Origin of the sequence: Pseudomonas sp. NPDC090208 (assembly GCF_044746785.1) — a bacterium.
Taxonomy (GTDB): Bacteria; Pseudomonadota; Gammaproteobacteria; order Pseudomonadales; family Pseudomonadaceae; genus Aquipseudomonas.
In genome coordinates this window covers 57672-115342 of sequence record NZ_JBIVCU010000008.1, presented here as the reverse complement: position 1 = coordinate 115342, position 57671 = coordinate 57672, and the positions used below count along the sequence as shown (strand labels likewise).

Sequence of the window (57671 nt, the reverse complement as noted above, 5' to 3'; positions counted from 1 at the left end):
CGAAACAGACAGACCTCGCTGCTCGCAAACCGCCGTTGGTCGCTACCTGATCACCTCAATTTGTAGACTGAAGCGCTCTGCTGGCGCCTCCGAATCCTGACAATCCGTCCAGGAACGCCAACCAGAATTGTCGTTGGAAAGGGTGATCAGGACGTTCGGTCAAATGGACGAATCGGGCATTTTTTGGCGCTACCCCACAAAGGGCTGAGCAACCCGCGCATCACGCTCGCCACTGTCATCCAGCGCTTTGGCAACGAGGCCACTGAGCAGGCAGCGGTTGATGAAGCTTTGGAGGTATTCGGCGGCCAGTGCTCTTCCTTTCGGAACAGCCATCGCCTGACGAATCTCCGTGAAGTTGTCGCTCAACACCCTGACGCCCGTCGTCGTCTTGGCGAACCGGGCCAGTGGCTGGCGAACGCCGGCAGCGGCATCGAGGCCCAGCTCCAGGAACGTATCGACAGCCCCAGCCGAAGTGGTCGCCCGAACCAACTCTGCATTTTTCAAAGTCCGGGACAAGAACAGGTCGTACGCCGCTCCTTTTCCCACCGCGATCCTGCAGCCCCCAGTATCCAAGGCAGAGGCGCGCTGAAACTTGCTCTCGGTTTTGACCAGATAGGTTCCATCGATGCAGACGTAGGGGCTGGAAAAGGAAATTTTCTCGGCCCTGACCGGCTCAATGGCAAGAAACGCAAGATCCCAAGCCTGCTCTTCCAGCGCAGCGAACACTTTCCCGGCAGCGTCATACGGGGTCATTGAAATGGGAATGTCGAGCTCATTGGCGAGCGCTTTAGCCAGTGCGACCGACACCCCCGAAAGAGCTCCAGATTTTTCATCACGCTGTGCCAGTACCGGGTTGCCAAGATTGATTGCAACCCTTAACTCACCCTGCGGAGCGATGTCCTTTCGTACAGCAGCAAGATCAAATTCCACGGCTACTCGCTCCTCTCAGTTTCTGATTTATCACCGGCAGCTTCATTCCAACTGACCATGAACTTCCCAATGGTCAGCACTAACGCCACACCAACGGCGCCGGCTGCGTAATGCGCCCATGCCGGTACGGCTGGAAGACTGATGTCGGTGATCGCCATGCTGCCGGCGATCCAACCCAACAACGCGGCCCCGAGCGTGATGACAATCGGATACCGATCCATGAAATGCAGTACCAACTTGCTGCCCCAGATGATGATCGGAATGCTGATGACAATGCCGAAGATCACCAGCTCCAATTGGCCGTTGGATGCCCCCGCCACAGCAACGACGTTATCCAGGCTCATCACCGCGTCGGCGACGATGATCGTTTTGATTGCCCCTAGAAGCTTGGGGCTCGCCGCCAGGTTGTCGTGTGCGTCTTCGCCCTCGGGGACGATCAGCTTGATCCCGATCCACAGAAGGAGCACGGCGCCGATCAGCTTGAGGTACGGCAACTCCAACAGTTGCAGGGCGAAAAAGATCATGCCGATTCGGAGAAGGATCGCTCCCAACGCACCACCAATGATGGCGCGGTTGCGCTGAGTCTCCGGGAGCTTGCGGCAAGCCAGCGCGATGACCACCGCGTTGTCGCCACCCAGCAAAATATCGATGGCGATGATTTGCATCACCGCCAGCCAGAACCCTGGCGAGTTTATGAGTTCGATCAAAATGAGCTCTCCAGGCCAGGGGCCGGTCAATCAGACAGTTTTGAAGATCATGCACACCGGGCTGCCGGTCTTGATGACCTGGCCGTTTGCTGCAAGCGCTCCGGAAGCCTGGTCGACGTCGAAGCCGACAATGGTGTCTGTCTCTTCGTTGGCGACAAACAGGCGCTTGCCATCCGGCGTCAGGTTCATGAAGCGAGGTTTGCGCCCCTGGGAAGAAGTGTGAGCTTTGGCAGCAAATACCCCGCTGTCCTCCAGTGCGAAAGTCGTCACGCTGTCGTGGCCCCGGTTCGATACGTAGAGGTATTTTCCAGACGGCGCCATGACGATGGCCGCTGCACGGCTATTGCCTGTGAAGTTCGACGGCAGCGTGGAGACGATCTCCTGAGGTTTGAGCGAACCTTGCTCAGGATCGTAGGCGTAGCCAGTGACGCTGCTGTCGAGTTCGTTTACGACGTAAGCGTTCTTCCCTGCCGGTGTAAACACCACGTGGCGCGGGCCCGAGCCTTCTCGTGCTTTGACCATGCTGACCTGGGTAGCACCATACGTCGCGTTGTTCTGCTGCACGCGATATACGAAGACCCCATCCAGCCCTTTGTCGGGGATGACCAGGAATCGTCCGGACGGGTCAAACGGAATCATGTGGGGATGAGAGCTGCTTTGCTCCACTTTATGTGGCCCAGGTTCGCCAGGCAGCGACTCCAGATGAGCCAACTCGCCGAGGCTACCATCATCCTGAATCGGGAAGATCGCAAAGCCGCCAGTGGCGTAGTTCGCAACAGCCAAGAACTTACCGGTCGGATCAACGCTGAGATGAACGGGGTTCTTGCCTTGGGTACCAACCGTATTGAGCTTGGTCAGCTCACCGGTCTTCGCATCGATGGCGAACGCGCTCACCTCGCTGAGATCACCATGCACGCAGTAAAGATGGGTCTGCGAGTGATCAAAGGTCAAAAACGATGGATTCACCAGTTCATTGAGCGTCTGAACAAGTGTGCACGCGCCAGTTTCATGCGCATAACGGTATACGGTAATGCCTACGCCACGGGCATTGCGCTCTTTGGTTGTGCGTGATCCAACGTAGGCAAACCGAGGGGTCTGCGACAGTTTTTTATTGGTCATTTTGCTTTCATCACGGGTAGCAGCAGCGTGTGCCGGGAGGGTGAAGCCACCAGCCAATACACCGCCTGCCGCGAGCGCAGAAAGCTGGATGAATTGACGGCGGAGCATCGAGTGACGCGGGAGTTCGGATGAACTCATGGTGTGGTTCTCTGTTGTTTTTATTATTGAACAGGGGGTGTGCTCATGCCGGACGCAAGCCAGCATGAGCACGGGCCGGATCAGAGGACTTCAGGAATCCGTACCCAGCCTTCCATCAGTCGGCGAGCACTGCGGCTCATCACAGCCTTGTCCACACTCCAGGCACCATCTTCCAGCACAGTTTTCGCGCCTACTGCAACGCTGCCAGCGGTATGCCCCATGCGAACTTGGCGATCCCCGATGTCACCCACGATACGATTTACCAGCGTGCCATCGAGCGCTGCCGCAACGGCAACCGCGACTGCACCAGTACCCGTAATCGCATGGTGCAGCTTGCCCATCGACAAGATGCGGGCGATCACATCGATATCGCCAGGCTCAACAAGCTTGCCGCCTGCAGCCTGATAGGCCTGAGGCTTGGCCACAAAGCACAGCTTCGGCGTGTGCGGACGCAGACGCGTTGCCTCTTCGGCGGTAGCCGCCAGCCCCATGGCAACGGTGCAGTGAGCACGGATGGTTTCGCAGCGTGCCAGCAACTCAGCATCACCATTCACCTGATCCTGAGTTTCGGTGCCCTTCAGGCCCACTCGGTCAGCTTCAATGAAGATGGTAGGGTTACCAGCGTTCAACAACGTAACGGGTATATTGCCAACGCCTGGAATGTCCAGTTCGTCGATGGCGTTGCCCGTCGGCAGGATGCTGCCCCCCGAGCCTCCTGGCTTGAGAAACTCCAGCACGACTTCAGCAGCGGGGAACGCCACACCGTCGAGTACGAAATCACCTTCTTCCTGAACCTCACCGTTGCGCACAGGCACATGCGCGATGATGCGCTTCTGGATATTGGCCTGCCAGATACGGACGACGGCGATGCCATCGCGAGGCGCATCTACCAGACCTTCAGAGATGGCGTATGGGCCGACAGCCGAGCTCAGGTTGCCGCAGTTGCCCGACCAGTCGATGACTGACGTCTCGATGGCCGGAGCCCCGAACAGGTAATCAACGTCACAATCTTCGCGACTGGATTTACCGATGATCACCACCTTGCTGGTGCTGGAGGTCGCACCACCCATCCCGTCGATCTGCTTGCCGTACACATCCGGGCTGCCGATCACGCGGAGCAGAATGGCATCTCGCTCCTGGCCTGCAGGCGGCAGATCCTTGTCGAGAAAGAACACACCCTTGCTGGAGCCGCCACGCATGTAAACGGCTGGAATACGTCTTTGAGTCATTTGATATCTCCTGCGACAAATCGGCGGCGCATCAGTGGGCGGATGCGTTCTTCATGCTTTCGATCAGCAACTGCGGCAACAGACCACCGCTGCGGAAGTAACGAACGTCCTCGAAGGTATCCAGACGGCTCACGACAGTGACGCGTTCGGTTTCGCCGTTTTCGCGTTCGATCACCAGAGTGACCTTGGCACCTGGCTGGAAGTCATCGGCGATGCCTTCGACGCTGAAAGTTTCGCGGCCACTCAGACCCAGGCTTTGACGCGAGACGCCTTGCTCGAACTGCAGCGGGAGAATGCCGAGACCTGCCAGGTTGGTGCGGTGGATACGCTCGAAGCTCTCAGCTACCACGACACGTACACCCAGCAGGCGTGGGCCTTTGGCTGCCCAGTCGCGGGAGGAACCACTGCCATACTCTTTGCCGGCGACAACGATCAGGGACTGCTTGCGATCTGCGTAGATCTCGGCAGCCTGGAAGATCGTGGTGACCTCTTTCTCAGGCAGCAGCAGCGTCCATGGGCCTTCACGACGGTCTTCGAGCAGCTCGTTCTTCAGGCGCGGGCTGGCGAAGGTGGCGCGCTGCGCAGCCTCGTGGTTGCCGCGACGTGTGCCGTAGGAGTTGAAGTCAGGCACCGCAATGCCGTGCGATTGCAGGTATTGGCCAGCATCACTTTCCGGCAGGATCGCACCCGATGGAGAAATGTGGTCGGTGGTGATGTTGTCCGACAGCATGGCGAGGACGCGCATGTTGCTCAGGTCTTTAGTGGTGTCAGTGGCCGTCACCGCATCGCTCCAGTACGGAGGTTTGCGGATGTAGGTGCTGTTCGCCTGCCACGCGTACTGGTCGCTGACACCGGCGCGCAGGTCGCTGGCAATCAGGCCGGCTTCGCGAGGGACGTCTTCATACGCCTTGTCGAACAGGTCGGCGGTGAGGTTTTCAGCCTCGATAGAGGTCAGTTCCTCGTCGCTTGGCCACAGCTCGTGCAGGTAGACAGGCACACCGTTGTCATCCACACCCAGCGCGTCTTTTTCCGGGTCGATCAGGTAGGTACCGGCAATGGCGTAAGCAACGATCAGCGGCGGCGACATGATGAACACTTCGCGAGCCAGCGGGTGAACACGGCCTTCGAAGTTACGGTTACCGGAGGTCGCAGCCACGGTTTCCAGCTTGCGGGTGCGGATCTCTTCTTCGATCTCAGGACTCAGCAGTGGGCCCGACATGCCGTTACAAGTGGTGCACCCGTAGCCAACCAGGTTGAAGCCCAGTGCATCCAGATCGTGGTTCAGACCCGAACGCTCCAGGTAATCAGCCACCACCATCGAACCTGGCGCAAACGAAGTTTTGACCCATGGAGCGCGCTTCAGGCCACGCTTGCGGGCGTTGCGTGCTACCAGACCAGCGGCGATCACACCACGTGGGTTGGAGGTGTTGGTGCAACTGGTGATGGCAGCCAATACGACTGAACCGTTATCCAGCCCCGTTGGCAGATGAGTTGCCGGCGCCTTCTGACCCAGCACGATACGCTGGTGAGGCTGTTTCGGGCCGGCGATGGAACGCGCCACCGTGCCGAGATCCAGGGTAACCACACGGTTGTACTCAACCTCGCCAAGGCTGTCATGCCACAGACCTTGAGCCCGCGCGTAGGCTTCAGTCAGACCCGAGATCTGACCGCCACGACCAGTCATACGCAGGTAGTGCAGCGTACGGTCGTCAATCGCGAACATCGCTGCTGTTGCACCGAACTCAGGCGCCATGTTGGACAGCGTGCCACGGTCAGCCAGGGACAATTGAGGAACGCCTGGGCCGAAGAACTCCAGGAACGCGCCAATCACGCCCGCTTTACGCAGAAGCTCGGTCAGAGCCAGGGCGATGTCCGTTGCCAGGTAGCCCTGAGGCAGGGTGCCTTCCAGACGCACACCGACAATTTCAGGCAAACGAAGCATCAGGGATTTACCCAGCATCGCGGCTTCAGCCTCGATACCACCGACACCCCAACCCAGTACGCCAATGGCATTGATCATGGTGGTGTGGCTGTCGGTGCCGACCAAAGTGTCCGGGAATGCCCACAGCTCACCGTCACGGCGCTGAGTACCGACAACAGTGGTCAGGCGCTCCAGGTTGATCTGGTGAAGGATGCCTTTGCCCGAAGGAATGATCGACAGATTGCTGAATGCCTTGTTGCACCAGTCCAGGAACTGGAAGCGCTCGGCGTTGCGCTCACGCTCAATGGCTTCGTTATCGGCGAGCGCACTGGCATCGCCCCAACGTTCTACGTTGAGCGAGTGATCCACGACCAGGTGGGTCGGAGTGACAGGGTTCACCAAGCGCGGGTTGCCGCCTTGAGCAGCGACGGCGTCACGCAGACCTGCGAGGTCAACCAGCGCCGGCGTACCGAGCAGATCCTGCAGGACGACGCGAGCCGGACGAAACGGAATATCGAATTCTTTGGAGCGGGCGCAGATGACCTTGAGTGCGGCCTCAGGATCCGCCTCACCACGCAACACGTTCTCGGCGAGGATCCGCAGGCTGTAAGGCAGTTTCGCGTAATCACCGCCCAGGTCCGTCACGACCCCACGGATATCACTGACACGGTAATCGACGCCATTGGCAGAAATGGTTCGACCCTTTGAATTAGGCATTGGCAAATCCTCACAGGCTGTACAGGCGATGTTTTTGTGAGGCGATATTGCACTTTGTAACGATATAGGTCAATATTGATTCATCCGGTTCAGTCATCCACCCCGAAATCGGACATGCCGCCCTCCCCTCAGCCGGACGCGGTAAAAAACAAACATAAGAAAAATGGGAGTTCGACCGTGCTGACAATCCTCGGCTTTTCGATGGTCATCTGTTTCATGTACCTGATCCTGACCAAGCGCCTCTCGGCGCTGATCGCTCTGATACTGATCCCTATCCTGTTCGCACTGATCGGAGGTCATTACGCTGGCCTGGGCGGGATGATGCTCGACGGCGTGAAAACCCTGGCGCCTACGGGCGTCATGCTGACCTTCTCGATCCTGTACTTCGGCATCATGATCGATGCGGGCCTGTTCGACGGGCTGGTGCGCTTCATTCTGAAGCTGGTGAAAGGCGACCCTTTGAAGGTGTTGGTCGGTACGGCGGTGCTGACCATGCTGGTGTCGCTGGATGGCGACAGCTCAACCACCTACATGATTGCGTGCGCTGCCTTCCTGCCGCTGTATCAGCGTCTGGGCATGAGCGTTCTGGGCATGACGTGCCTGGTCAACATCGCCAGCGGGATCATGAATATCTCACCGTGGGGTGGCCCGACTGCACGCGCTGCTGCCGCCCTTCATGTCGATGCGATGGACATTTTCCTCCCCATGATTCCAGGCATGCTCATCGGTGCTGCCTGCCTGGTGTTCACCGCTGTGATCCTGGGGCGAAAAGAGCGTGCACGACTGGGAATCATCCATCTGGATGACTTCCACAACGGCTCCATGGCACTGGGTAACGGTTCCGCCGAAGAATGTGACGGAAATCGCCGTCCGAACATGTTCTGGCCGAATCTCATTCTGACCCTGACGCTGATCACCTGCCTGATTCTGGGCCTGATGCCGATTCAGATCCTGTTCATGGTCGGCTTTGCCATCGCCATCATGCTCAATTACCCGAAAATCGAAGATCAAAAGGCACGGATTGCGGCTCACGCAGCCAACGTACTCGCGGTGACAGCCGTTATTTTCGCAGCCGGCATATTCACCGGGATCCTGTCAGGCACCGGCATGGTGGACTCCATGGCCAAGAGCCTGCTGTACGTGATACCGCCAAGCTTTGGGCCGTTCCTGGCAGTGTTTACCGCCATCGTCAGCCTGCCGTTCACCTTCTTCATGTCGAACGACGCGTTCTATTTCGGGATCTTGCCCGTCATTGCTCAGACAGCCGCGCAGTACGGCATTACTCCGCTGGAGATTGCCCGCGCTTCGGTCGTTGGCCAGCCCGTGCACCTTTTAAGCCCGCTGGTACCTTCACTTTATCTGTTGGTTGCCATGGCAAAGGTGGACTTGGGAGACCATCAGCGCTTCGCGCTGAAATGGGCGATTCTCGCAAGCTTCGGCCTGCTGGCGGGTGGCCTTCTGTTCGGTGCCTTCCCGCTCTATCAGGTGCGATGAACGCCGGCACCAGCACAGCGGCAAAGATCGGAAACGCTCTCTGCCGCTGCACAAGATGACGCGTTAGAATGCAGGCCTCTGGTTCAGCTCTCCTGGTTCCCGATCCAATGCCTTTAAGCCCGCTGCAAGCACGCATAGCGCGTGACATCGTTTCTCACGTACGCCGTGAACGCTTCGCCGTTGGTCATCACCTGGTCGAGTCTCAGTTGGCCGCGACGCTCAACGTGTCACGCACGCCGGTCAAGTTCGCCATGGGTCACCTGGTTGAGAAAGGCATGCTGACCTATGACCGCAACAGAGGCTTCTTCCTGGCCCGGGCAAGTGATGATCTGGGTGATCTGGTGTCCGAGGTCATGGAGGACACTGACGATCCTCTGTACCTGAAGTTCGCTGAACTACGCCTCAGTCGACAGCTTCCGGAGCTGTTCACCGAGATCGAGTTCATGCGTCAGTTCGACGTCTCCAGAGCAGCGCTGCGCGCTGTGTTGTCACGCATTCAACAGGAAGGCTGGGTTGAGCAACGCGCGGGTCAGGGATGGCGTCTGCTGCCCATGATCGACTCCGTTGAGGCCTACGAGGAAAGCTACTCCTTCCGCGCGACCATCGAACCCTCCGGGATTCTGTCGCCGACCTTTCAGATTGACCGCGAGACATTGGCGGCCTGTCGTCGACAGCAAGAGTTCATCGCCAATGGTGGGTATCTGACGATGACTCCGCAGGAGCTTTTCGAAGCCAACTCTCACTTCCATGAGACCTTGGCCGCTTGCTCCGGAAACCGCTTCCTGCAGCAAACCGTGCGTCGGCTCGACCAATTGCGCCGCCTTGTGGAATACCGCCAAGCCAGCTCACGTACCCCTCGTAAAGGACAGGCCGAAGAGCACCTCGCGATTCTTGATTGCCTGGAACGAGGCGACCGCTTGGCCGCTGCCGATCAAATGCGCCGCCATCTGGAACAGGCACGACGCCACAAAGTCGACCCCGCTCTCTTCGAATAATCCCTACCGCCCCTTCTTCCAGAGCTGTCACGCGATCTTTCCAGATCGCGTGCGCTCCCTGCTGCCCGCCGATCCGCAACTGAGGCCCCAAGTTAGTCGTCGGCTTCATCTGCTTTTCACGAAACGCAGATTGACTTATATCGTTACAAAGTTCATTTTGAATCCAGCAAAACAAACGCGCTCCCGCATGCGTGTCCGCCTGAACACAACCCCATGCCTGAAGCTTGGTTACGCACACCACAATCAAAATAATGGTGACCACATGTCATACCGTCGAGGCTGGATAGCCGTCTTCCTTTTCACCCTGGCCATGATCAATTACATGGATCGCATCGCGCTTTCCATCGCCGCCAAACCTATCGCCGAAGAGTTCCACCTCTCGTCCGTGGGGATGGGCTATCTGTTCTCGTCCTTCATCTGGAGCTACGCGCTGTTCCTGATTCCAGTCGGTCTGCTGATCGACAAGTACGGCGTCAAACGCGTCGGTGGCCTGGGTATTTTCATCTGGTCTCTGGCTACGGCGCTGACCGGAGCCGCCTCCAGCTTCGCCAGCTTGCTGACTGCACGCCTGGTCATGGGCGCTGGTGAATCGGTCAGCAATCCAGTAGGTGCAAAAGTCATCCGTGAATGGATTCCCAGCACCGAACGCGGCACCATCACCGCCATCTTCAACAGCGGCTCCTACGCTGGCCCAGCCATTTGCTCAGTGGTGCTGGCTGCACTGGTGGCAGCATTCGGATGGCGCATGTCGTTCGTGATCGCGGGTGCCATTGGATTTGTCTGGCTGGTGGCCTGGTATTTCTTCTACGACAAACCAGAGAAGGTGAAATGGCTGGCCGAAGGGGAACGCGAACACATCGTCGCTACCCGCGCCACCAGCTCGGCAGGCAACGGTTCCACTACCGCCTATGGGCTGAAAAAGCTGCTGAAAACGCCAACGCTGTGGGGCTTGGCCATCGCACAGGGCTGCAACGTCTACACCCAGTATCTGTTCCTGACCTGGCTGCCAAGCTATTTGCAGGAAGTACGGCACCTGACCATTGCCAAGAGCGGCCTGTTCACGGCCATCCCTTATGCAGCCGCCGTGGTGCTGTGCATTGTGATCGGCAAGCTGAGCGACCAGTATCTGAAGAATGGCAGTGGCGCCGCCTCTGGCAAACGCCGTAACGTCATCGCCCTGACCATGCTGATCGCAAGCTGCATTCTGCTGATCCCGTTCGCCGACAACATCGCCCTCCTGGTGCTGATTTTCTCTCTCACCCTGGCAGGGATTGCTTCGACCACATCACTGAACTTCTCATTGCTCAACGACATGCTCCCAAGCTCGGGCGATGTGGGCCGGGCGATGGCATTCGTCGTGGTGGGCGGGAACATCTTCGGCATGTTGGCTCCCGTTGTGACGGGCTATGTCATCAACGAAACGGGCAGCTACAACTGGGCCTTCGCCATTGCAGGCGGACTGCTGGTAACCGGTGCAATTGTGATTCTGAGCATGACCAGAAAGCCGATGATTCCGGCAGAGCAATTGATTAACGAGACTCTAGTCCCGCATACCGCGTGAAGGCTGTGTTCATCCATGTTTTTTCTGAACTCAGCGCCCTCATGGCGCTGAGTTAGAGTCCGCAGGATGTCTTCCAAGAACAAGTCGAGTCTGAGAGATCACACTTATGTTTGCCCGGGTGTCCGGTTCGTCTCCTGAAAATTGCCATTCCTCCACTGAATGGAGGGCTCGCAGTTTTGGATTCGCGAGGCATCGATCATCAGAAAAAGAGTTCACCGCTGCTGGAGCACTTCCCAATCCGTGAACCTACCTTGAGCCTTCTCTTCGCACCGGCTTCGGGCGCGAGCTTATGGAACGGCACCCGAGGGATGAACCAATTGCATTTCAGTATCAAACTCTCAATAATCCCGCACAAGTGATATCAATTCTCTTTCGATAGTATTTCTCAGGTAAGTCAAATCAATGCCGAACCCGCCTTCTGCGTCTGTCGAGCACCTTTATGCTGAGCACAACGCCTGGTTGCGTCACTGGCTGAGCTGGCGTCTCGGGTCGAGTGTCGATGCGGCGGACTTGGCACAGGACACCTTTGTGAGACTGTTGCTCAAGCCTGTGCAGCCTGTTTTCGATAACGCACTGGCTGCTCGCGGCTATCTTCGCAAGATCGCGAATGGTATCTGCATCAACCTCTGGCAGAGGCGAGAGATCGAGCAGGCGTGGCTCGACACCCTGGCCGCTCAACCAGAGCGCTACGCGCCGTCGGCAGAACAGAGTGCGGCCGTATTACAAGCCTTGCAGGAGGTCGGCCAGATGCTGCTCGAGCTGCCCGCCAAAGCCGCGCAAGCGTTTGTACTGGCGGTGGTGTGTCAAATGACTGACCGTGAAGTGGCAGCACAATTGGGCGTGTCCGATCGCATGGTACGCAAGTACGTGGCGCGGGCGATGCTGGGCTGCCTGCAATTACAGGCGGCGTCCGAGGCGACGGCGCTCTGCGCCGAGACACCCTACTGATGCCTGCCCAGTCCGGGTTCAAGGTCATGGAGCAGGCCGCCGAGTGGTATGCCGAATTACGCTGTGGCGACGTCGGTCCGGCGCAGCAAGCAGCCTGGCGTCGATGGATCGAGGCCGACCCAGCCCATCGTGAGGCATGGGAGGCCGTGCAATCCATCAGTCGGCGCTTCGATCCATTGCAAAAGCTGCCGGACCGCCGTCGTGCTGCTGACGATCTGTTGCTGGCGCACCAGCGCGTCAGACGCCGCGCCGTGTTGCGCAGTCTCGGTTTGCTCGCCGGCATCGGTGCCTTCTGGTCAAGCTGGCGCCTGACGCCGCTGCCCACCTGGGGTGCCAGCCTGATCGCCGATTACCGCAGCGGTATTGGCGAGCTGAGGGACGTGCAATTGCCGGATGGTAGCCGCGTCTGGTTAAACACCACGACGGCCTTTGATATGGACTTCTCCGGTAGCGAGCGCCTGGTGCACCTGCTCATGGGCGAGATTCTGATCGATACGGCACACGATGCCGAGCGACCCTTTATCGTCAGTACCACGCAAGGCCGCTTCCGGGCGTTGGGCACCGAATTCAGCGTCCGATTGCGCGATCAGGAAACCGATCTCACGGTTTTCAAGGGCGCAGTTGAAGTCAGCCGTCCCGACAGCAGCGAACATCGGGTCGTTCCGGCGGGTCAGCGACAAACCGTCACGGTGGATCCGTTGCCACCGACGGCCCCGGCAGACCTTGCAAGGCGGGCGTGGTCCGGGGGCATGTTGCTGGCTCAGGACATTCCGCTGGGCCAGGTGCTCGAAGAACTGTCGCGCTATCAGTTCGGCCACATCTCAATCGATCCTGCGGTGGCGCAGTTGAATGTATTCGGCACCCTGCCGGTGCGTGATGTCGACGCCGCACTGTCCATCCTCGCCTCGTCTCTGCCGATCGAAATCGACCGACGCCTGCCGTGGTGGACCACCATTCGCGCACGCCGCGCCAGTACCTGATTTTTTTTGCCGATGCGGTTCCGCTTTTCAGCGCCTCGCCGGGTTAAGGGAGTGAATCCCTACTCATCTCATTGTCTCGAGGACAAGGAACCGATGCTGTATCGTCCCAAACGCGCCCCCTTCGCCGCCCCGCTGGGCCTGTGCACCGCCCTGCTGAGCGTCGCCGCCTGCTCGTTGCCAGCCACCCATGCGCTGGCCGCAGAAACCGCCACCCGCCAATACGATATTCCTGCCGGCCCCTTGAGCAGCGTGCTGTCGCGCTTCGCCAGCGAGTCGGGAATTTATCTGGTGGGCCTCAGCGAGATGGCCCAAGGGCGCAACAGCCAGGGTTTGCACGGTCGCTACGAAGTCAATGCGGGCCTGACCCTGCTGCTGGCCGGCAGCGGTCTTGCCGCACAGATGATCGGCGACAATCAGTACCGCCTGCAGGCTGCAGACACGTCGGCGATGGAACTGAGCGCGATCAACGTCAACAGCCGTCTGGGCTCGACCACTGAAGGCACGGGCTCGTACACCACCGGCGCGATCACCCTGGGCAAGGGCGAACACAGCATCAAGGAAACGCCACAGTCGGTGACCGTCATCACCCGCAAGCGCATGGACGACCAGAACCTCAACACCATCGAGCAGGTACTGGGGCAAACCCCGGGCGTGACCGTCACCGGCTCCCCCATGGGTGGCAGCTATTTCTTCTCCCGCGGTTTCAGGATGGACGCGCCGTTCCAGTACGACGGCGTGCCGCTGGACGTCGGTGGCAACTACGTGCAGGCCAACAGCTTCAGCAGCGACATGGCGTTCTACGACCACGTGGAATTTCTGCGCGGTGCCGCAGGCATGATGCAGGGCGCAGGCACCCCGGCAGGCGCAGTCAATCTGGTGCGCAAGCGCGGCCAGAGCACGCCGACCACCACCCTCACGCTGTCGGGCGGGACCTGGGACAACTACCGCACGCAAATCGATGTCGGCGGCCCGCTCAACGAAGCCGGTACCCTGCGTGGCCGGGCGATTGTCGGCGAGCAGAGCCGGCATTACTTCTACGACTACGGCAAGCGCGAAGACCAGGTGGCCTATGGCGCGCTGGATTATGACTTCAACGACGACACCACCGCCGGCATCGGGATCGCCTATGAAAAGCTGCAGGCCACACCCTGCTTCGGCGGTTTGCCCAGCTACAGCGACGGCTCGGACATCAAGCTCAAGCGCTCCACCTGCCTGGGTGCCAGCTGGAACCACTGGGACAGCGAGCGCACCACCGTTTTCGCCGACGTCAAGCACCGCTTGAACGATGACTGGAACGCACGCCTGGCCGGAACCTGGACCCACAACCAGCAGAACATGAAGTACGTGCAAGGCGTCGGCGTCGGCACGGTAACGCCAGGGGCGACGTCCTCGTCGATCCAGTCCATCGGCGCGCTGTTCGACTACGACTCGGTGGACTACGGTTTCGATGGTTACCTGGATGGCAAATTCCGTGCCTTCGGCCTTGAGCATCAACTGACCGTGGGCGCCAACACCAGCTATTCCCACAGCCATGACGTCTGGGCGCTGGCCTTCATGCAGCAGCGTGAGGACGTGTTCAACCCGACGCACTTCGTCCAGCCCAGCGACAGCTACATCATCGACAACAGCTACCGTGGCGGTGCGCCCTACCCGGCCAAGACCACGGTCAAGCAACAGGGTGTCTATGGCAATCTGCGTCTGAAACTGGCTGAGCCCCTGACGCTGGTGCTCGGCGCGCGGGTCAGCGACTGGCACTACACCAACGACAGCCACGCATTTGGCGTCGCGCCCACCGACGAGCGTCGGGAGACTGGCCAAGTCACACCGTTCGCCGGCGTACTGCTGGACATCACCCAGAACCTGACCCTGTACGCCAGCTATGCCGACGTGTTCCAACCCCAGTCCGACATCGACGCCAGCGGCAAGGTACTCGACCCCAAGACCGGCAAGAACTACGAACTGGGGATCAAGGGCGAGTGGTTCGACGGCGCGCTCAACGGTTCGGCGAACCTGTTCCGGACTTATCAGGAACACGCCGCCGTTGCGGTCGACGACGCGACGATCTGCGATTCATGCTCGGTCGACAGCGGCAAGATCCGCGCCCAGGGTGTGGAACTGGAACTCAACGGTTCGCCCCTCGATCGCTTGCAGGTCAGCGCAGGCTACACCTACACCACCACCGAAACCCTGAGCCCGGTGGACAACCTCAACGTCGCCGTGAGCAACGGCACCACCTACAACACCCTGATTCCACGCCACTCGCTGCGCCTGTGGAGCGACTACCAACTGGACGGCGAACTGAACCGCTGGACCGTGGGCGGAGGCGTCACCGCCCAGAGCGAAATCTCGCGCCTGGCCAGCGGCTTCAAGACCGAACAGGCCGGATACGCCTTGTGGAACGCGCGCCTGCAATACCGCATCGACGATCACTGGAGCGTGGCGCTCAACGGCAACAACCTGTTTGACCGCACGTACTACGCCACCATCGGTAACCGCACCGGCAGCAACTATTACGGTGATCCGCGCAACTACATGGTGACGTTGAAAGGGAGCTTCTAGACCGCGCAGACATAGTGAGCATCCGCTTTCACTAAATCCGGCTGCCGACTTTAGCGCCAGCTTGCTGACAACATGACACCGCAACCTCCGCCCAGTTGAGGTCGCAGCAAACAGAAAAGCCACGGGAATCAATCCGGTGGCTTTTTTGTGGCTGGCGGGTGCGTGAGGAGAAGCCGAGCAACAGACTCAGACTTGCGCCATGCCGCCATCGACAAACACTTCGCTGCCATTCACGAAACTGCTGTCGTCGGAGGCCAAAAAGGCGACGACCTTCTTCAAGAGAATCAGGCAGCAGAGATGGCTGAAACTGCGATCAACCCGCGTGACTCGGCGTACAAATGAGTCAACACGTCTGCCTGACCCCATCGGACTCAACCGCCAGACCGTGGCGGTTGATGATTTCCACGACGTCTTCGGCCTGAATAAACCCCGATGCGCCCGTTCGGCTGACAGCCTCGAAAATTCCCTGAATCACCTCTTCAAGGTCCGGAATCACCGCCTGTGTGGCCCGGCAAAAGGCCAATCGAATACACCGCCCCTTCCCCACGTGCCGAACCAGCATCTCCCAACCATGGCCCTCAGGAAGCCCCGGGGTGATCGGTACCGTTAGCGCGGTCAGTTCCTCGTCGTAGGCAGGTCTCAGACGATGCGCACGCGTCGGGTTTTCCATGAACCATGTGGTGTCATCTGCCTTCCAGGGCGCAGTCTCTACCGAGTGCATGGAGGCCGGGGACGATGTATCGAAACGGATCAAATGATCGGTGCGCTCAGCTGACTTTTCCTCGGCCGACTCATCAGCCGGTACCCAGGACCCCAATTGCAATTCCAGCTGGACGTGCTGCATCTGAATCGGCAGCCCGTTGCACGAGGGGTAAAAGCCGGTGGCATGCACTGAGAAGAGCACAGGTCGGCAACACTCACCTGTCAGCACCACGCGGTCTTCACGGCTGAAGCCGGCGAATACACTGGCGTTGTACTCGAACTGCGCGCCACATAACCCGCAGTGCCGTCCGGCTCGCTCCAGAATCCTGGGAAACGTCTTTTCAAAGCGACGACGATAACTGCGGCTCATAAGTACCTCGCCTTCCAATGATTGGCTTCAGGTAGTGGGGAATCTGCGGATCTCCTCGGCCCCACGGCAAGAATAGCGTTCATTACTGAATCCGCAGGTACTGATGGGTCGAATCACCACGCTTGAAAGCAACGCGCCGAAAACTTCGGTGCCTGCACTGTGAACAGATCAGCCCGGCAATGCTCGTAAATCGCACAACCGTTCGATAACCGCACAAATTCCGCCAAAGCCTCTCTACTGTTGCCCCATCTTGCGGCACGCTTTAACCCAAGGCAGCAAACAACGCCAAGCGCTATGGCCCGATCGCTTCAATGCGGGATGGCCAGATCGATAATCCACACTCCAGGAACACCCAGGAGCTCGCTTTGATCAATAAAACGTTCGAGTCCATCGCCAGCGCGGTGGAAGGGATCACCGATGGTTCAACCATCATGGTCGGAGGCTTCGGCACTGCCGGCATGCCGTCCGAGCTCATCGATGCGCTGATCGACACCGGTGCCCGCGACCTGACCATCATCAGCAACAATGCCGGCAACGGCGAGATCGGCCTGGCGGCCCTGCTCAAGGCGGGCAGCGTGCGCAAGGTGGTCTGCTCGTTTCCGCGCCAGTCCGACTCCTACGTCTTCGACGAACTGTACCGGGCCGGCAAGATCGAGCTGGAAGTAGTGCCGCAAGGCAACCTGGCCGAGCGCATTCGCGCAGCGGGTTCGGGCATCGGTGCGTTCTTCTCGCCGACCGGCTACGGCACCCTGCTGGCCGAAGGCAAGGAAACCCGTGAGATCAACGGCCGCCAGTACGTCCTGGAAATGCCGCTGCACGCCGACTTCGCATTGATCAAGGCGTACAAGGGTGATCGTTGGGGCAACCTGATCTACCGCAAGGCCGCCCGTAACTTCGGCCCGATCATGGCCATGGCCGCGAAGACCGCCATCGCTCAGGTCGACCAAATCGTCGAACTCGGCGAACTGGACCCGGAGCACATCATCACTCCGGGCATCTTCGTCCAGCGCGTGGTCGCCGTTTCCGGCACTGCCGCTTCTTCGATCGCCAACGCTGTCTGAGGCCTGCCATGACCATTACCAAAAAGCTCTCCCGCACCGAAATGGCTCAGCGCGTGGCCGCAGACATTCAGGAAGGCGCGTACGTCAACCTGGGCATCGGCGCTCCGACCCTGGTGGCCAACTACCTGGGCGACAAGGAAGTATTCCTGCACAGCGAGAACGGTCTGCTGGGCATGGGCCCAAGCCCGGCTCCGGGCGAGGAAGACGATGACCTGATCAACGCCGGCAAGCAGCACGTCACCCTGCTCACCGGTGGTGCCTTTTTCCATCACGCCGACTCGTTCTCGATGATGCGCGGCGGCCACCTGGACATCGCCGTACTGGGCGCCTTCCAGGTGTCGGTCAAGGGCGACCTCGCCAACTGGCACACCGGCGCCGAAGGTTCGATCCCGGCCGTCGGCGGCGCGATGGACCTGGCCACTGGCGCCCGTCAGGTGTTCGTGATGATGGACCATCTGACCAAGTCCGGCGAAAGCAAGATCGTGCCCGAATGCACCTACCCGTTGACCGGGATCGGTTGCGTCAGCCGCATTTACACCGACCTGGCCGTGCTGGAAGTCACCGCAGATGGCCTGAAAGTGGTAGAGATCTGCTCTGACATCGACTTCGACGAGTTGCAGAAACTCAGTGGCGTACCGCTGATCAAGTGATCCCCTGAATCCGCCCGCACGCGCCCGCTTGCTGGCGGAGGGCCGAAAGGTCTTGCACTGCAGATGGCGGCGGCTTCCACGCCGCCAACGTTGTGCCTACACCACCTGTCGCAGATAGCCCTTGATCAAACCTAACGGCGCATCCAGCGAGTCGAGTGTTTGAGCGGCGTGGAGATCGGCGCACAGGTACTGAAGCTCACGCCCAAGCGGCTTGTCGGCGCCGCCCATTGCGTCAAGGGCCATCAGCAGACACTCGTCAAGCTTGCGCTGAATGCCCTCCACATCCTTCCTGGCCACCAGCAGCTCGAACACATCACGCTGGTAGTCACCCATGATCAGATCATCACGCAGGATGGGACTTTGATCTTCTGTTTCGTAAGCCAGTTTCAGGCAGAAAAGAGCGACTGTTTCCAGCGTCGACTCCATTGTGTAAATCCTTGAGCAATGTTGTATCGGGTTCGGACAGACAGTCTCCGGTAACCGGCCATGGCCGGGTCTGTCAGGCGTTGAAGAATACAGCAATCTTGTTGCCGGTCGGATCTCGCAGATAGGCCACGTAGAAATCGGGCGTGTAAGCGGCGCGTGTTCCTGGAGCGCCCTCGTCCGTTCCTCCCTGAGCCAGAGCGGCAGCGTACAACGCGTCGACCTCGGCCCGAGACCCGGCACGAAACGCCGGCATCATCCCGTTACCTGCCGTGGCAGGCCCGCCATCGAAGGGTTTGCCGACATGCACCGTGCCCGGGCCATTGAGTTTATCGACGGTGTCGGCAAGCGAGTAGCTGCTGACCGCTTCGGAATAATCTTTTTCGTACCCCAACGGCAGAAGGATTGAATCGTAGAAGGCTACGGATGCATCGACATCATTTGCGCCGATCCACAGATAACTGAGCATGATCGTCTCCTGGGGCTGCTTCAGGGATACCTCATGGGATCCGTTCAATTCACTCTCGTGAGTGGCTGGGATATCGTGTCGAACTGTTGATCCACCCAGCGCATCAAGGACGCCAATGCTCAGCTCGTTCATGCTAAATGGCAAGCCACTCCCATCTGAACCATCCCGCGTGAGGGTTCCCTGGTGGAGCTTCACCAAGACCGTACTGGCTGCAACAGTGCTTACATTGGTGCGTGACGGACGTATCGGATTGGACAACGAGATTCTCAATCAGCCTTTCACGTTACGCCAGTTACTCCGGCATGAGGCCGGTCTGGCCGATTACGGCGAACTGGCGGAGTACCACGCCGCCGTCGCAAACGATGAGCCTGCCTGGTCGGCGGATGAAATGATGCAACGTCTTGACGGTCTTCGCCTTCGATACGACCCCGGTACGGGGTGGCGCTACTCGAATATTGGCTACTTGCTGATCGGCACGCTCATCCAACAAATGACTGACCTGACACTTGAAGAGGCAGTGAATCAGCGGGCGCTGATCCCTCTGGGTCTTACTGATGTCAGCTTCGCGAAGACGCGGGCAGATCTCAGAACAACTGCGTCGGGAATCCTCCCTGATTACGACCCTGGATGGGTCTACCACGGATTGCTGACCGGCCCCGTATCGCAAGCAGCGCTGTTCCTGGATCGCCTTTTAGCCGGAAATCTTCTCTCTGAGGGCTTGCTTGAGGCAATGCAGACAGCACGACCGTTGGGCGGCCCGATGTCTGGACGTCCCTGGATCACAGCCGGCTACGGACTAGGCGTGATGAAAGGTTCAGTCGACGGCGGACTGCCGCTATGCGGACACACAGGATGCGGGCCTGGCAGCGTCATTGCCGTTTACCGCGTGACCGATGGTGATGCATCGGCTTGCGGTGCTGTTTTTGCGGCGGGTGCCACTGAAGGAGGCATCGAGAACCGGGTTGCGGGAGCGCTTGTAAAAGCCATGCGAGGCATCACTTGAAAAAAGCCCACCCGTTCACCGCCCTGTATCTCCGGCCCCTGGAAAACCTGAATACGGTCATCAAGGCCCAGGCAGAATTCTACTCGGGGAAGATCGAGGCCGTGCAAGCCAGCCCCGACGGCCTCAGAAATCGGTGATCAACGTCCCCTCGATACGCTCGGCAAACCCTCCACCGAAGACCTTGGCCGGTGTAGCGAAACCCGACAGGCGCTCGCCGTCCAGCACCCGCCGTGCTGCCTCCACTGCCGCCAGAGGCGTGTAGGAATAGCCGTTCACGGTTTCGATCACCGACCGGGCGATTACTCTGTCAACGCCAATGACCTCAACCACTGCTCGGGCACGATGCGCCTCCCTTTCCTCGGGCGTCGGACCATCGGGCAGTTTTGAGAGATCGCCTTCTGGAAACGCATCGCCTGAAATGTGCACGAACATCGCGATGTTCGGAATGCCCGTCGAGTGCCAGCCCGTCACCAGATCACCAAACGACAGCGGCACGCACAGGACCGGGCCGTCACCGAAATCGAAATGACGCGGTGTTGCGTCAGGCGTTGCGATCAGTTCGCCATCGACCCTCGCCATGACCCCTGCCCCGATGATTTCGCTGACGCTCATGGCCGAGCCACGGGACATCGAGCCTGGGACTTGAAGCGCGATGCTCAGTGCGCAAGGCTGCTCGACACGCCTGGCCACATGCACCGCCAGCGAATCCGTCGGCACCACGTCCCAACCCACACCCGGCAAGAGCATGACGTGATGCGCAGCGGCTTCTGCGCCGAGTTGCTCGGACAGTCGGTAGACGTTGATCTCTGCGGTGATATCCAGATAGTCGACCCCGGCCGTGATACAGGCGCGCATCAACGGCTCTGCGGTGTGCGCAAAGGGGCCGGCGAAATTGAGCAGGACCGAGATACCAGACAACGAACCCGCCACATCCGCGTCGGCATTGAACACCCGAAACGGCACCTCCAGTTGCGCAGCAAGTTCGGTAAGACGCGCGTGATTGCGCCCGGCGATTTCGAACCGCAGGCCCAGCGCTTTCGCTCGTTCAGCGGCCATGCGGCCGGTATAGCCGGTGGCGCCGTAGATCAGTAGTGCGCTCATTGGGCGTGCTGCCATTTTTTATAAACGAATTCGAGGCTGTACCCATCCGGGTCCAGCACATTGGCGGCGTAGTAATCCGGGTCGTAGTGCAGACGCGCGCCTGGCGCGCCGTTGTCGACTGCGCCCTCTTTCATGGCCGCGGCGTAAGCGGCGTCCACTTCAGCCTTGCTCTTGGCGACGAACCCCACATGGGCGGCACATCCTTCAACGATCCCCTCACGCAGCCAGAAAAACATCCGGCCATGGGCGCCGAAGCCTTTGAGGTCGGGATGCCCCGGCGGGCCGTCCTTGCCGTCGTAGTCCAGGCGCGCGGTGATGCCCAACGGCGCCAACGCCGCTTCATAGAAACGGATGGAGCGGGTGATGTCGCTGACCGACAAAAAGACATGATCCAGCATTGCGTAATCCTCAAAGGGTGTAGCTGTCGGCGGCTCAGATGTTGTAGCCGCCCGCGACTTCGATGGTCTGGGCGTTGATCCAGCCGCCGTCCTGCGACAGCAACATGGCGATCACGCGTGCGACGTCCTCCGGTTCACCTACCCTGCCCAGCGCAGTCTGCCCCGCCAGCAAGGCCTCGAACTCATCGTTCAAGCCACCGCCAAGCTCGGTGCGGATCGCGCCGGGTGACACGGCGTTGGCCCGAATCCGTCGTTCGCCAAACTCCTTGGCCATGTAACGCGTGAGCACTTCGAGCCCGCCCTTGAACGCCGCGTAAGGCGCAACACCCGTCGTGGCGACGCGGGTGGTCGCGCTGGTCAGGTTGACGATACTCGCGCCGTCCGCCAGCAGCGGCAGCAATGTCTGCGTGAGGAAGAACGGGCCTTTGAGATGGACATTGAACAGGCCATCGAACTGCGCTTCGCTGACGCTGGCCAAGGGATTGAACAGACCATAGCCGGCATTGTTGACCAGACCGTTCAGCGTGGTGACGCCCCAGGTCTCGTGCAAGGCCAGTGCCACTGACTCGCGAAACCCGGAGAAGCTTGCAACGTCAGCCACATCAAGCTTCAGCGCGATGGCCTTGCCTCCCGCGTGCTCGATACGTTCAACGACCGAAGCGGCTGCTTCCGGATGGCTGTTGTAGGTCAGGATGACACCCATACCCCGTTGAGCAATGTGCTCGGCGGTACTGGCACCGATGCCGCGACTTCCACCCGTAATGACGATGACGCTCATGTGCTGATCCTCAGTGCTTCGAATGAGGACTCAGCGTACTGATCACCCCAACCCGGAGCGCACCCGTTTCTGCTCGAAACCTGCCTGTTTCTGCTTTTTACTTGCAGCACATCAGCGTCTGCCCTCAGCATGCCCGGCATGGACAATCAATTGAACGAACTCAGGTCACTCGCGGCCAAGGCGGAGAACCGGCGAACGGAAACCGGCATTCCCCGCGTGGCCATGGTCAAGGGCAAGATCCCCGAGCACATGCTCGCGGCGGTCTATGACCCGATGATCAACGTGATTCTGCAAGGCAGCAAAAGCATGACTGTGGGCGACCGCACGCTGCGCTATGACCCCGCGACCTACTTCGTGATGTCCATCGACCTGCCTGCCGTGGGCTCGGTGCATCCTGCCGAAACTGGGGAGCCGTATCTGGCCGTCAGCCTGACACTCGACCCGACAGTGTTATCCACGTTGTTTGCCGACCTGCCCGAACCTGCCAGTCGTCTCAATCACACGCCCGGCTTTTCAGTCGCGTCCATGACTACCGATCTGATGGACGCCTGGGTTCGAATGTTGAGGCTGATAGGTGACCCGGCAGCCATCGCAGCCCTGGCCCCGGTCTACGAGCGTGAAATCATTTTCCGCGTGCTGCAGGGGCCCCTTGGCTGGATGCTGCGAGAGATCGCGGCGCCCGACAGCGCGATGGCCCGTGTGAACCTGGCGGTCCAGTGGATCCGCCGCGACTTCGCTCAGCCCATCGGCGTCGAACGCCTGGCGGAGCGAGCCTCGATGAGCGTCTCGGCGTTTCATCGGCACTTCAAGGCCGTGACCAACCTGAGCCCGTTGCAGTATCAGAAACGCGTGCGCCTGCTCCAGGCCAGAACACTGATGGTGGCGAATGCGAAGAGCGTCATGGCGGCTGCGTTCGAGGTCGGCTATGAAAGCGCGACCCAGTTCAGCCGGGACTACGCGAAGCTGTTCGGCCTTCCCCCCTCTCAGGATGCGAGCAGAATCCTTGGGCAAGCGCGAGTCATTGCAGACGATTGAACGGCATACCACAGGTAACTGTGACTTGCAGCTTTCGGCTAAAAGCGGTCGCTCATTGCAGAGGAATACATCCCGATGTTCCCAGCCAATTTGCTTCTTTCCTGAGTCAAAACTCGTTTGCGACTGCCGTACGCCATCCTCATGCCTGAGCTCCACCGACACGCATGCTGCAAGTTGCCGTGTGGGTCCATGCTCTTGGCTCAGTGACTGCTCCGGGAACAAGGCTCGCCATACTCGGTGGCTTCTGGCGAGCAACAATCCAAGGGCATCGAGGCGGAAATCAAGGCCCGCCTGGACCGGAACTGGGACTGTTGGCCTCCTACACCTACACCTACACCCACGCCGAGATCACCAAGAGCAACAACGGTGACCAAGGCAATCGCCCGGCCAACGTGCCCAAACACATGGCCTCCGCGTGGCTGAACTACACCTTCCATGACACGGCGTTGAAGGGCTTGAGCCTGGGCGGAAGTGTTCGGTATACCGGCGTGTTGTACGGCGACAACGCCAACACCTGCCACATCGACAACTACACACTGTTCGATGCCGATGCGAGCTACCCGATAAACCAGAGCGTGACGGTCTCGGTGAACGCGCAAAATTTGCTCGACACGGACTACGTCGCTTCTTGTGATGACTCATACGAGTGCTATCCGGGTATGCGCCGTACGTTGCTGACCAGCGTGAAATATTCCTGGTGATCAGAGTACGTTCAATCGTGCAGATGCCTTTCAGGTACTGAACCAGAGTGAGGCCGTCGACATCATCACTGCCGACGGCCCCGCAGCTCGTCCAGACTCCACCGCCTGTGTCGCACGCGACGTGAGCGGTGTCATGAAACGAAACATCTGGTTTTTCATCGCCCCCTCGGGTCTCATGATAAATTCTCGCCCCGCCTTCTAACCCATAGAGGGCATTCAAGGAGAGAAACACGTGATCAAGTCTTCGTTGATTGGCGTACTGCTGACACTGGCATCCGCATCGGCCTTTGCAATGAGCTGCGACAGCCCTAGAAACGCCTATGACCGGACATACTGCGCGTCGCTGAAAATGGTTCAGTCGGATCAGGACATCAATGAACAGTACAAGAAAACCATGAGCGCTCTGAACCCGGATCAAAAGAAAAAAGTCAAAGATGCTCAGATCCAGTGGATCAAAATCCGTGACAACGCATGCTCCAACGACGGCCTGCTCTACTTGGGTTGCGCCAACGAAAAGACCGAGGCGCGTATCGTGATACTCAAAGCCATTGAGCGTGAATGCCGCGCTGCGGGCTGTGACGACGCCAAGCTGTCGCAAGTCGAGTAGACCGTACCCACCGGGTGCCTTGCTGCCATGCCAAACGCCCCTGCCGTGCGCCCTCTGTAGCAGCACGGCTTGCTGGCGGTAGCGATCTCAAATACACCTCCGCGGGCAAGCCCGGCGGCTACGGAATCAAGTGCCTGCGTAGAAGCCGTTAAATCCTTTCACAGGATCGTCAGGCCTTGCCCGTGAGTGATCTGCTCATACATCCAAACACTGCGGTGATTGCGCGCATACCCACCCATCGCTGAGACGGTGCCGCTTTGGATGTGGTCCAGGTAACGGAACATGTTTCCCGGTGAAATCAAACGCACCGGATAGTCGATGGCCGCCCCTCGCGAGTGACTGCCTCCAGTTCTTCCCGAAGTAAACTGGCGCCTGGCAGTTGGGGAATTGGGCAGCGACGACAACATGCGATCCGACCAGTACATCAGTCGCACTCCTCAAGATCGGGGAAGTCAGAAGCATCACCGGACGGCAGTCGTGACAACCCGGTCAAAGCTAACCCTGAAGTGTACCGTCTGCCGTCAATCAACCTTTCGAAACGTGATACTTATTCGGCGACTTCCCAAGATTGGATGCGGGTAATCTGCTACCGGTAGGATGCCATGGTAACGCAACCGATCTTCTCCTCCCCAGACAACAGCGTCGCCATGGTGTAGCAGTGTGCGTAGCGTCTTGTCGCTGCGCTCATGCCCTCCAAACAGAAATGTCGCTGTCATGCCTAATGAAATCGTGACGACCGGCTCTTCCAAGTTTCGTTCGTGTTTATCCTGATGGAGAGACAGTTTTGCACCCGGCAAATACCGATTGATGACACAGGTGTTCGGTTCGAACCGTTTGAAGCCAGCCGTCAGTGCGATTTGACTGGCGAGATGTGCAAACCCTGCTGGTATTTCTGGCCATGGCTTGCCCGTCTCCGGATTGACCTCGGAGTATTTGTAACCGAACCGGCTCGACGTCCAGCCGAACTTTCCACAATTGATAAGAGAGACCGACATTGCAAGGCCGCTCGGTGTTTTCATCTTCTGAAATGGCGAGCGCGACTCCAAAGAAGCTATACCATCAAGCAGCATTTTCTCGTCAGGCATTGCAAAACCCGGCAGCACGAAAGCACTCGTTCCCAATGCGACAGCGGCGTTGCTCTCTACTTCATCGAACAGATCCCGCATTCTTACTCTCTTTTTCCAGCTGGGCATAATGCCAATCAGTGCAAATTCTTTACGCTCAGGTGTTCGGCGGCCTTGCAAACACTGTGTTCTCGAAATACCACCAGAAATATCACCATCACATTCAGGTCGACACCATGGAATACTTTTCCGTCCATCTCCATGGCCCAGTTACGCGTTGGACTTAAGAAAGCTACTGACCGACATACGGGTGACCGTATTGCACCCCAGTAACGTCATCACACCGCTGAGGGCGGGATGATCGTAATGGTCTTCCATCGCCTTTTTTGATTCCCACTGACCTGTTAATACCCACAAATCACTGTTGGCTGGGCTTTGCACGGCATGGTAGGAAATACTACCCGCCGTATTTTGAAGATGACTCACCAACGCTGACAGCGGAGCCTCTAGCCTGTTGGCCAATCCTCGAACGGTATAAACCTCAATGATGCTTATGGCTTCGATCATCACAATGGTCCTTTAAGCTGGTGAACAGGACTGCCAAAGACAGCGCCGGGTAACCGGAGTCCGTGGGCAGCCACTCCTGATCGACAACGAGCGAGCTACGGCGCCCCTCATGAGAGCGCCGTAGCGATGCTGCCGATCTGCTAATCCTCAAGTCGGTACATGGCGACCGCCGCGCCAGTCGGACCTTGAAGTCAGAGTCCCTCGGGCCACGACTCCACGATGAATACGGTGGCCTTGGACGCGGCCTGACGCATTGCCTTGAGGGGGGCGTACTCCGGGGAGTTGTACCAAGCGTGCGCCTCTTCGACGGTCGGAAACTCGAGCACAACGCTGGAGTCCACAGGTCCATTTTCCATGGCGACGTTGATAACAGGACCCGCAAAAAACTTCACGCCCTGGCTCTTGACGACCGGGATCGCCAAGTCGCGATATTTCTGGAGCAATGCTTTGTCGTGAGCGCTGTGCACGACGAAGATCAGATAGGCACTCATGGTTCACCTCTGTTTTTAAATGAAATGGCTCAACAAGGCATACATTGCCTGCCGAGCAAACGATCACCGGCTATCGCGCCATATAAAGCGCGCTCCAGTAATTTAAATAGTTCGCCGAACGGAAACGCCGATATTGCTGACTTATTGGATGAGCATGCCGAGAGGCAACAGCGGCCCAACAGGCAGGTAATCGAACTCGTGCAGATTTTCCTTGGTAAGCGGAAGTTCACCGATAAGCGTTTTGGCTTCGTCGACGGAGTCGACGTTCAACAGGAATACTGCACCCTTCATTTCGTCACGCAGCCAGTGCTGTTCGATCTTTCCGTCCAGATAAAGTTTGAGCGTAGCCGGCACTTCAAGGGGAAAAATTCGGTTCCCTTGTTCTTCGGTGAAAGGCTTCAAGGTTCCGATGGCCAATACTTTCATGTTTGTTCTCCGTAGAAGTTTGCTGTCGGGGTCGACAAGCACAATGTAAGCGCCCTACTTCATCGGAACTATCGTCGTTTAGGACATTCGGCGGATCGTTTACGACAATCGTATTCGACCGCCACGTCTGGCCGTTTTATTGGAGGTCGGCTCGTAGTTCGCGCACGGTCCGACCGGTCCGGCGCCGCAGCAAGCTTCTTAAAGTCGCGGTGTCTGCATAACCGACCTCGCTTGCGATTGTCTCTAGATCCTGCCCCTGAGAGACAAGATGTTGTGCACGGTCCACACGCAAGTCCTGGAAAAAGGCGAGTGGCGATTTGCCGAGTACCGCCCCGGTCCGGCGCTGCAGCGTACGGGGAGTAACCGCCAGTGCGCTGGCCGCATCCTGGAGTGAGAAACCCGTTGCGAGACGGTCCCGCGCCCATCGTTCAAAACGCTCTACCAGCGGGTCAGCACGGGCGAGGAAATCGGGCATGATGTACTTCGCTTGAGACGGCCGCTTGTCGATGAGCATTATTCGCGCGACGAGCTCAGCTATTTCGGGGCTTGCCTGGCGTACCAGCCACAGGGCAAGATCGAGATGCCCCATAGTCGCTCCCGCAGTCACCACGCGGCCTGCCGCGACGATTATTCGCGACTCGTCTAGCCTGATATTGGGATAGCGTTGACGAAACAATGGGGAGAGTGGCCAGGATGTCGTCGCTTCCTGATCATCAAGCAAGCCTGCTTCGGCCAGCAGGAAGGTCCCAATGCAGGCTCCAGCCACATTAATGCCGCTGGCGTGCCAGCTGCGCAAATACGCGATTGCTTCAAGAACATCCTTGCGGCCTAACGTCTCGATCAACTGTTCCGGTTGCTTGGCGTTAACGGCTGGCACCACTACCCAATCCGGCTTTTGAACCCCGCTTGCTGGCTCGACGGCAGCAGTGAAGCCAAGGGCGGTGCGAATGCTGCGCCCTGCTCCCACAATATCCACCGTAAAGAGAGGCATGGTGACCCCTTGGCCGGACGCCAGGTCGTTTGCGGTGGCGAACGTGTCCAACAGCACGCTTAGACCGGAATCAAAAACTTCATCAACGACGAGAATCGCTATCTTCATGTCGTAAACAGTCCTGAGGTTATCATTTACGACCATAGTATGGTCGGTGAGCCAGAGGCGAGCTAGTCATCACATGATCGACGGCAGCACCAATAAGCGATGCAGATCATCTGTGGCGCTACCGACCACCGGTTTGGGGCGTAGAAAGAAGCCGGGGACCTGGATCGCCAAAAGCCTCCCCTGAACGGATACATGGCTCAAATGATCAAGCTGCTGATCCGCACCCGATCACAGCTACCTGAGAGATTTGATAAATGGGTAATTCCAACAGCCGTCTCGCCAACGGACTGGTCGTGCAGTGGATACAGATAATCCGATACAACAACCATTCTCGTATGATATTAAGTCTCATTAATAAAACGACACATGTATCTGCCCATGGCCACTGCCAACTCAGCCCGACTGACCCTCCTCTACGAACAGCAGCATCGCTGGCTGAGAAGCTGGCTGTACCGTCAACTGGACTGCTCGCAACGCGCTGCCGATCTGATGCAGGACACCTTCATGCGCTTGCTGACCAGCGATGAAACCCTTGAGGTCCGTCAGCCTCGACCGTTTCTGGCCAAGGTGGCGCGCAGCGTGTTGTCCAATCACTACCGCCGTGCGCGTCTGGAAAAAGCCTACCTTGACGCATTGCAGGCAGATCCTGAGCGGGTCGGGCCGGACCTCGCGACGCAGTTGATTCTGTTCGAGACCCTGGTGCAGCTGGATGAAGCGTTGACCGAGCTGGACATCCCGGTGAGGCAGGCGTTTCTCTGGTCACAACTGGACGGCCTGGCGCACGGCGAGATCGCAGAGCGGCTGCAGATTTCCATTGCCACGGTCAAACGCTACATCGTCAAGGCCGGCGCCCGATGCCTGATGGTTGCCTCACCGGCGGCGGGCTGGCAGTGAGTCGGCTCGTGACCGGTGCACAGCGTGCAGATGCCCAGTTGTCGCTGGAGGTGTGCGAGAAGGCGATGGAGTGGTGGCTGGAGCTGCAAGGCAACGACGTGGACTCGCCCACCCTCGCCGCCTTCACATCCTGGCGCAACGCTCACAGCAGCCATGAGCTGGCCTGGCAGCGGGCGCAGGCATTGTCCGGGAAGCTCAGCGCATTTCGTCAGGCGGGAGACTCGCGTCTGGCCAGGCGCGCATTGCTCACACCGACGGAGGGCATCAGCCGGCGCCGAGCAATCAAGGGGCTGGCGGTACTGCTCGCCGCCGGTACCAGCGCATGGAGCGCAAAGGACGCCACGCTGGTCCAGCATTTCCGGGCCGATTACAGCACCGGTGTCGGTGAACAGCACAGGGTGGCGCTGAGCAGCCAGCTGGAGGTGTTGCTCAACACCCGCAGCGCGCTCAACGCCGGGCTTGTCGATCACCAGTGGCGCATCGACCTGCTCCGTGGCGAAGTGCTGATCGATACCTCGGTGAGCCCACCCTTGCTGCTCAAGACCGATCAGTTGCAGGCAACCGCAGCCAGTGCGCGCTTCAGTGCCAGGCTGTTCGATAACGGCACGACCGTGCTGGAGGTGTTCAGAGGCTCGATGCAGATCACCCCGCGCCAGGCGTCGGGCAGCGTCGTTTTGAATGCCGGGGAACAAGCACGTTTCAGCCCTCTGGCCCTGCTTGAACGAAGCACGCTGCAGGCGTCTTCGGCCGCCTGGTCGCAAGGCATGATCGTCGCCCACGGCCAACCGCTACGCGCTTTTCTCGAAGAGGTCGCACGCTACCGGCGCGGGCATTTGGGCTGCGATGAGGCATTGGCCAACCTGCGCGTCTGGGGTACGTACCCACTGGCCGACAGTGATCGCGTGGTCGATGCCGTGGCCCAAACCCTCAAGCTGGATGTCCAGCGCTTCACCCGGCTGTGGGTCAACCTGAGCACGCCTGCCTCCACGGTTTGAAAGAATGTTCCCATCGATGAGCCGTTTCGATTTCTGGCGAGACTCATAGGCCAGACATCAGCGTTCAAAGGAAACGGCACACCATGCAATACGGCAACAGATCAGCACTTCTCGCCCCCTCCACAGCCTCTGTGCTCAGCGCGATCGGCTACGCCTGCACGGTCGCCATGCCAGGCTGGGCGCTGGCCGCCGACAGCAGCATTCGTCATTACGACATCCCTGCTACCTCACTAGCCAGCGCACTCAACCAATTGGGGCAACAGGGGCAGTTGCTGTTGTCGTTCCCCGAGGGCCTGACCGACGGCCAGACCAGCCATCCGCTCAAGGGTGACTACACCGCCGAGAGCGCCTTGCAAATACTGTTGCAAGGCACTCAGGTGGTCGCGGTGCCTCAAGGCGACGGGCGCTACACCTTTATGCGGGCTGCCGACTCATCGGCCGTGCAACTGCAGGCGACCTCCATTTCCGGCATGGCCCTGGGGCTGATCACCGAAGGCACCGGTTCATACACCACAGGCGCAACCACGACGGCCACCAAGCTGCCGCTGACCCTGCGGGAAACACCGCAGTCAGTCACCGTGGTCACTCGCCAGCAGATCGACGATCACGGCTCGCTGGACATCGGCGACGTGCTGCGCAATACACCGGGGGTTTCGCGCCAGGCGTACGACAGCGAGCGCATGGAGTACTCGACCCGGGGCTTCGCCATCACCAACTACCAATACGACGGCATCAACACCATCTACGACGGCGTGTATGACGAAGGCACCACCCATGTCGACATGGCGACCATCGACCGCGTCGAAGTGATCAAGGGCGCCACGGGGCTGATGACCGGCTCAGGCGACCCCTCTGCCACCGTCAATCTGGTGCGCAAGAAGCCGACCCGCGACTTCAAGGCCTCCGTGAGTGGCAGCGCCGGCTCATGGGACGCCTACCGTACCGAAGCCGATGTGTCCGGCCCGCTCAACGACAATGGCAGCGTCCGCGGCCGCGTGGTGGGCGCTTACCAGGATCGCAAGTCCTACCAGGACCACTACTCACAGAAAAAGAACGTGTTTTACGGTGTGCTCGAAGCAGACCTGACACCCGACACGATCCTGACGTTCGGCATCGATCAGCAGGAAGTCACCCCGCGCGGGTCAACCTGGACCGGCAACCCGGTCTACTACTCGGACGGAGGCCGCACTGACTTCTCCCGCAGCTTCAACCCGGGTGCCGACTGGAGTCGGCGGGACTTCGAATCGCTGACCTACTTCGCCAACCTGGAGCAAGCGCTGGCCAACGACTGGAAACTGAAAGTCAGCCTCGACCAGAGAACCACCGACCACGACACGCGCCTGGCGTCCGCCAGCGGTGGCAACCCAGACCGCCTCAGCGGTGAAGGCATGTTCCTGTACTGGGGTCGCTGGGAAGGCCATCGCGTACAGAACACCGCTGACATCAACGTGTCCGGCCCTTTCACGCTGGGCGGACGCGAACATGAGCTGGTCGCCGGCTTCATGGCCTCTCACTCCCGCCAGACCGGTGCGACCTACGACACCTCGGCGTTCAGCGAAGTCCCGGGCAGCATCTTCGACTGGGATGGGCACCTGGCCGTACAGAACTTCCCCAAGAACGGCAAATACGAGCGCACCCAAAGCCAGAACGGAATTTACCTCGCCACGCGGCTGCGTCCTGCCGATGACCTGTCGGTGATTCTTGGCACACGCCTGAGCACCTTCAAGTACAACGAAGACTACCGCTACAACCCCGGCGCCGGCATCGACGACACCCATGCCTCATACCAGCAGCACGGCGTGGTGACGCCTTACGCGGGCGTGATCTACGACCTCGACGATGTGTACTCGGTGTACGCCAGTTACACCTCCATCTATCAGCCGCAGGTCTACAAGGACAGCAACGGCTCGACCCTCGATCCCATGGAAGGCGACAGCTACGAAACCGGTGTGAAGGCGGCCTGGTTCGACGGGCGACTCAACGCCAGCCTTGCGCTGTTTCGCATCGAACAGGACAACGTCGCCGAGTCCATCGGCACCAATCCGGTGACCAACGAAGGCATCTACAAGGCCATCAACGGCGCCACCACCAAAGGCGTGGAGCTTGAACTGGCTGGCGAGTTGGCGGATGGCTGGAACCTGTCGGCGGGCTACACCTATGCGCGTACCCGCGATGCCGACGATCAACGCATCTATGGCTTTCCGCTGACCACCACCAAGCCGGAACATGTGGTGCGGGTGTTCTCGAGCTACCGCCTGCCGGGCGCGCTGGACAAGGTGACGGTGGGTGGCGGAATCAGCTACCAAAGCAGCTTCTACGGCAAGATCTACAGCAACACGGTGGGCGACTACACACGCATCAAGCAAGGTGGCTTCAGCCTCGTGGACTTGATGACCCGTTATCAATACAACGAGCACCTGAGCTTCGCGGTCAATGCCAACAACGTGTTCGACAAACGCTACCTCACCGGCCTCGGCAACTTCGACACCAGCTATTACGGCGAACCCCGCAACATGATGCTGACGACCTGCTGGGATTTCTGACCGCAGCGAATGAAAGAAGGCTCCGTGTGCCTGAGCCGAGGCTGCCCGTCGCGGCCGGTGAACCTCCTCGCCAGCAGACGCAGAAAAGTGTCATGGCTGGTTACACGCCACGGCATTTTCCAGAGCCTGACAAGGCATCAGGCAGAACGGAGCCATCCGTCGGCCTGATGTGAAACGCAGAGCCCGGAGGCTGCGGATTACTTCGCGGTAATCACCGACAGTTTGGTGATCCCGGCCTTTTCGATCGAGGCCATCGCCCGCGCCACTTCACCGTAGTTCACCCCGTTGTCGGCCTGCAATTGCACACGCACATCGGCGTTCCTATCCTTGGCGGCGCGCAGGTTGGTTTCCAGCAGGTCCGGCTGGATCTCGTCCTTGTTGATGAACAATTTGCCTTTGTCATCGATGCTCACCACCAGCGGGTCTTTCTGCTCGACCGGTGCGACCGCTTCGGTCTTGGGCAAGTTGATCGGGATCGAGTTGGTCAGCAGCGGCGCAGTGACGATGAACACCACCAGCAACACCAGCATCACGTCCACCAACGGCGTGACGTTGATTTCGCTGAGCACTTCATCGCTGTCCTGGGTAGAGAAAGCCATCTCAGGACGCCTCCTTCACTTTCTGCCCGGCAGCGGCGGCGCCGGACTTCAGCGCCGGGTGCAGCAGCACGCGGAAGGCGTTCTTCTGCGCCAGGCTGTAGAAGTCGTGGGCGAAGTCGTCGAGGTCGGCGGCGGTCAGTTTCAGGCGACGCAGGTAGTAGTTGTAAACCAGCACCGCCGGCACGGCGACGGCGATGCCGACACCGGTGGCGACCAGTGCGGCGCCGATGGGGCCGGCCACGGTTTCCAGACTCGCCGAGCCGGCCGCGCTGATGCCCTTGAGCGCCGACATGATGCCCCAGACCGTGCCGAACAGGCCGATGAAGGGCGAGGTGCTGCCGATACTGGCGAGGATCGCCAGGCCGGTTTCCAGCGAGCGGCGTTCACGCACGATCTGTTGGCGCAGGGCGCGTTCCAGGCGGTCTTGATGGTTGATCGCATGGCTCAGGTCGGTGGCCTGACCGCCTTCGGGAATCTGGATCGCGGCGTAGCCAGCCAGCGCCACGCGCGCGGCAGCACCGGGTTGGCTGTGGGCCAGTTCGGCAGCGGAATCCAGGCTGGAAGCGGCCCAGAATTGCTTGTGGAATTTGCGGTCCTGCCCTTTCAGTCGGCTGAACTGCACGCCCTTGAGCAGGGCCAGGCCCCAGGTGGCCACGGAAAAGACGATCAGCAGCCAGATGACTGCGTGTTCAATGGACTCGAAAGGTGATGCGATAAGGTTCATGAAAGGCTCTCCAGCAAGGCGTATGTCGGTGTAGCGATGCGCCTTTTGTCAGGTAGCCCGCGGTGTTGCGAATCAGGTTCAGCGGTTACTTCAACTTGAAATCGATGGGCACGCTGACCCAGCCATCAATGGGGTCATTGCCCTGTTTGGCCGGCACGAAACTCCAGCGCTTGACCGCCGCCAATGCCGCGTCGTCGAGCTGCTCGCGGCCGCTGCTTTTCTGGATCTGGATCTCGCCGGGCTTGCCGCTGGCCAGCACGTGGACGCGCAGCAGTACCGTGCCTTCCCAGTTGCGGCGCATGGCCAGCGGCGGGTATTCGGGCGCCGGGTTGTGCAGGTAGCCGGCATTGGCCGAAGCCGGTGTGATCGGTGCCGACGCAGGTGGCGCAGGCGGTGCCGGTGCAGCCACGGGTTGCGGCGCCGGAGCAGGTGCAGGCGGCTGCTCAACCGGTTTGGCCACAGGCTTGGGCGGCGGCTTGACCACCGGTTTGGGTTTGGGCACCGGCTTGGGCGGTGGTGGCTTGACGGCCAGTTCGTCCTCGACCGGCGGTGGCGGTTCGACCACCGGTTGCGGGACCGGCTCCGGTGGCGGCGGTGTTTCCACCACCGGCGGTGCCGGCTGGGAAAACTCGATGGTCATCGGCGGGATTTCCGGCGGCACCACCGGTAACGCGGGCGCAGGCGAGCTGTTGACCCAATAAATCACCGCGCCGTGCAAGACCAGCGCGAACACACCCAGCAGCGTTGCCTCGCGACGGCCGAGAATCCGCTTGGGCGTGGTGTGCAGCCGGGATAACGCCAGAGGGCCTCGATAGACCCGACCCAGATCGAGCAACTCGCCGGGCGCAGGCGGCAAGAACACCTTCAAGGCGCTTGCAGCATTCGGGGCATTGCCCATACATGAACTCCTGTGAGTACGGTCAGTGAAGAAGGCCGGAACAGAGCGTCTGACGCGTCGATCCGGCCGACATCAGGGGCGATACTCCACTACTTCTGTTAGCGCTTAAAGGAATGTTTTCGTTCGATGTTATTCGAATTTTTCATAACCATTTACGACCGGAACATCAACCCAGAACGATCTCGTCCTTGATCGCCCAGGCCCGTTGCAACGGCAGCGGATCGATCCAGCCATCGAAATCGAAGTCCTGTTCGATGAAGCCCTCGGCCAGCAGAAAATCCTTCTGACGGCGCAAGCCTTCCAGGTAAATCGGCGACAGCTTCGGCTCGAACGACAGATGCAAGCGACTGCCGAAGGCCAGCAGCACGCTCTCCTCGTCCGTGGCGGTTTCGGCGGCAATCGTCGTCACCACTTCTTGCGGATGGTCCTTGGCCCACTCGTAGGTCTTGAGCAGCACGGCCAGGTAACGAGTCACGATGTCGGGCGAGTTGATCAAGGTCTGCCGGTCGACCGTGATCGGCCGTGGCGAGCCTGCGCTCAGGCGCAACAACGGATCTTCCTGATCGTTGATGTTGATGATCGGCCGCAGACCCTGGGCCAACGCGCGGGCGCTGCCAGCGCCCTTGATGAAGATCGCGTCCACCGTGCCGTTGAGCAACGCCAGGGTCGGAATCGCGTGATGATCTTCACGGGTTTTTGACACTTCCTTGAGGTCCCACTCGGGGGCTGCGATGTCGACGAACTCGACGCTGTCGCGGGGAACGCCACCCAGTTGCAGCGCCGTCAGCAGACCGCGCAAGCCTTCGGCGCGGCCGACGTCGACCAGATCGCTGGCGGTCTTGCGCACCACGCCCAACTTGCGTCCGCGCAGGTCGGCCACGCTGTGGATGTCGCTGTCGCCATGCACGAACACCAGCTGTTCTTCGTCGACCCAGGTGATCCCCACGACCACTGTGTCCTGGCCTTGCGCCTTGGCCCAGATCGGCGGCACGTTGCCGCCCTCGCGGAAGCTGCCGGCCAGGCTGTGGTGGAAATGCGACTCGCGGACAGCACGATCCCGGGAGGCGCGAATCGAGTCGAGGGTGATGCCATGGCGGGCGAATTCTTTCTGTAGCCACTGCTTGTGCTGAGCGATGCCCGACGTGGTCGGCACCGGGCAACGGGTGTACCAGATCGCGGCGGGGGCACCGGTCGGGCGTTGTTCAAGCGCTGCATGGGACATGTCAGTCTCCTTAAAGATCAGTGAGGCGATTGGAAGGTGCATGCCCGACAGCAGTCAGGTGGTTGTTGGCCAGCGTGACGGCGGGGTTCGCCGCCCTCAGTCCTGCGGCAGATCGCTCACGGGCCGGGTTCTGGCGGGTTTTTCCCGGACCAGGCTCAACTCGATCACCGTGTCGTGCAGCGCCAGTCGTGGCTTGGCCGGCTCGATGCGGATGCCATCGTGCAACGGCACTGTGCAGGCCAGCTTCACCTCACCGTCGATGCGCATCGCACACAACTTGCACAGGCCGCGTCGACAGGACAGCGCATAACCCAGGTTGGGCTCGAACACCCGCTGCGCATATTGCAGTGCGGTGCTGACGGACGCGCCCTCCCAACTGTCGATGCCCAGTTCGAGCCCGGCCGGTGGCGGCAGGCGGATCTCCAACTGACGCAACGCGCCGTCGCGCCACAGGGTCAGGTGCAGCAACATGTCATCCTCCTCGGAACACCCTTGCTCACGGCCGCGCCTGCAGGGCAAATGCCACCGGCGCAGTGTGACGGGACAAGACGCCAGCGCTCTGGCGGATCAACGTGTGGTTCAGTTCGCCGGTAAAGGTGCCTTTGTGATCGTGGCGCTGATGGGCGCCGATGGAATGACGGCGACCGATGGCCCCGAGCAGCGCCGATTCGATCACCGTGAACGCCGCCTGGCACTCCAGCGCATCGCTCCAGTCGCGGTTCCACAGACGCTCGCGGGTACGGCAGGCCAACTGGCCGAGACTGCTGTCCTTCAATTCTCTGAGTGTGCCCAGCGCCTGCTCCAGCGACTGCGCCGTGCGCACCGGCCCGAGCGCACTTTCGGCGAGCCGCGCTAGGCTTTCCTTGAGCTCGAACGGCGCCACGCCGCTGCTGCGCTGGAACGGTTCTTCGGTCTCGGCGAACGCCTGCTGATGGTTGTCGCTGACGCGGTCACGCGCCCTGCGCTGCTGCGCATCCCGGGCCGCCGCCACACCGGCGATGCGCCCCTGCACCAGCACCTGCGCCCCGGCATTGCCGGACAGCCGATTGGCGCCATGCAACGCCCCGGTGGCTTCACCGCAGGCATACAGTCCGACCACACCAGTGCTCGCGCCGGTATCGATGCGCACGCCGCCCAGCGAGAAATGCGCCGCCGGTGCGACTTCGATGGCATACCCCTGCCTGATCCGCTCCACCAGCGGCGTCATGTCGAAACCTTCCCATTGCCAGTCGGCGCTGACCGAGCGTGACAACGAGGGAAAGTGATCGATGATGTCGTTGGGCAGATGCTTCCACGACAGATAGACACCGCCGTTGGGGCTGCCACGGCCTTCGTAGACCTCGGTCGCGCAGGCAGCAGACACCATGTCGCGGGTCGCCAACTCCATGCGCACCGGGTCCCAGCGCGCCATGAAACGTTCGCCGTAGCGATTCATCAGCCAGGCATGCACACCGCTCTGCGGGCCGAGAATCCAAGGGAACTGCAGGCCGCGCCAGATCGCAGGAGCGGCCAGGCAACACGGCAGGAACTGGGTCATTTCCATGTCGATCAACGTGGCGCCCGCCTCCACCGCCATGCGCTGGCCTTCGCCGGACAGCTCTTCCGGCGCGGTGCGCAGGCTCCAGTTGGAGGTTGCGCCACCCGTGGCGATCACCGTGCTGTGGCCGTAAAGGCTACAGACCTCGCCGCTGCGTCGATCCAGACCGAGCACACCGACCACCGCGCCGTCGCGCGTGAGCAAGCGGGTCGACTGAAAGTCCTCGCGAAAGCTGACCCCGGCCTGCACCGCAATCCGCGTCAAGGCGCGCTGCATGTCCACGCCGCTGATGTGAATACCGCGACCGCTGCTGTGCCCCGGCGCCCGCCGATTGACGCTGAACTTGATGCCCCAGTCGATCAACCGCCCCACTTCTGCACCGATGCCGGTGACCATGCTCTCCACCAGACGCTGATCGTTGAGCCAGGAACCGGCGCTGAGGGTGTCTTGCAGGAAGCGCTCTTCGGTGTCGCTCTCGTCGGCCTCGATGCCCAATGCACGCAGGCTTTCGCCGGCAATCGACACGCCGCCACCGGAGGTGATGGTCGCGCCGCTGCGGCCCACCAGGCCTTTGTTGATCACCAACACCGAAGCGCCGGCCTGGCGCGCATGAAACGCAGCCACCAGACCCGCCGCCCCTGCGCCCAGCACCAGCACATCCCAGGCAGCGTCAGACATGCCGCCAACCCTCGACGCTGAAATCAACGACCAGGCCAACGGAGGTCGGCGTCGGGCAACGGGGGTACCGCAGAGCAGGATCGGACATGGTAGAAGCCATCAATGAATCGGGGCGTGAGTGTTCACCGCGTATCCAGCGGTCAACTTTTAAATGCAACAGGGGGGGAAGTTCATTAATGGCGGACGTGGTCGCACGACATTCAACAGACACCTGAAGACTGATTATCCAAAGCGCCCCGTGCGAGGTGCAGCGAGTGTAATGGAAAGTCTTTTTAGTGGCATAGACCGTTACGTTCTGAGTTTATGACAGCCCATCGATTGACAGTAACAAGTTGAATACGCAGCCTGTGCCGCGCTGTTAACAAGAACAACTGTTTCTTCACTGTTGCCTGCGCAACAGTTGTGCCTGTCTAACAACAGCACAGCACTTTCCGATGCAACTTTCATTGTCGATTCGCTGCGGACATCCCTGATCAAATGACTGCCTTTTCGTTGTGGCTGAATAACTTCACTCCGTTACGCTCTATCCCGACCCGCACGTATCTTTCGGGGCAGGCCGTGTCGATGATCGGGATCTGGCTGCAGCAGACCGCCATGGCCTTGCTGGTCTACCGGCTTTCCGGCGAACAAGCCTTCGCCTTGGGCGTCAGCGCCTTGTGTTCCAGCGTGCCGGTGCTGCTGTTCGGCCTGTTCACCGGCGGCCTGGCCGACCGCTATAACCGGCGCAAGCTGCTGATCGTCTGCCACCTGCTGGAGATCGTCCTGACCTTCACCCTCGCTGCGCTGATCCAGACGGACCAGGTGCAGCTGGCGCATATCTTCGTCTTTGCCTTCCTCATGGGCTGCGTCAACTCGGTGTATTTCCCGACCCAACAAGCCTTTCTGTTCGACCTGGCCGGCATGGACAACATCCGCAAGCTGATCAGCATCAATTCGATGATCCTCAACGTCTGCCGCACCCTGGGGCCGACCCTGGCCGGGTATCTGGTGGCGCAGGTGGGGATGTCGGCGGCGTTCTGGGCCAACGGGCTGTCCTACTGGGTGGTGATCGCATCCCTGCTGGCATTGCGCGGCATCGAACAGAGCCACCCGCAGGGCCATGAACCGGTGCCGCTGCGCCGGGCACTGGACCACATCCGCGACACGCTGATCCTGCGCAATCTGTATCTGTGCTGCGCAACGCTGACCATGTTTGGGCTGGGCACGCTGGCCCTGCTGCCGGCGGTCGCCCAGGGTGATCCGCAGCGCACCGGGCTGCTGCTGGCCGCTGCGGCAGCCGGGTCGCTGGTGTACGCCTTCTTGCTGTCGCCGGTGATCAGCCATATCCGGCGCATGGGCCTGACCTTGTCCCTGACACTGATCTGGATGGGCTGTTGGCTGTTGGTCAGCGCGCTGACGGGCTGGCTGACGCTGCAATTGATCGCGCTGTTCATGTTCGGGCTGGCGACGTCTCAGGCCATGGTGACCTGTACCGGCATGGTGCAGATGCTCGCCCCGCCGAGCATGCGCGGCCGGCTGATGGGCATCTTCAGCATCATCGGTTTTGGTTTGCAGCCGATTGCCACGTTGATTGGCGGCTTTCTCGCCGACCGGCTGGGTGTGACCACCGCCATCGCCTTGTGGGCCATGGTGGCGGTCACGATTGCCAGCCTGCTTTTGGCGCAACCGCAATGGCGCGGCTGGGACCTGGCAAAACGTTGAGGGAGCTGGGACCGCGTACGCCGGCAAGCCGGACTGCTACAGGGGATTGCATACACCCACAAAGTTGAGGCCACCGCCAAAACCTGTGGGAGGGAGCTCTGCTCGCGATGGCGGTGGATCAGTTGGCGCAGCGTTGCCTGGACTGACGCTATCGCGAGCAGGGCTCCCTCCCACGGGTACGAGGTGTTTGCCAGGGATCGGTACGGCAACACAGCCGGCAGGATCACCCCAGTTTCCCGTGGGAGGGATCCGAGGTTACGAGGGTCGCGAAAGCGGTCTGTCTGACACACCGCATTCGCCAGCAAGCGCGCTCCTACGGCCTGCGGCCAGAATCAAAAGCAGATCACATGCGCCGCCCCGTAGCAGCCCGGCTTGCCGGCGGCAGCGCTCGGAAGGACGCCACCGCCGGCCAGTCAGGCGCTTACACGCGGGATTTACGCCCGGCGAATGGGTGGCTCGGGTCGTTGTAGCCCGGTGTCGAGGAATGCCCGGTCACCACCAGATCATCGATGAACGCTTCGTCTTCGGCGGTGAAGGCGTAATTGAGCGCCGGCACGTAGTCGTTCCACTGCTCTTCGGTGCGCGGGCCGGCGATGGCCGAGGTGATCAGCCTGTTGTTCAGCACCCATGCCAGGGCGAACTGACCCGGCGTGATGCCACGGGCCGCCGCATGGTCCTTGACCCGCTGGGCCAGGTTCAGCGACTCCGGGCGCCATTCGGTCTGGGCCAGACGCTTGTCGTTGCGACCGGCGCGGGTGCCTTCGGACGGCGGCTGGGTCGGATCGTACTTGGCGGTGAGAACGCCACGGGCCAACGGGCTGTAGGACACCACGCCAATGCCGTAATACTCGGCAGCCGGCAAATGCTCGTTCTCGATCTGCCGGTTGGCCAGGTTGTACAGCGGCTGGCTCGCGGCCGGACGCTCGATGCCCAGCAGGTCGGCGGTGCGGCTGAATTCGGCGAGCTTCCAGCCACGGTGGTTGGACAGGCCGTAGGAGCGGATCTTGCCCGCGCGAATCAGATCGGACAGCGCCCGCAGGGTTTCTTCGACCGGCGTGTCGTGGTCTTCGCGGTGCAGGTAGAACAGGTCGATGTAATCGGTGTTCAGACGCTTGAGGCTGGCGTCCACCGACTGAATCACGTTGTTGCGCGAAGCGCCGCGATCGTTCGGGCCCAGCGCGCCAGGGTTGGGGTTGACGAACTTGGTCGACAGCACCCACTGCGTGCGACGGTCGGCGATCAGACGCCCCACCACTTCCTCGGACGCGCCGCCGTTGTAGCCATTGGCGGTGTCGATGAAGTTGATGCCCTGCTCATAGGCCTTGTCGACGATGCGTTTCGCCACGGAGTCCTCGGTCTGGCCGCCGAACATCATGGTGCCCAGGGTGATCGGCGACACTTTGATGCCATTGCGGCCCAGGTTGCGGTATTCGATAACGCTCATGCTTACTCCCTTATGGTCTTGCGACGTGTTTGAAACAAAAGCCTGTCAGATCGCGATACGCGACAGCAGTACGGCCAGCGGCAGCGATTGCCAGGCCGGGTTGATATAGGGCACGGACTCCTCGTCGGCCGGCGCATAGCGCGGCACGGGCACCGAACCGATCAGTTTGCGGGTGTAGTCGTGGCGGGCGTTCTGCCAGAGGTCGTGGCCGCCCTCCTCGACGATCTGGCCGTCGTGCATCACCAGCACGCGGTCAGCCATGTACTTGACCACCGACAAATCGTGGGAAATGAACAGGTACGACAGGCCGAACTCCTGCTTGAGATCGGCCAGCAGGTTGAGGATCTGCGCCCGCACCGAGACGTCCAGCGAGGACACCGCCTCGTCGAGAATCACCAGCGATGGCCGCAGGATGAGCGCCCGCGCCACGCCGACGCGCTGGCGCTGACCGCCGGAGAATTCGTGGGGGTATTTCCAGACGGCTGAAGGCGGCAGGCCGACCCGGTGAATGATGTCGAAGATCCGCTCGCTGCGGGCCTGAGCGCTTTTCTCGCCGTGAGTCTTGAGCACGCCGTCGAGAATCCGATAGACGCTGTGCTTGGGGTTCAGCGAACCGTAGGGGTCCTGAAACACCATCTGCACGAACGGCCGATGGCTGCGCAGGCGCCTTTCGTCGAGCCCGGCGATGTCGACGCCGTTGAGCAGGACCTGCCCGGCACTGGCCTTGACCAGCCCGAGAATCGTCTTGCTCAGGGTCGACTTGCCGCAACCGGACTCGCCGACCAGCCCCAGCGTCTCGCCGGGGGCGATGCGCAACGACACATCCCTGACCGCCGTGAACGTGCCCTGGCGGGTCTTGTACGCGGTCGACAGCTGGCGCAGTTCGAGAATCGGCTGGCCCGAGGCCGCAGCGTCACGCGCCGCCACGGTCCGTGCGTGGCTGTCCAGATCGAAGCGGATCTGCCCGTCGGCGCTGCGCTGGACATTGATTTCCGGCAGCGACACGCGGGCGTAGTGCAAGTCGCTGTCCAGCCGCAACGACGCGCCCAGCAGCCCTTGTGTGTACGGGTGCTGCGCGGCGGTAAAGATCGCCTCGGTGCTGCCCTCTTCGACGATCCGCCCGTCGTACATCACCGCCACCCGGTCGGCCCACTGACCGACCACCCCCAGATCGTGGGTGATCAGCAACAGGCCCATGGCGTATTCCTGACTCAATTCCTTGAGCAATTGCAGAATGTGCGCCTGCACCGTGACATCCAGCGCGGTGGTGGGCTCGTCGGCGATCAACAGGCGTGGATTGCAGGCCACGGCGATGGCGATCATCACCCGCTGCCGCTGGCCGCCGGACAGGTTGTGCGGGAAGTCGTCCAGGCGCGCCTCGGCGTTGGGGATGCGCACCCTTTTCAGCAGCTTCAGCGCCTCGGCCCGCGCCTCGCTGCGCGACAGGCCGCGGTGACGGCGCAGCACCTCGCCGATCTGCTCGCCAATGGCGAGCACCGGATTGAGCGAGGTCATCGGGTCCTGGAAGACCATCGAAATATCGTTGCCGCGCAGGTCGCGCATGTCGGGGTCGGAAATCTGCGCCAGGTTCCTGCCGTCGAAGCCGACCTCGCCGCTGATCTGCGCGCGCCCGCCCAGCAGGCGCATGATCGCCATGGCCGTGGTCGATTTGCCGCAACCCGACTCGCCGACCAGCGCCAGCGTCTCGCCACGGGCCACCTCGAAACTCACGCCCTTGACCGCCTCGAAGTCGCCGTAGCGAACCTTCAGCTGCGACACGCTGAGCAGCGCCTGACCTGGTTGATTGAACGGGGCTGCAGCATTCATGAGGCTCTCCCTCGCAGCCGTGGATTCAGCGCGCTGATCAGGGCGTCACCCACCAGGTTCAGGCAGAAAACAGTGGTCACCAGGGCAATGCCGGGGATGGCGGTGAGGTACAGCGCGCTGCGCAACATGTCGCGGCCGCTGCCGATCATGCTGCCCCAGCTGATCTTGTTCGGATCGCCGACACCCAGAAACGACAGCGACGACTCGGTGAGGATGGCCGACGCCACGATCACCGAGGCAGTGATGATGATCGGCGGCAGCGCGTTGGGCAGCACTTCGCGAAAGATGATCCAGCGCGTGCTGTAGCCGACGGTGCGCGCCGCCAGCACGAAATCGGCGTTCAGCAGCGCGCGAAACTCCGCCCGCACCAGCCGTGCCACGGTGTCCCACGAGGTCAGGCCGATGACCACGGCGATGATGCCGATGGTGGACTGGGTGATCGACACCACGACCACCACCAGCAGAAACGACGGCGTGGTCTGGAACAGCTCGATCAGCCAGCCCAGCACCCGGTCGACACGACCGCCGAAATAGCCGGCCAGTGCGCCGACCAGCGTACCGATCAGCACGCTGACCAACGCGGCGGTCACTCCGACCATCAGCGAAACACGCGCACCGTGAGCCAGCCCTGCGGCCAGGTCGCGGCCCAGCGCATCGGTGCCCAGCGGGAATTGCCAGTCTTCACCGGGCGCCAACAGCGGCGCGCCGGCCATGTCCAGTGGATCGCCCGGATACAGATAGCCGGCGCTCAGCGCGACGATGACGATCAGCAGCAGGACGCTAAAGCCGATCACCGCAGCGGGTGAGCGCGACAACGAGCGCAGCACCGGCCAGCGATGACGGGACTCGATGAGCGGGAAATGCCCGGCATCATCGGCCTGCGGCTGGCCTTTAGCGGCGAAGCGCCCGAGCAAGGTGCTGCCCAGTTGCTGCCGCCAGTGGCTGACAGGCTGAGCGGCTGGCTTGGCAGGCCTGCCAGGTTTGACGCGAGGCCGTTCCAGCGTCGGCGTGGTCGAAGATTGGCTCATGGCTCAATGCCCCCTTGCACGGTCGGCAATGCGCGGATCGAGCCTGTCGTGCAGCCAGTCGATGAACAGATTGGCGGCGATCACCAGCAACGACGACAGCAGCAGAATCCCCAGCAACACCTTGTATTCCCGGGCTTGCACCGCCTCCAGCGTGAGGCGGCCGATGCCCGGCCAGCCGAACACCGTCTCGGCCACCGCCGCACCGCCGAGCAAGCCGGCCAGATGCGTGCCGGCCACCGTGGTCAGAGGCAACAGCGCATTGCGCAACACATGGCGCAGGCTGATCTGCCAGCTCGACAGGCCCTTGGCCTGGGCCGTGCGCACGTAATCGTGGGTCAGCACCTCCAGCACGGAAGCGCGGGTCAGGCGGGCATAGATGGCGATGAAAAAACTGGACAGGGTCAATGCCGGCAGGATCGCGTAATGCAGCTTGTCGATAAACTTGTCGACCCCGCTCAGCCCTGCGCCCACCGTGCCGTCACCGCCGCTGGGCAGCCAGTCGAGCTTGACCGCGAACAGCACGATGGCCATCAGGCCGACCCAGAAACCCGGCGTCGAATACAGCACGAAGGCCAGCGACGACAGCAGCCGGTCCGGCCATTTGCCCTTCCACAGCGCCATCACCACGCCGATCGCTACGCCCGTCACCAGCGAAATGGTCAGCGCCAGCCCCATCAGCAACAAGGTATTGGGCAGCCGCTGAAGGATCACATCCAGCACCGGCAGGCCGTAACGCGGCGAATCACCGAGGCTCAGATGCGCCAGTTGGTTGAGGTAATCGCCAAACTGCAACCAGGAGGACTTGTCCAGTCCGTATTGCTGCCGCAACAACGCCGTGGTTTCGGCGCTCGCCGAGCCGGCTTCGGCCACCAGCGCATCGACCGCATCACCCGGCACCATTTGCAACAGCACGAAGTTCAACAGGATGACACCGGCCGCCGTGGGAATGGCGCGAAACACAGAACTTTGAAACAGCGAACGCAAGCGTCGAGATATACGGGGAGGAACATTTCGGTCCGGCATCGGGCTCTCGATAACAATCAACACGTTTGGAAGTCATTACAGCGGTGAACACTAATACCGTAATCCGCCCGAAGAGACACCGAGAAAAAAGTTCTAAACTTATACACGCCAACGGCATGAACGCTGAACTTAACGTTATAAGACTTTACTTGAACCGATTGAAAAGTTTCCGATAGTCTCGCCGTTCTGTTCTGATGCCCAACAGAACTTCCCCCCCTCTTTTTAATGACGGCCATTGGCGTTGCGAAGCCGTGTGCCTTCGTTTGTTGTCTTCTTGTTTTTTACAGGTGCCGCATGTCGTTATCCCGCAGGACGCTGATCAAGAATTCCGTGATTCTGGCCGCCGGTGCCGGGCTGGCCAGTCAGATGTCCGGCGTCTTCGCCGCCGTCGCTGGCCGGCAGACGCTGGTGATCTCGCAATTTCCCGAACCGACCGTGCTGACCAACGCGCTGACCACCGACGGCACGATCTACACCGTCACCAGCAAAGTGTTCGACGGCTTGCTGTCCTACGACGACAAGCGCCAGCCGGTGCCGCGCCTGGCCACCGACTGGCAGGTCAGTGCCGACGGGCTGACCTGGACCTTCAACCTGCGCCCCGGCGTGACCTGGCACGACGGTCAGCCGTTCGGCGCCGAGGACGTGGCCTTCTCCCTGGAGAACATCTGGCGCAAATACAACTCGCGGGGGATCAGCACCTTCGCCCCGGTCAGCACGGTGGAAACGCCCACGCCGCTGCAGGTGGTGCTGAAGCTGTCGACACCGGCGCCCTATCTGCTCAGCGCGCTGTCGTCGATCGACTCCCAGGTTCTGCCCAAGCACCTGTACGCCGACGGCAACCCGCTGACCAACCCGTACAACCTCAAGCCGGTCGGCACCGGCCCGTTCAAGTTCGAGCGCTGGGAGCGCGGTACGGCGATCACCCTGATCAAGAACGATCAATACTGGGACAAGGGCAAACCGCACCTGGACGCCCTGGTGTTTCGCATCATTCCCGACCTGACCGCCGCCTCGGCAGCGCTGGAAACCGACGCCGTGCAACTGGCCCTGGTCGCCTTGAGCAACGTCAAGCGTCTGCGTGGCGTGCCGCAGCTGCTGGTCAGCGAAGTCACCGCGCCCTACTCGCCCGGCCTGATCGGCTTCGAGTTCAATCTGGAGAAACCGGTGTTCCAGGACGTGCGCGTGCGTCAGGCGTTCGCCCACGCCGTGGACCGCGACTTCATCGCCCGCAATATCTTCTTCGGCTTCGCCCAGCCGGCCTACAGCACGATCCCGGCGAGCATGAGCGACTTCTACGACGACAGCGTGCCGCGCTACCCCTTCGACCTGGCCAAGGCCGAAGCGCTGCTGGAAGAAGCCGGCCTGAAGAAAGGCGCCGACGGCATTCGCCTGACGGTCTACAACGACCCCAACCCGAATGGCGAAATCCAGCAGATCGCGCACTACTTGCGCAGCAACCTGGCGAAAATCGGCATCAAGCTGGTGATCCGCTCCCAGGACTTCCCCGAGTACGTCAACCGCGTCTACACCCGCCGTGATTTCGACACCACGATCATCAGCGCCAACGCAGGCTCTGACCCTGTGATCGGCACGCAGCGCTTCTATCACTCGTCGAACTTCAAACCCGGCATCGCTTTTTCCAACGGCGCCCACTACGCCAACCCACGGGTCGATGAATTGCTGGATCAGGGCCAGCGCGAAGTCGACCCGGTCAAACGCAAAGCCCTGTACGCCGAGTTCCAGCACATCGTCGGCACCGACCTGCCGAAAATCCCGCTGGTCTCGCCCTCCGTGGTGGTGGTCACGCAGAAACAGCTCAAGGATTTCTTCAATTCCCCGGAAGCGCTGTACGGCAACTTCGCCGACGCCCGCTATCAGGCTTGAGGCGCACACCGCGTGTTGACAGGACATGACAAAAGGACGTCCCCATGACTGACACCCTGCACGCCCGCCGCCAGTGGCGGGAACTCGACGGCGATGCACCGCGGGTCACCCCGCCTGCCCGGCCTGCTCATATCATCACAAGCGAAGCCGAGGCCATCGCGGTCGCCGAGCGGCTGGCCGCACGTTTCAAGGAGCACGCCCAGCGTCGCGATGCCGAACGCGAACTGCCATGGCAAGAGCTGGACGAATTCGCCGACAGCGGCCTGCTGGCGATCCGCGTGCCCAGGGATTGGGGCGGTGCCGGGGTGTCGTATGTGACCCTGACCCGGGTGGTGGCGCTGATCGGCGAGGCCGACGCCTCGATCGGCCAGTTGATGTTGAGCATTCTCATGGCGTGCAGCGTCCTCGAAGCCCTCGACGACACCGAACAGCAGGCGCTGTTTTTCGGCAAGATCCTGCAGGGCTATCGCTGGGGCAATGGTCATGCCGAAGGCGGCAATCTGCCCGCCGGCACCACCCGCACCCTGATCACCCGCGAGGGCGATCACTACCGGGTCAACGGTGCCAAGGCCTACTCCACCGGGGCACTGTTTTCACCGCTGATTTCCATCGGCTGCGTCAACGAAAACGGCCACGCGAAAACGGCCGTACTGGATCGCTATGCGCCGGGCCTGACCATCGTCGACGACTGGGACGGCTTCGGCCAGCGCACCACCGCCAGCGGCACCTTGCTGCTGGACAACGTGCGAGTGGAAGCCAGCCACGTGCTGCACACCGAGCAGAGTAGACATCGCGCCAATACCTTCGGCATTCCCGATCTGTTTCACAGCGCGCTGGACCTGGGCATCGCCCGTGCGGCGTTTCGCGACACGCTTGATTACGTGCGTGAACACGCCCGCCCTTATGCACGCACTGGCGTCACGGCCGTGGCAGAAGACCCTTATGTGCTGGCGATCATCGGCGACCTGCACACGCGCATTCATGCCGGAGAAGCGGTGCTGGAAAACGCCGCGGCATTGTTCGACCGAGTCACCCGCGAACAGGGAGCGGGTCCGTCGGACCAGATCGCCTCGGCGCTGGCGACGGCCAAGATCCTCACCACCGAAGCCGCCCTGCTGGCCAGCAACAAACTGTTCCAGCTCGGCGGCGCCAGCTCCACCAGCCTGCGCTACGGCTACGACCGCCACTGGCGCAACGCCCGCACCCACACCGTTCACGACCCGGTGGCGTGGAAATTCAACCTGATCGGCCACTATCAACTGTCGGGCAAGGCCGGGACGGCTTGACACAATCCCCTTAGGAGCGCGCTTGCCCGCGATGAGGGGCGGTCAGTTGATGCAGCTTTGTCTGGACTGACGCTATCGCGGGCAAGTGCGCTCCTACGGATCCACGGTGTTTGCTGGATCTCGGTATCGCAACGCAACCCGCAGAATCATCACAACACCCGGTGGGAGGGCGCTCTGCTCGCGATGGCGGTGGGTCAGTTGATGCAGCGTTGTCTGGACTGACGCATTCGCGAGCAGGGCTCCCTCCCACGGATACGAGGTGTTTGCCAGGGATCGGTAAGGCAACACAACCGTCAGGATCACCACAAAAAACTGTGGGAGGGATCCGAGGTTGCGAGGGTCGCGAAAGCGGTCTGTCTGACGCACCGCCTTCGCCAGCAAGCCGGCTCCTACAGCCTGCGGCCAGACGGCATGCACCGACCCTTAGCCGTCCGGCTTGTCGGCGGCAGCGATCTTGCGGACGCCACCGCCGGCAAGCCGGACTGCTACGCGGGATTGCGTTCACCCAGCAACTTTGAGGCCACCGCAAACCCCTGTGGGAGGGAGCTCTGCTCGCGATGGCGGTAGATCAGTTGGCGCAGCGTTGTCTGCACTGACGCATTCGCGAGCAGGGCTCCCTCCCACGGATACGAGGTGTTTGCCAGGGATCGGTAAGGCAACACAACCGTCAGGATCACCACAAAAAACTGTGGGAGGGAGCTCTGCTCGCGATAGCGGTGGATCAGTTGGCGCAGCGTTGTCTGGACTGACGCATTCGCGAGCACGGCTCCCTCCCACGGGTACGAGTGTTTGCCAGGGATCGGCACGGCAACACAGCCGGCAGGATCACCACAGTTTCCTGGGATCCGAAGTCACGTCTAACGAACCACCAACTGGCGCAAGGCATGGGCCTTGACCAGCAGGTCCAGCAGTTGGCGCAGGTCGTGCGGTTGAATCCGGGGGAATTGTTGGCGCAGGTCGTTCAGGTGAAACGCCCGCCCTCGCTGTTCGATCCAGTCCAGCGCCGCCGCCAGCGAGGCCGGTATCTGGGTGTCGAGGGTCATGCGTTCTCGCCAGTGCTGATCCAGTGCCCAGGTCTGCAGACGAACGCGTTGCGGCGTCGCTGCCGTAGCGCTCACCGTCTGCCAGGCCAGACGTGCGCCGGGCACGCGCAGCAGTTCGGTGCTGTCCACGGCGGGGCTGGCGCTCCAGCTCAAAATCGATGCCTCAGCCTGATCCAGCAAGCGCTGCGACAGCTCTGCCAGCAATGGCTGCAAACGCGCCTCGTGGGCACCGACCTCGCCATACAGCGGCAAGCGCCAGCGGGGATCGCCGATCAGCCAGGGCTTCAGCCAGTTCAACACGGCATCGGCCATGACCGGCGGGCGAATGACGATGCTCAGCGACAGCGAAGCCTCCTCAGCCACCGTCCGGTGCCAGGTGCCACGGGGCAGGAACAGCACCGAGCCGGGTCGCATCTCATGCGGCTCGAAGCGGGCGTGCGTCGCATCGGGAAAACCGTCGCGGGCCTGCTCATACAGGTTTTCCACGGCCACCATGTCCGGCCCGAACTGGGCGCCGTAGGGCCACCGAATTTCGCTCATCGCAGCGACATGGAAAGTCTTGCGCCCCGCCAGCTGAATCGAGATGACCTCTTCAGCATCGTAATGACAGGACACGCCGTCATCCTCCGCCGAGGCGAACGCACTCAAGCGTGCGCACCCCGACGTCACCCCCAGTTCGCGCTCCAGTTGCCGCAGAAACACATCGGTGCCCGGCAGGCTGGCACTCAAGTCCTGAAAAAACACCGTCAGCCCCAGCTTCAACAGGCTGGCGGCGTTGGCGTGGCTGTCGAACGTCTGCGGCGAGCGCAGCCCACGGCCGAACGACAACGGCCCGCGATATTGATCGGCCAGCCGCTCGACGTCCTCCAGCAACGGCTGGCGAAACAGCGCCGGCAAGCGCGCCAGTGGACCGTGTTCAACACACACCTGCGACGGCCAACCCTCGCCGTCCTGGCGCAGGCCACCGTCGCCGAACAACTGCTCGATCAACCGCCGCTCAACCACGGCGAGCGACGCCTTCACGCACGAGCGGAATCACATCCCGGCCAAACGTCAGGGTGTCCGGCAACGGGTCGAAACCCCGGATCAGGAATTTGTCGATGCCCAGCTTGTGGTATTCGAGCAAGGCATCGGCGACCTGCTGCGCAGTGCCGACCAACGCCGTGGAATTGCCGTGAGCACCGGTGACGGCGGCAAACTCTGTCCACAAACGCTGATCGAGCACCGCGCCCTGGGCAGCGGCCTCGCGCAGGCGCTGCGAGCCGACGTTCTGATGCAGCACCGGCGCCGCCGGGTATTTCGCCCTGGCGGCCGCCAGCAGCTCGCGGCTGCGCGCCCATGCCGCGTCTTCGGTCTCGGCCACCAACGGCCGGAAGGCCAGCAGGAAACGGATCTGCCCTTCCCGCCCATGACGAGCCGCTGCCCGGCGTACGTTGGCGATGGTCTCTTCGGTCTGCGCCAGGGATTCGCCCCACAACGCGTAGACCTCGGCATGCCGCCCGGCCACCTCGAAGGCAGCGGCCGACGAGCCACCGAAGTAAATCGGCACGCCGGACGCGCGCCACGGCTTGACCGTCGACAGCGCGCCCTTGAAGCGGTAGTAGTCGCCCTGATGATCGAACGGCTCGCTGCTGTGCCAGACCTGCTTGACCACCGACAGGTACTCGGCGGTGCGGGCGTAGCGCTCGTCGTGGGCGAGAAAATCGCCATCGCGCTGTTGATCGGCATCAGTGCCGCCGCTGATCACATGCACCGCCAGCCGCCCTTCGCTGAGCTGGTCCAGCGTCGCCAGTTGCCGCGCGGCCACCGTCGGCGCCACAAAGCCGGGACGGTGGGCCAGCATCACCCCCAGGCGTTCGGTGTTGTGCAGCACGTATGCAGCGATCTGATTATTGTCCGGCCAGGTGGCGAAACTGCCGATCAGCAGGCGGTCGAAGCCGTTATCCTCGGCGGTCCGCGCCATGGTCTTGATGTAGGCCTTGTCGATGACCGGCCCGCTGGGCTCGATGACTTCGGCGCCGCTGCGGCTGCCGGTGTGGCCGATGAATTCCAGGCTCATGCCCTGCTCCTGATGGGAAAAACGTGAAGGATCACAGGCGCAACCCGGCCTGTTTGAGCAGCGGCAGAATGCGTTCGCCGAAGTGCTGCAGATCCACCGCGAAGTCATGGAAATTCAGCTGCACACCGTCAATGCCAGCGGCCTTGAGTGCGCTCAGTTGCTCGACCACTTGCTCCGGGGTGCCGACGATTTCGATGTTGCCGCCCAGCCCCAGGCCGCTGTTGCGCGAACCCTCGGCACGGCCACGCCAGGCATGGGCGTCGCTGGCATAGGCTTTGTGGTTGCCGAAGGCGCCAGCAATCTTGTTGCCGACGATGCCTTCCAGGTATTCGCGGGTTTCGGCTTCGCTGTCGCGGCTGACGATGATCGGGTTGATGATGGTTCTGACGTCACGGCCGAACTGACGCGCGCGGGCCTTGATCTTCTGCACGTGGGCGGGAATGTCTTCCAGGGTTTCGCGAATGCCCGAGCCGGACGAATTGGTGATGAACACCAGGTCCGACTGACTGGCGGCGAAATCGATCCCCGCTTCCGACCCCGTCGCGGTCACCAGCACCGGGCGCCCGTACAGCGGCTTGGGCGTGATATAGCCGTCCTTGATCTTCCAGCCGTGGGCACCTTCGTAAGTGAAGTTCTCCGTGCGGCTCCACAAGGTGTTGAGCACGTCGAACAACTCGCCGGCCAACTGGTAGCGCTGGTCATGCTCGATCTGCGGACGGCCGAACATTTCGTGTTCCACCGGGCGATGGCCGGTGACGATGTTGATGCCCCAACGCCCCTTGGCGATGTGGTCCAGGGTGGCGCCGTACTTGGCGATGTGCAGCGGATGCAGCGGGCCGTACAGCACATGAATGGTCGAAACCAGCAGGATCTTGTGAGTGATCGCCGCCATGGCACCCAGGGCGATGAACGAATCCAGCGACGCTTCACCGTCATAGCCGCCCTTGGGCAGCCACTGCGTGCGGCTGAACGCCAGCTCGAAACCCAGGGCTTCGGCCTGCTGCACGATCTTCGCGTTGTAGTCGAAGGTCCAGGTATTGGAGGTCGGGTGGTTGCTGACGCGGATGTCCTGCATGTTGAGGAATACCCCCAGCAACAGCGGTTGCTTGAGGGCCTGGCTCAGCGGGCTGTCGGGGTGGTCGGCAGGGCTGGGAAAGGTGGAGCGCTCGAAGGTGAAATCGGGTTGTGGCAGAGCCATTTCGATGTCCTTTTTGTCAGGCGGGTGAAAGGCCGGACAGCCGGGCGCGACGGTGATGTCGATCACGCCCGGCTGCCCTTGCGGTTACCAGAAGTAATCGACGCGTGCGTAGTAGTAGCCACCGTCCACGCCGTACGGCGAGTACCAGCTGTAGGACGGGCTGTCGACCGGCCACAGCGAGAACAGCTTGGCTTGCTGCGAGAGCTGTTCGGGGCGTTTGTTGAAGATGTTCAGCCCGCCCACCGAGACCTTGAACTGGTCGCTGACGTTCCAGCCGATGTCCAGGTCGGTGATGAACGCCGGCTTGATCTTCTCGTCACGGTTTTCGTTGAACAGGTTCTTGCCGGTGACCGCCGAATAGCGGGTTTCCTTCAGCGAGACTTCAAAGTCGTCGATGTACCAGGTGTGCTGCAGCGCGGTCTTGTTTTTCGGGAACGCGCTTTCGATGTTGCCCTGTTTGTCGCGTCCCAGGACCTGCACACCGGTGCCCGCCAGCGAGTCGGGCTCCTTGATGCTGCGGATTTCCTGGAGCTGCTGGGTGCTGGTCAAGGTCCATTTGCCACGCCCCCACGGCCCGTAGTCGATGCGGTAATCGCCGACCAGATCAATACCGCGGGTGCGGGTGTCGGCCAGGTTGCCGTAGTAGGCAATGCTCTGGTTGGTGTCGAGCCCGGCGGCAGCGAGAATCCGCGCGATGTTCGGATCGTTCAGGCCGCTCAGGGAGCTGGTCTGCAGAATGCGGTCCTTGATGTCGATCTGGTAGAAGTCCACCGACAGGTCAAGATCCTTGCTCGGCGTGGCGACGAAACCGACGCTGTAGTTGCGCGACTTCTCCGGCTTGAGCTTTTTCGAGCCCAGCGCCGCCGCTCCGGCCGAACCCGGCACCGCATAGTTGGTCACCTGTTGCTGCAACTGGCCAGTGATCGGGCTGACACCCCACGCCGAGGTGCTCGACGAGAAGTGTTGCTGTTGCAACGACGGCGCGCGGAAACCGTTGTTGATCGTGCCGCGCACGGCGAAGGTCGGGTTGAACTGATAGCGGGTGGAAAACTTGCCGCTGGTGGTGTCGCCGACGTCGCTGTAATGCTCGAAGCGGCCGGCGGTACTGACTTCCCAGGCGTCGGTGAATTTCTGGGTCAGGTCCACGTAGCCGGCGGTGTTGCTGCGATCCCAACTGCCGGCAGCTGCCGGGCTGAAACCGCCCCAGCCGGCGGAACCGGAGTTCGGGCGTTTGCCGGCGTTCGGCGAGCCCACCGGATAGATATAGCCGCCATCGGCATAGGACTGGAGTTCACCCTTGCGGATCTGGTAGCTGTCGACCCGGTACTCGACACCTGCAGCGACATGCAACGGGTCTTTGAACAGCCCGGTATCGAAGGCGCGGGTGATGTCCAGGTTGTTGGTCCACTGGCTGAAGATCGCTTCGCCGTTATCGAAGCTGGTCTTGCTGGCCGGGCCGAACGAGGCATTGAGCGAGTCATCGTTGTGATAGTTGACGTCGTTGCGGCCCCAACTGCTCGAAAGGTCCCAGTCCCAGCCCAGCACATCCTTGCCCTTGAGCCCGAACACGCTCTGGAGGTCGTCTTCCACCGAGCGGAATTTAGGCTGGAAACCGTCCGGATAGATTTCCGGAATGTTCTGCGCCGACACCGCCGTGCGGAAGGTGCCGAAGCCGGTGGAATCGCGGTGGCTGAAGGTCGAGAACGAGTAGAAATCCAGCGCGTCGTTCAGCGGCAGTTCGGCGTTGTAGGCGAAGTTGTAGGTCTGCACCCGCGGCTGGCCCATGGTCTGCCGGTAGCGGCTCTCGCCGAACTCGCGCGGGTCGTTGCCGGCGTAGATCTTGGTACGGGCCGGCACCGCGCCGGCGGAGTTGCTGGTTTCCTGAACCTTGATGTCACCGCTGAGGCTGAAGAAACCGTCGTTGGGCAGTTCAAAGCCCTGGTTGACCAGCGACTCACCGGTCGCACCGTAAAATCCTTTGTGCCCTTCCCTCTCGCCGTACTGACCGTACAGCGCCGTGGCCTGACCACCGGATTTGTTGCGTTTGAGGATGATGTTGATCACCCCGGCAATGGCGTCGGAACCATACTGCGCCGCCGCGCCGTCACGCAGCACCTCGACATGGTCGACGGCGCTGACCGGGATCAGATCGAGGTCGACCGGCGACTGGCCGTTGGAGGTGGCCGACGACTGATGGAACAGTTGCGCGGTGTTGTGCCGGCGCTTGCCATTGACCAGCACCAGCACCGAGTTGCCACCCAGGCCGCGCAGGGTCGCCGATTTGACGGCGATCCCCGAGGCACCGGTGAAACCTGCGTCGTTGGTGTAGGAAGGCACCTGCGCAGCCAGTGCGTCGCGCAGGTTTTGCTTGCCGCTGCGGGCGAGGTCATCGGCGCTGATCACATCGATCGGTGCCAGGCTTTGCGCCACGGTGCGTTTTTCGGCACGGTTGCCGGTCACGACCACGGTTTCCAGCGCATCTTCGCCCTTTGCGGACGATGCAGTGTTGCCGAGCGTGCCAGCGTCATCGGCCCAGACTGCGGTGCTGCCACACAACGTCATCACGCCGATCGAAACCATCAGGGCGAGTGGCGAACGTGGACTGTTCAAACGAGCATTCATGCGACTACCTGCAAAATCATTTATTGCTGGCGTGGTGGATGTTCCTGGCCATCTAACGAGGATTGAAGGAAATGCGGTACCTGGCGGGGTCTTACGCGTTTTCGGGCTCGGGCGAGCCCGCCGTTACAACAAGGTGCTGCAACAAGGTGCTACAACAAGCGGCTACAACAGGGTGCTACAACACTACGGGGGAACTTAACAACATCAGAAGACCAGCCCCTCACGAAGATGGGTGGTGTTTTCATTCAAGTAAAAGTCACCGACCACACGGGCCTTGTGCAACAGCGGATTGTGATTGAGCACCGTGCGAATGTTTCGCCAGTGCCGGTCAAAGTTGTACTTGCGCGACGTCGCCGAGCCGCCGCCGACTTCAAACAAGACTTCCGCCGCACGCAGTGCAAGTTTGGCGACCACCACTTGCATTTGTGCATTACTGATGGAGGCCGTTATAAGTTGCTGATCCACTGTTGCACTGCCAACAGTCAGTGCCTGAGCACTTTGATCGAGCATCGCGGCGGTGGTGGCGATCAGGGCATCCACGGCATAGGCATTTGCGGAAATTTCGCCGACCACCTGCTGCACGAATTGATCGTCACGGGCGATGTCGGCAGGGCTGTGCATGGCCGCGCGTGCCTGCTTGCGCACGTAATCCACGGCGTCCTCGCGAATGTTGCGCACCACACCCGCCGCGCAGGCGGCCAGATGCAACTGGCGCAGGGTCGAACAGTGCCGACCGACCTCGGCGTTGTGGCTGCGGGTCTTGATCTCGCTGGCGTGGACTTCGACGTTGTCCAGGTGGACGCCGCCGCTGGCGGTCAGGCGCTGGCCCATGCCGTCCCAGTCGTCCAGCACCTGAATGCCTTCACGGTCGGCCGGCAGCAGCACGCTGATCAGTTTGCCGTCATCGTCGGTGGCGGAAAACGACAGGAAATCCGCGTAGGCCGAGCCTGTGGCGTACCATTTGCGGCCGTTGAGGCGGTAGCCGTCGCCGACCCGGGTCAGGCGCGTGAGGATCGTGCCCAGCGGCGCACCGACTTCCGTGTGGGCACCGGCGAACAGCTTGCCATCGAGGGTTTTCGCCACGTAATCGCGCTTTTCGGCGCTGTCCGGGCTGTGAATCACCGCTTCGCTGAAATTGAAGTGCGAGCGCAGCGCATGGGCGACGTTGGGGTCGGCGCTGGCCAGGCTGGCGATCAGCTCGATGTAGTCACTGACGCTGCCGCCCGGCCCGCCCAGTTCACGGGGAATGCGCAAGGCGCCAAGCCCGGCCTGGCGAATCAGGGCAAACGCCTCAAACGGCAGTTCACGTTGCAGATCCCGCCGGGACGCGTCCCTGGCAATGTCCTTGAGCAACTGCGGGATTCGCCCGCGCAAGGTATCCAGCGCCGGGACAGAACGGTGTTGCCGATGAATCGAATCGTTATCGATAGAATGATTGACTGCCACACGCGCCTCATATAACCGAGCTGACATTGCCCGCCACTTTCGCGCAGGCCCGATAACATTCCGATATATACACACTGTATCGAAGTTGAATCATTCGACAGGAAGGCGACAGTAATCATCAGCCCGCGACACGTCAATCTCGGAGACTTCGCAGACGTATATCGTTTTTATCTATGCTTAGAGACGCGCTTTGCATAACGTTATGACGGTTTCATTTATCGACAAAGGTTATAAGTCATAAGCGGACGGCGCCGCCCGAGATAACACCCAAAACCCAGACACCTCAGGGTGAATAATCCTCTTTCCCTGCCGTTAAAAAGAACAACAATGCACAAGCATTGCAAGTTGCTTACCCACCCCTTCTGCAAGGTTTGTCGGGCGCTATATCGTGAGCGTTCGACATTCTATTTGGCTGCGAATCGACGACGGCGCAGCAGCGAACTGCGCGCGCTGGTTTTTTTCGACGGCTGAGACGGGGTAGGCACGAGCGTGAGCCGAGACGCGCTCATGCCCCTTTTCTCAAGCGGCCTGCTGGACGTGGCCCACCGTCCAGCATCGCGCCACTGCACTCAGAACGTATACGTGAAACCTGTCTGAACCGTGCGCGGCGCGCCCGGATAGGCATACAGGTTGAACGCACCCTCTTCGTAGTCTTCGTTGAAGACGTTCTTCACATCCAGGTTGACCCGCAGTTTCGGAGTGATCTGGTAGAAGCTGAGCACGTCGGCCACGGTGTAGCTGGCCATGTTGTAGGTCGAGTTGGCCGTCTGGCCGGCG

The 57671-nt window shown here is 61.1% G+C and carries 51 protein-coding genes and 1 pseudogene (1 of these 52 only partly in view); 19 read left to right on the top strand and 33 right to left on the bottom strand.

What is annotated here, in order from left to right; translation table 11 throughout:
- Positions 1-189 precede the first annotated feature (189 nt).
- The 5 genes from ACIPL0_RS15245 to ACIPL0_RS15225 form a co-directional block, all read right to left on the bottom strand.
- Complete coding sequence (locus tag ACIPL0_RS15245; protein WP_400598312.1) at positions 190-930, bottom strand: transporter substrate-binding domain-containing protein; 741 nt, start codon at positions 928-930, stop codon at positions 190-192.
- Between the two features lie 2 nt (positions 931-932).
- Positions 933-1637, bottom strand: a complete 705-nt coding sequence (locus ACIPL0_RS15240; RefSeq protein ID WP_400598310.1) for a TerC family protein — start codon at positions 1635-1637, stop codon at positions 933-935.
- A gap of 30 nt (positions 1638-1667) precedes the next feature.
- Positions 1668-2894 carry a lactonase family protein gene (locus ACIPL0_RS15235; protein WP_400598308.1) on the bottom strand — a complete coding sequence of 409 codons (1227 nt, stop codon included), beginning with the start codon at positions 2892-2894 and terminating at the stop codon, positions 1668-1670.
- 80 nt (positions 2895-2974) lie between these two features.
- Positions 2975-4123, bottom strand: a complete 1149-nt coding sequence (gene prpF / locus ACIPL0_RS15230) for a 2-methylaconitate cis-trans isomerase PrpF (RefSeq protein ID WP_400598306.1) — start codon at positions 4121-4123, stop codon at positions 2975-2977.
- 31 nt (positions 4124-4154) lie between these two features.
- Positions 4155-6761 carry an aconitate hydratase gene (locus ACIPL0_RS15225; RefSeq protein ID WP_400598304.1) on the bottom strand — a complete coding sequence of 869 codons (2607 nt, stop codon included), beginning with the start codon at positions 6759-6761 and terminating at the stop codon, positions 4155-4157.
- Between the two features lie 177 nt (positions 6762-6938).
- Here ACIPL0_RS15225 and ACIPL0_RS15220 point away from each other — a divergent pair, with 177 nt between their 5' ends.
- From ACIPL0_RS15220 to ACIPL0_RS15190, 7 genes are all read left to right on the top strand, one after another.
- Positions 6939-8255, top strand: a complete 1317-nt coding sequence (locus ACIPL0_RS15220; protein ID WP_400731552.1) for a CitMHS family transporter — start codon at positions 6939-6941, stop codon at positions 8253-8255.
- 68 nt (positions 8256-8323) lie between these two features.
- Positions 8324-9250 carry a GntR family transcriptional regulator gene (locus tag ACIPL0_RS15215; protein ID WP_400598302.1) on the top strand — a complete coding sequence of 309 codons (927 nt, stop codon included), beginning with the start codon at positions 8324-8326 and terminating at the stop codon, positions 9248-9250.
- A 130-nt stretch (positions 9251-9380) separates the two neighbouring features.
- Positions 9381-10811, top strand: coding sequence for an MFS transporter (locus tag ACIPL0_RS15210; protein ID WP_400598300.1), 1431 nt, complete (start codon positions 9381-9383; stop codon positions 10809-10811).
- Between the two features lie 402 nt (positions 10812-11213).
- The gene (locus ACIPL0_RS15205; protein WP_400598299.1) at positions 11214-11759 is read left to right on the top strand and encodes a sigma-70 family RNA polymerase sigma factor; all 546 of its coding nucleotides are present in this window, start codon (positions 11214-11216) and stop codon (positions 11757-11759) included.
- A complete protein-coding gene (locus ACIPL0_RS15200) occupies positions 11759-12739 on the top strand; it encodes a FecR domain-containing protein (RefSeq protein WP_400598297.1) in 981 nt (326 codons plus the stop codon). The genes ACIPL0_RS15205 and ACIPL0_RS15200 overlap by 1 nt, the downstream gene beginning before the upstream one ends.
- A gap of 93 nt (positions 12740-12832) precedes the next feature.
- A complete protein-coding gene (locus ACIPL0_RS15195) occupies positions 12833-15298 on the top strand; it encodes a TonB-dependent siderophore receptor (protein ID WP_400598296.1) in 2466 nt (821 codons plus the stop codon).
- Positions 15299-15490: 192 nt separating this feature from the next.
- On the top strand, positions 15491-15640 hold the full coding sequence (locus ACIPL0_RS15190) for a hypothetical protein (protein ID WP_400598294.1): 150 nt from the start codon (positions 15491-15493) through the stop codon (positions 15638-15640).
- Position 15641: 1 nt separating this feature from the next.
- Here the strand turns inward: ACIPL0_RS15190 and ACIPL0_RS15185 are convergent, their stop codons facing one another.
- A complete protein-coding gene (locus tag ACIPL0_RS15185; RefSeq protein WP_400598293.1) occupies positions 15642-16370 on the bottom strand; it encodes a hypothetical protein in 729 nt (242 codons plus the stop codon).
- A 365-nt stretch (positions 16371-16735) separates the two neighbouring features.
- Here ACIPL0_RS15185 and ACIPL0_RS15180 point away from each other — a divergent pair, with 365 nt between their 5' ends.
- The gene (locus tag ACIPL0_RS15180) at positions 16736-17431 is read left to right on the top strand and encodes a 3-oxoacid CoA-transferase subunit A (RefSeq protein ID WP_400598291.1); all 696 of its coding nucleotides are present in this window, start codon (positions 16736-16738) and stop codon (positions 17429-17431) included.
- Positions 17432-17439: 8 nt separating this feature from the next.
- Positions 17440-18081: a 3-oxoacid CoA-transferase subunit B gene (locus ACIPL0_RS15175; protein ID WP_400598290.1), complete on the top strand. Its 642-nt coding sequence runs from the start codon at positions 17440-17442 to the stop codon at positions 18079-18081.
- A gap of 96 nt (positions 18082-18177) precedes the next feature.
- Here ACIPL0_RS15175 and ACIPL0_RS15170 read toward each other — a convergent pair whose 3' ends face one another.
- Together ACIPL0_RS15170 and ACIPL0_RS15165 are read right to left on the bottom strand one after the other, a co-directional pair.
- Positions 18178-18507: a hypothetical protein gene (locus tag ACIPL0_RS15170; RefSeq protein WP_400598288.1), complete on the bottom strand. Its 330-nt coding sequence runs from the start codon at positions 18505-18507 to the stop codon at positions 18178-18180.
- A gap of 73 nt (positions 18508-18580) precedes the next feature.
- Positions 18581-18973, bottom strand: coding sequence for a VOC family protein (locus ACIPL0_RS15165; protein WP_400598286.1), 393 nt, complete (start codon positions 18971-18973; stop codon positions 18581-18583).
- 115 nt (positions 18974-19088) lie between these two features.
- On the opposite strand from ACIPL0_RS15165, the gene ACIPL0_RS15160 reads away from it, so the two are divergent.
- Positions 19089-19976: a serine hydrolase domain-containing protein gene (locus tag ACIPL0_RS15160; RefSeq protein ID WP_400598284.1), complete on the top strand. Its 888-nt coding sequence runs from the start codon at positions 19089-19091 to the stop codon at positions 19974-19976.
- Positions 19977-20099: 123 nt separating this feature from the next.
- Here the strand turns inward: ACIPL0_RS15160 and ACIPL0_RS15155 are convergent, their stop codons facing one another.
- From ACIPL0_RS15155 to ACIPL0_RS15145, 3 genes are read right to left on the bottom strand one after another with little or no spacing between them, the layout of a single operon-like run.
- Positions 20100-21077, bottom strand: a complete 978-nt coding sequence (locus tag ACIPL0_RS15155) for a saccharopine dehydrogenase family protein (RefSeq protein WP_400598282.1) — start codon at positions 21075-21077, stop codon at positions 20100-20102.
- Positions 21074-21475 carry a VOC family protein gene (locus ACIPL0_RS15150; RefSeq protein WP_400598280.1) on the bottom strand — a complete coding sequence of 134 codons (402 nt, stop codon included), beginning with the start codon at positions 21473-21475 and terminating at the stop codon, positions 21074-21076. The genes ACIPL0_RS15155 and ACIPL0_RS15150 overlap by 4 nt, the downstream gene beginning before the upstream one ends.
- Before the next feature lie 34 nt (positions 21476-21509).
- Positions 21510-22253, bottom strand: a complete 744-nt coding sequence (locus ACIPL0_RS15145) for an SDR family NAD(P)-dependent oxidoreductase (RefSeq protein WP_400598278.1) — start codon at positions 22251-22253, stop codon at positions 21510-21512.
- A 138-nt stretch (positions 22254-22391) separates the two neighbouring features.
- Between ACIPL0_RS15145 and ACIPL0_RS15140 the strand changes: the two genes are divergently transcribed.
- The 3 genes and pseudogenes from ACIPL0_RS15140 (at position 22392) to ACIPL0_RS15130 (ending at position 24596) form a co-directional block, all read left to right on the top strand.
- On the top strand, positions 22392-23288 hold the full coding sequence (locus ACIPL0_RS15140; RefSeq protein ID WP_400598276.1) for an AraC family transcriptional regulator N-terminal domain-containing protein: 897 nt from the start codon (positions 22392-22394) through the stop codon (positions 23286-23288).
- Positions 23289-23519: 231 nt separating this feature from the next.
- A pseudogene (locus tag ACIPL0_RS15135) lies at positions 23520-23989 on the top strand (TonB-dependent siderophore receptor); the annotation flags it as partial.
- A 232-nt stretch (positions 23990-24221) separates the two neighbouring features.
- Positions 24222-24596 (top strand): lysozyme inhibitor LprI family protein, encoded by a 375-nt coding sequence (locus tag ACIPL0_RS15130; protein ID WP_400598274.1) that lies wholly within the window; start codon positions 24222-24224, stop codon positions 24594-24596.
- Between the two features lie 158 nt (positions 24597-24754).
- On the opposite strand, the gene ACIPL0_RS15125 is transcribed toward ACIPL0_RS15130, so the two are convergent.
- The 6 genes from ACIPL0_RS15125 to ACIPL0_RS15100 form a co-directional block, all read right to left on the bottom strand.
- Positions 24755-25021 (bottom strand): hypothetical protein, encoded by a 267-nt coding sequence (locus ACIPL0_RS15125; protein WP_400598273.1) that lies wholly within the window; start codon positions 25019-25021, stop codon positions 24755-24757.
- A gap of 96 nt (positions 25022-25117) precedes the next feature.
- Positions 25118-25762, bottom strand: coding sequence for a DNA oxidative demethylase AlkB (alkB, locus tag ACIPL0_RS15120; RefSeq protein WP_400598271.1), 645 nt, complete (start codon positions 25760-25762; stop codon positions 25118-25120).
- A 168-nt stretch (positions 25763-25930) separates the two neighbouring features.
- Positions 25931-26227, bottom strand: a complete 297-nt coding sequence (locus tag ACIPL0_RS15115) for an antibiotic biosynthesis monooxygenase family protein (RefSeq protein ID WP_400598269.1) — start codon at positions 26225-26227, stop codon at positions 25931-25933.
- A gap of 191 nt (positions 26228-26418) precedes the next feature.
- Complete coding sequence (locus ACIPL0_RS15110) at positions 26419-26718, bottom strand: DUF1330 domain-containing protein (protein WP_400598267.1); 300 nt, start codon at positions 26716-26718, stop codon at positions 26419-26421.
- Positions 26719-26859: 141 nt separating this feature from the next.
- Entirely contained in the window at positions 26860-27144 is a 285-nt protein-coding gene (locus tag ACIPL0_RS15105; RefSeq protein ID WP_400598265.1) for a hypothetical protein, read from the bottom strand.
- 136 nt (positions 27145-27280) lie between these two features.
- Complete coding sequence (locus ACIPL0_RS15100) at positions 27281-28243, bottom strand: GlxA family transcriptional regulator (RefSeq protein ID WP_400598263.1); 963 nt, start codon at positions 28241-28243, stop codon at positions 27281-27283.
- A 378-nt stretch (positions 28244-28621) separates the two neighbouring features.
- Here ACIPL0_RS15100 and ACIPL0_RS15095 point away from each other — a divergent pair, with 378 nt between their 5' ends.
- From ACIPL0_RS15095 to ACIPL0_RS15085, 3 genes are all read left to right on the top strand, one after another.
- A complete protein-coding gene (locus ACIPL0_RS15095; RefSeq protein WP_400598262.1) occupies positions 28622-29137 on the top strand; it encodes a sigma-70 family RNA polymerase sigma factor in 516 nt (171 codons plus the stop codon).
- 8 nt (positions 29138-29145) lie between these two features.
- The gene (locus ACIPL0_RS15090; protein ID WP_400598260.1) at positions 29146-30132 is read left to right on the top strand and encodes a DUF4880 domain-containing protein; all 987 of its coding nucleotides are present in this window, start codon (positions 29146-29148) and stop codon (positions 30130-30132) included.
- An 83-nt stretch (positions 30133-30215) separates the two neighbouring features.
- Complete coding sequence (locus tag ACIPL0_RS15085) at positions 30216-32675, top strand: TonB-dependent siderophore receptor (protein WP_400598258.1); 2460 nt, start codon at positions 30216-30218, stop codon at positions 32673-32675.
- Between the two features lie 197 nt (positions 32676-32872).
- On the opposite strand, the gene ACIPL0_RS15080 is transcribed toward ACIPL0_RS15085, so the two are convergent.
- From ACIPL0_RS15080 to ACIPL0_RS15055, 6 genes are all read right to left on the bottom strand, one after another.
- The gene (locus ACIPL0_RS15080) at positions 32873-33274 is read right to left on the bottom strand and encodes an ExbD/TolR family protein (RefSeq protein WP_400598256.1); all 402 of its coding nucleotides are present in this window, start codon (positions 33272-33274) and stop codon (positions 32873-32875) included.
- Between the two features lies 1 nt (position 33275).
- On the bottom strand, positions 33276-33998 hold the full coding sequence (locus ACIPL0_RS15075) for a MotA/TolQ/ExbB proton channel family protein (RefSeq protein ID WP_400598254.1): 723 nt from the start codon (positions 33996-33998) through the stop codon (positions 33276-33278).
- Between the two features lie 85 nt (positions 33999-34083).
- A complete protein-coding gene (locus tag ACIPL0_RS15070; RefSeq protein ID WP_400598253.1) occupies positions 34084-34896 on the bottom strand; it encodes an energy transducer TonB in 813 nt (270 codons plus the stop codon).
- Positions 34897-35062: 166 nt separating this feature from the next.
- Positions 35063-36118, bottom strand: coding sequence for an ABC transporter substrate-binding protein (locus ACIPL0_RS15065; protein ID WP_400598251.1), 1056 nt, complete (start codon positions 36116-36118; stop codon positions 35063-35065).
- Between the two features lie 96 nt (positions 36119-36214).
- A complete protein-coding gene (locus ACIPL0_RS15060) occupies positions 36215-36589 on the bottom strand; it encodes a 2Fe-2S iron-sulfur cluster-binding protein (RefSeq protein WP_400598250.1) in 375 nt (124 codons plus the stop codon).
- 25 nt (positions 36590-36614) lie between these two features.
- A complete protein-coding gene (locus tag ACIPL0_RS15055) occupies positions 36615-38333 on the bottom strand; it encodes an FAD-dependent oxidoreductase (protein WP_400598248.1) in 1719 nt (572 codons plus the stop codon).
- Between the two features lie 477 nt (positions 38334-38810).
- Here ACIPL0_RS15055 and ACIPL0_RS15050 point away from each other — a divergent pair, with 477 nt between their 5' ends.
- Positions 38811-40034 (top strand): MFS transporter, encoded by a 1224-nt coding sequence (locus ACIPL0_RS15050; RefSeq protein WP_400598245.1) that lies wholly within the window; start codon positions 38811-38813, stop codon positions 40032-40034.
- Positions 40035-40455: 421 nt separating this feature from the next.
- Here ACIPL0_RS15050 and ACIPL0_RS15045 read toward each other — a convergent pair whose 3' ends face one another.
- The 4 genes from ACIPL0_RS15045 to ACIPL0_RS15030 are packed head-to-tail and all read right to left on the bottom strand — an operon-like array spanning position 40456 to position 45245.
- Positions 40456-41478, bottom strand: coding sequence for an aldo/keto reductase (locus tag ACIPL0_RS15045; protein ID WP_400598243.1), 1023 nt, complete (start codon positions 41476-41478; stop codon positions 40456-40458).
- 45 nt (positions 41479-41523) lie between these two features.
- Complete coding sequence (locus ACIPL0_RS15040; protein WP_400598242.1) at positions 41524-43305, bottom strand: ABC transporter ATP-binding protein; 1782 nt, start codon at positions 43303-43305, stop codon at positions 41524-41526.
- Entirely contained in the window at positions 43302-44333 is a 1032-nt protein-coding gene (locus ACIPL0_RS15035) for an ABC transporter permease (protein WP_400598240.1), read from the bottom strand. The genes ACIPL0_RS15040 and ACIPL0_RS15035 overlap by 4 nt, the downstream gene beginning before the upstream one ends.
- A 3-nt stretch (positions 44334-44336) precedes the next feature.
- Positions 44337-45245: an ABC transporter permease gene (locus ACIPL0_RS15030; protein WP_400598472.1), complete on the bottom strand. Its 909-nt coding sequence runs from the start codon at positions 45243-45245 to the stop codon at positions 44337-44339.
- Positions 45246-45650: 405 nt separating this feature from the next.
- Between ACIPL0_RS15030 and ACIPL0_RS15025 the strand changes: the two genes are divergently transcribed.
- Complete coding sequence (locus ACIPL0_RS15025) at positions 45651-47240, top strand: ABC transporter substrate-binding protein (RefSeq protein WP_400598238.1); 1590 nt, start codon at positions 45651-45653, stop codon at positions 47238-47240.
- A gap of 44 nt (positions 47241-47284) precedes the next feature.
- On the top strand, positions 47285-48526 hold the full coding sequence (locus ACIPL0_RS15020) for an SfnB family sulfur acquisition oxidoreductase (protein ID WP_400598236.1): 1242 nt from the start codon (positions 47285-47287) through the stop codon (positions 48524-48526).
- Between the two features lie 857 nt (positions 48527-49383).
- Here the strand turns inward: ACIPL0_RS15020 and ACIPL0_RS15015 are convergent.
- From ACIPL0_RS15015 to ACIPL0_RS14990, 6 genes are all read right to left on the bottom strand, one after another.
- Entirely contained in the window at positions 49384-50592 is a 1209-nt protein-coding gene (locus ACIPL0_RS15015; RefSeq protein WP_400598233.1) for a JmjC domain-containing protein, read from the bottom strand.
- On the bottom strand, positions 50567-51628 hold the full coding sequence (locus tag ACIPL0_RS15010; RefSeq protein WP_400598231.1) for an LLM class flavin-dependent oxidoreductase: 1062 nt from the start codon (positions 51626-51628) through the stop codon (positions 50567-50569). Before ACIPL0_RS15010 ends, ACIPL0_RS15015 begins: the two co-directional genes overlap by 26 nt.
- A 31-nt stretch (positions 51629-51659) precedes the next feature.
- The gene (locus tag ACIPL0_RS15005) at positions 51660-52826 is read right to left on the bottom strand and encodes an LLM class flavin-dependent oxidoreductase (protein WP_400598229.1); all 1167 of its coding nucleotides are present in this window, start codon (positions 52824-52826) and stop codon (positions 51660-51662) included.
- A gap of 84 nt (positions 52827-52910) precedes the next feature.
- Complete coding sequence (locus ACIPL0_RS15000) at positions 52911-55448, bottom strand: TonB-dependent receptor plug domain-containing protein (protein WP_400598227.1); 2538 nt, start codon at positions 55446-55448, stop codon at positions 52911-52913.
- Positions 55449-55652: 204 nt separating this feature from the next.
- Complete coding sequence (locus ACIPL0_RS14995) at positions 55653-56894, bottom strand: acyl-CoA dehydrogenase family protein (RefSeq protein WP_400731547.1); 1242 nt, start codon at positions 56892-56894, stop codon at positions 55653-55655.
- Positions 56895-57463: 569 nt separating this feature from the next.
- Positions 57464-57671 carry the final stretch of a TonB-dependent siderophore receptor gene (locus ACIPL0_RS14990; protein WP_400598223.1) on the bottom strand. Its footprint extends 1898 nt past the window's final position, so the window shows 208 of its 2106 coding nt (coding positions 1899-2106); its start codon lies beyond the right edge, outside the window; it ends in the stop codon at positions 57464-57466.

Coding starts and splice junctions, on each gene's coding strand:
- ACIPL0_RS15050 (WP_400598245.1), top strand. CDS start 38,811: ATGACTGCCTTTTCGTTGTGGCTGAATAACTTCACTCCGTTACGCTCT.
- ACIPL0_RS15205 (WP_400598299.1), top strand. CDS start 11,214: ATGCCGAACCCGCCTTCTGCGTCTGTCGAGCACCTTTATGCTGAGCAC.
- ACIPL0_RS15195 (WP_400598296.1), top strand. CDS start 12,833: ATGCTGTATCGTCCCAAACGCGCCCCCTTCGCCGCCCCGCTGGGCCTG.
- ACIPL0_RS15105 (WP_400598265.1), bottom strand. CDS start 27,144: ATGAAAGTATTGGCCATCGGAACCTTGAAGCCTTTCACCGAAGAACAA.
- ACIPL0_RS15045 (WP_400598243.1), bottom strand. CDS start 41,478: ATGAGCGTTATCGAATACCGCAACCTGGGCCGCAATGGCATCAAAGTG.
- ACIPL0_RS15005 (WP_400598229.1), bottom strand. CDS start 52,826: ATGGCTCTGCCACAACCCGATTTCACCTTCGAGCGCTCCACCTTTCCC.
- ACIPL0_RS15095 (WP_400598262.1), top strand. CDS start 28,622: ATGGCCACTGCCAACTCAGCCCGACTGACCCTCCTCTACGAACAGCAG.
- ACIPL0_RS15215 (WP_400598302.1), top strand. CDS start 8,324: ATGCAGGCCTCTGGTTCAGCTCTCCTGGTTCCCGATCCAATGCCTTTA.
- prpF (WP_400598306.1), bottom strand. CDS start 4,123: ATGACTCAAAGACGTATTCCAGCCGTTTACATGCGTGGCGGCTCCAGC.
- ACIPL0_RS15065 (WP_400598251.1), bottom strand. CDS start 36,118: ATGTCCCATGCAGCGCTTGAACAACGCCCGACCGGTGCCCCCGCCGCG.
- ACIPL0_RS15140 (WP_400598276.1), top strand. CDS start 22,392: ATGGACAATCAATTGAACGAACTCAGGTCACTCGCGGCCAAGGCGGAG.
- ACIPL0_RS15155 (WP_400598282.1), bottom strand. CDS start 21,077: ATGAGCGCACTACTGATCTACGGCGCCACCGGCTATACCGGCCGCATG.
- ACIPL0_RS15010 (WP_400598231.1), bottom strand. CDS start 51,628: ATGAGCCTGGAATTCATCGGCCACACCGGCAGCCGCAGCGGCGCCGAA.
- ACIPL0_RS15185 (WP_400598293.1), bottom strand. CDS start 16,370: ATGAGCCGCAGTTATCGTCGTCGCTTTGAAAAGACGTTTCCCAGGATT.
- ACIPL0_RS15100 (WP_400598263.1), bottom strand. CDS start 28,243: ATGAAGATAGCGATTCTCGTCGTTGATGAAGTTTTTGATTCCGGTCTA.
- ACIPL0_RS15040 (WP_400598242.1), bottom strand. CDS start 43,305: ATGAATGCTGCAGCCCCGTTCAATCAACCAGGTCAGGCGCTGCTCAGC.
- alkB (WP_400598271.1), bottom strand. CDS start 25,762: ATGCGGGATCTGTTCGATGAAGTAGAGAGCAACGCCGCTGTCGCATTG.
- ACIPL0_RS15145 (WP_400598278.1), bottom strand. CDS start 22,253: ATGAGCGTCATCGTCATTACGGGTGGAAGTCGCGGCATCGGTGCCAGT.
- ACIPL0_RS15225 (WP_400598304.1), bottom strand. CDS start 6,761: ATGCCTAATTCAAAGGGTCGAACCATTTCTGCCAATGGCGTCGATTAC.
- ACIPL0_RS15235 (WP_400598308.1), bottom strand. CDS start 2,894: ATGAGTTCATCCGAACTCCCGCGTCACTCGATGCTCCGCCGTCAATTC.
- ACIPL0_RS15000 (WP_400598227.1), bottom strand. CDS start 55,448: ATGAATGCTCGTTTGAACAGTCCACGTTCGCCACTCGCCCTGATGGTT.
- ACIPL0_RS15060 (WP_400598250.1), bottom strand. CDS start 36,589: ATGTTGCTGCACCTGACCCTGTGGCGCGACGGCGCGTTGCGTCAGTTG.
- ACIPL0_RS15175 (WP_400598290.1), top strand. CDS start 17,440: ATGACCATTACCAAAAAGCTCTCCCGCACCGAAATGGCTCAGCGCGTG.
- ACIPL0_RS15080 (WP_400598256.1), bottom strand. CDS start 33,274: ATGGCTTTCTCTACCCAGGACAGCGATGAAGTGCTCAGCGAAATCAAC.
- ACIPL0_RS15160 (WP_400598284.1), top strand. CDS start 19,089: ATGCTCAGCTCGTTCATGCTAAATGGCAAGCCACTCCCATCTGAACCA.
- ACIPL0_RS15070 (WP_400598253.1), bottom strand. CDS start 34,896: ATGGGCAATGCCCCGAATGCTGCAAGCGCCTTGAAGGTGTTCTTGCCG.
- ACIPL0_RS15025 (WP_400598238.1), top strand. CDS start 45,651: ATGTCGTTATCCCGCAGGACGCTGATCAAGAATTCCGTGATTCTGGCC.
- ACIPL0_RS15170 (WP_400598288.1), bottom strand. CDS start 18,507: ATGGAGTCGACGCTGGAAACAGTCGCTCTTTTCTGCCTGAAACTGGCT.
- ACIPL0_RS15055 (WP_400598248.1), bottom strand. CDS start 38,333: ATGTCTGACGCTGCCTGGGATGTGCTGGTGCTGGGCGCAGGGGCGGCG.
- ACIPL0_RS15200 (WP_400598297.1), top strand. CDS start 11,759: ATGCCTGCCCAGTCCGGGTTCAAGGTCATGGAGCAGGCCGCCGAGTGG.
- ACIPL0_RS15150 (WP_400598280.1), bottom strand. CDS start 21,475: ATGCTGGATCATGTCTTTTTGTCGGTCAGCGACATCACCCGCTCCATC.
- ACIPL0_RS15165 (WP_400598286.1), bottom strand. CDS start 18,973: ATGCTCAGTTATCTGTGGATCGGCGCAAATGATGTCGATGCATCCGTA.
- ACIPL0_RS15115 (WP_400598269.1), bottom strand. CDS start 26,227: ATGATCGAAGCCATAAGCATCATTGAGGTTTATACCGTTCGAGGATTG.
- ACIPL0_RS15020 (WP_400598236.1), top strand. CDS start 47,285: ATGACTGACACCCTGCACGCCCGCCGCCAGTGGCGGGAACTCGACGGC.
- ACIPL0_RS15085 (WP_400598258.1), top strand. CDS start 30,216: ATGCAATACGGCAACAGATCAGCACTTCTCGCCCCCTCCACAGCCTCT.
- ACIPL0_RS15075 (WP_400598254.1), bottom strand. CDS start 33,998: ATGAACCTTATCGCATCACCTTTCGAGTCCATTGAACACGCAGTCATC.
- ACIPL0_RS15035 (WP_400598240.1), bottom strand. CDS start 44,333: ATGAGCCAATCTTCGACCACGCCGACGCTGGAACGGCCTCGCGTCAAA.
- ACIPL0_RS15110 (WP_400598267.1), bottom strand. CDS start 26,718: ATGAGTGCCTATCTGATCTTCGTCGTGCACAGCGCTCACGACAAAGCA.
- ACIPL0_RS15125 (WP_400598273.1), bottom strand. CDS start 25,021: ATGTACTGGTCGGATCGCATGTTGTCGTCGCTGCCCAATTCCCCAACT.